53 protein-coding genes, 1 tRNA gene and 1 pseudogene (2 of these 55 cut by a window edge) are annotated in these 57,099 nt (G+C 59.1%); 32 read left to right on the top strand and 23 right to left on the bottom strand.

The annotated features are described in order from the left end of the window. Positions 1-242, top strand: partial view of a TonB-dependent siderophore receptor gene (locus AA098_RS07905; protein ID WP_064614031.1) — the final stretch only. 1,891 nt of this gene lie to the left of the window's left edge; only the last 242 of its 2,133 coding nucleotides appear in the window; the start codon falls outside the window, past its left edge; it ends in the stop codon at positions 240-242. Positions 243-474: 232 nt separating this feature from the next. On the opposite strand, the gene AA098_RS07900 is transcribed toward AA098_RS07905, so the two are convergent. After that, positions 475-564, bottom strand: a tRNA-Ser gene (locus AA098_RS07900). Between the two features lie 198 nt (positions 565-762). Here AA098_RS07900 and AA098_RS07895 point away from each other — a divergent pair. From AA098_RS07895 to AA098_RS07885, 3 genes are all read left to right on the top strand, one after another. Next, a complete protein-coding gene (locus tag AA098_RS07895) occupies positions 763-1,452 on the top strand; it encodes a crotonase/enoyl-CoA hydratase family protein (protein ID WP_003252834.1) in 690 nt (229 codons plus the stop codon). Positions 1,453-1,572: 120 nt separating this feature from the next. Continuing rightward, on the top strand, positions 1,573-2,286 hold the full coding sequence (locus AA098_RS07890) for a 1-acyl-sn-glycerol-3-phosphate acyltransferase (protein ID WP_003252832.1): 714 nt from the start codon (positions 1,573-1,575) through the stop codon (positions 2,284-2,286). 68 nt (positions 2,287-2,354) lie between these two features. After that, the gene (locus tag AA098_RS07885) at positions 2,355-3,326 is read left to right on the top strand and encodes a magnesium and cobalt transport protein CorA (RefSeq protein ID WP_003252830.1); all 972 of its coding nucleotides are present in this window, start codon (positions 2,355-2,357) and stop codon (positions 3,324-3,326) included. A 40-nt stretch (positions 3,327-3,366) separates the two neighbouring features. Here the strand turns inward: AA098_RS07885 and AA098_RS07880 are convergent, their stop codons facing one another. Next, positions 3,367-4,101 carry an amidotransferase gene (locus AA098_RS07880; RefSeq protein WP_003252828.1) on the bottom strand — a complete coding sequence of 245 codons (735 nt, stop codon included), beginning with the start codon at positions 4,099-4,101 and terminating at the stop codon, positions 3,367-3,369. Between the two features lie 526 nt (positions 4,102-4,627). Here AA098_RS07880 and AA098_RS07875 point away from each other — a divergent pair. Then, positions 4,628-5,428, top strand: coding sequence for a cytochrome c (locus tag AA098_RS07875; protein WP_004577085.1), 801 nt, complete (start codon positions 4,628-4,630; stop codon positions 5,426-5,428). A gap of 246 nt (positions 5,429-5,674) precedes the next feature. On the opposite strand, the gene AA098_RS07870 is transcribed toward AA098_RS07875, so the two are convergent. The 4 genes from AA098_RS07870 to AA098_RS07855 all read right to left on the bottom strand — a co-directional run bounded on the left by AA098_RS07870 (position 5,675) and on the right by AA098_RS07855 (position 9,011). Continuing rightward, positions 5,675-6,007 carry a ribonuclease E inhibitor RraB gene (locus AA098_RS07870; protein ID WP_003252824.1) on the bottom strand — a complete coding sequence of 111 codons (333 nt, stop codon included), beginning with the start codon at positions 6,005-6,007 and terminating at the stop codon, positions 5,675-5,677. A gap of 174 nt (positions 6,008-6,181) precedes the next feature. Then, positions 6,182-6,418, bottom strand: a complete 237-nt coding sequence (locus AA098_RS07865) for a hypothetical protein (protein WP_003252823.1) — start codon at positions 6,416-6,418, stop codon at positions 6,182-6,184. Between the two features lie 204 nt (positions 6,419-6,622). Beyond that, entirely contained in the window at positions 6,623-8,680 is a 2,058-nt protein-coding gene (locus AA098_RS07860) for an LTA synthase family protein (RefSeq protein WP_003252821.1), read from the bottom strand. Between the two features lie 139 nt (positions 8,681-8,819). Continuing rightward, complete coding sequence (locus tag AA098_RS07855; protein WP_003252818.1) at positions 8,820-9,011, bottom strand: PLDc N-terminal domain-containing protein; 192 nt, start codon at positions 9,009-9,011, stop codon at positions 8,820-8,822. A gap of 126 nt (positions 9,012-9,137) precedes the next feature. Between AA098_RS07855 and AA098_RS07850 the strand changes: the two genes are divergently transcribed. Next, positions 9,138-10,076 (top strand): ZIP family metal transporter, encoded by a 939-nt coding sequence (locus AA098_RS07850; protein ID WP_003252816.1) that lies wholly within the window; start codon positions 9,138-9,140, stop codon positions 10,074-10,076. Positions 10,077-10,313: 237 nt separating this feature from the next. Here AA098_RS07850 and AA098_RS07845 read toward each other — a convergent pair whose 3' ends face one another. From AA098_RS07845 to AA098_RS07835, 3 genes are all read right to left on the bottom strand, one after another. Next, positions 10,314-11,264: an IS110 family transposase gene (locus AA098_RS07845; protein ID WP_004577666.1), complete on the bottom strand. Its 951-nt coding sequence runs from the start codon at positions 11,262-11,264 to the stop codon at positions 10,314-10,316. A 384-nt stretch (positions 11,265-11,648) separates the two neighbouring features. Further along, a complete protein-coding gene (locus AA098_RS07840) occupies positions 11,649-12,179 on the bottom strand; it encodes a hypothetical protein (RefSeq protein WP_004577082.1) in 531 nt (176 codons plus the stop codon). Between the two features lie 60 nt (positions 12,180-12,239). Beyond that, positions 12,240-12,764, bottom strand: a complete 525-nt coding sequence (locus AA098_RS07835; protein ID WP_003252811.1) for an ankyrin repeat domain-containing protein — start codon at positions 12,762-12,764, stop codon at positions 12,240-12,242. Positions 12,765-13,030: 266 nt separating this feature from the next. Here AA098_RS07835 and AA098_RS07830 point away from each other — a divergent pair, with 266 nt between their 5' ends. Further along, positions 13,031-13,303 (top strand): DUF3509 domain-containing protein, encoded by a 273-nt coding sequence (locus AA098_RS07830; protein ID WP_003252809.1) that lies wholly within the window; start codon positions 13,031-13,033, stop codon positions 13,301-13,303. A gap of 123 nt (positions 13,304-13,426) precedes the next feature. On the opposite strand, the gene AA098_RS07825 is transcribed toward AA098_RS07830, so the two are convergent. The 3 genes from AA098_RS07825 to aroC all read right to left on the bottom strand — a co-directional run bounded on the left by AA098_RS07825 (position 13,427) and on the right by aroC (position 16,351). Continuing rightward, the gene (locus AA098_RS07825; protein WP_003252807.1) at positions 13,427-13,963 is read right to left on the bottom strand and encodes an oxidase; all 537 of its coding nucleotides are present in this window, start codon (positions 13,961-13,963) and stop codon (positions 13,427-13,429) included. After that, on the bottom strand, positions 13,963-15,117 hold the full coding sequence (locus tag AA098_RS07820) for an MFS transporter (RefSeq protein ID WP_004577081.1): 1,155 nt from the start codon (positions 15,115-15,117) through the stop codon (positions 13,963-13,965). Before AA098_RS07820 ends, AA098_RS07825 begins: the two co-directional genes overlap by 1 nt. A gap of 142 nt (positions 15,118-15,259) precedes the next feature. After that, complete coding sequence (gene aroC / locus AA098_RS07815) at positions 15,260-16,351, bottom strand: chorismate synthase (RefSeq protein ID WP_003252803.1); 1,092 nt, start codon at positions 16,349-16,351, stop codon at positions 15,260-15,262. Between the two features lie 239 nt (positions 16,352-16,590). Between aroC and AA098_RS07810 the strand changes: the two genes are divergently transcribed. After that, a complete protein-coding gene (locus AA098_RS07810) occupies positions 16,591-17,553 on the top strand; it encodes an alpha/beta hydrolase (RefSeq protein ID WP_003252801.1) in 963 nt (320 codons plus the stop codon). Positions 17,554-17,618: 65 nt separating this feature from the next. After that, complete coding sequence (locus AA098_RS07805; protein WP_003252799.1) at positions 17,619-18,401, top strand: hypothetical protein; 783 nt, start codon at positions 17,619-17,621, stop codon at positions 18,399-18,401. A gap of 128 nt (positions 18,402-18,529) precedes the next feature. On the opposite strand, the gene prmB is transcribed toward AA098_RS07805, so the two are convergent. Continuing rightward, positions 18,530-19,438 carry a 50S ribosomal protein L3 N(5)-glutamine methyltransferase gene (gene prmB / locus AA098_RS07800; protein WP_003252797.1) on the bottom strand — a complete coding sequence of 303 codons (909 nt, stop codon included), beginning with the start codon at positions 19,436-19,438 and terminating at the stop codon, positions 18,530-18,532. A 181-nt stretch (positions 19,439-19,619) separates the two neighbouring features. On the opposite strand from prmB, the gene AA098_RS07795 reads away from it, so the two are divergent. From AA098_RS07795 to AA098_RS07775, 5 genes are all read left to right on the top strand, one after another. Then, positions 19,620-20,210, top strand: coding sequence for a cysteine hydrolase family protein (locus AA098_RS07795; protein WP_003252796.1), 591 nt, complete (start codon positions 19,620-19,622; stop codon positions 20,208-20,210). A gap of 85 nt (positions 20,211-20,295) precedes the next feature. Then, a complete protein-coding gene (locus AA098_RS07790; RefSeq protein ID WP_004577080.1) occupies positions 20,296-20,616 on the top strand; it encodes a hypothetical protein in 321 nt (106 codons plus the stop codon). A gap of 174 nt (positions 20,617-20,790) precedes the next feature. After that, positions 20,791-21,351 carry a Smr/MutS family protein gene (locus AA098_RS07785; RefSeq protein WP_003252791.1) on the top strand — a complete coding sequence of 187 codons (561 nt, stop codon included), beginning with the start codon at positions 20,791-20,793 and terminating at the stop codon, positions 21,349-21,351. A gap of 70 nt (positions 21,352-21,421) precedes the next feature. Further along, positions 21,422-21,967 (top strand): GTP cyclohydrolase I FolE, encoded by a 546-nt coding sequence (gene folE / locus AA098_RS07780; protein ID WP_003252789.1) that lies wholly within the window; start codon positions 21,422-21,424, stop codon positions 21,965-21,967. A 59-nt stretch (positions 21,968-22,026) separates the two neighbouring features. Next, complete coding sequence (locus AA098_RS07775) at positions 22,027-22,398, top strand: glutaredoxin (RefSeq protein WP_003252787.1); 372 nt, start codon at positions 22,027-22,029, stop codon at positions 22,396-22,398. 138 nt (positions 22,399-22,536) lie between these two features. Here AA098_RS07775 and AA098_RS07770 read toward each other — a convergent pair whose 3' ends face one another. Further along, on the bottom strand, positions 22,537-23,139 hold the full coding sequence (locus AA098_RS07770; RefSeq protein WP_003252786.1) for a glutathione S-transferase family protein: 603 nt from the start codon (positions 23,137-23,139) through the stop codon (positions 22,537-22,539). A gap of 144 nt (positions 23,140-23,283) precedes the next feature. On the opposite strand from AA098_RS07770, the gene AA098_RS07765 reads away from it, so the two are divergent. Next, positions 23,284-24,474 (top strand): benzoate/H(+) symporter BenE family transporter, encoded by a 1,191-nt coding sequence (locus tag AA098_RS07765; RefSeq protein WP_064614030.1) that lies wholly within the window; start codon positions 23,284-23,286, stop codon positions 24,472-24,474. A gap of 94 nt (positions 24,475-24,568) precedes the next feature. On the opposite strand, the gene AA098_RS30130 is transcribed toward AA098_RS07765, so the two are convergent. After that, positions 24,569-25,273 (bottom strand): methyl-accepting chemotaxis protein, encoded by a 705-nt coding sequence (locus AA098_RS30130; RefSeq protein WP_370588378.1) that lies wholly within the window; start codon positions 25,271-25,273, stop codon positions 24,569-24,571. Positions 25,274-25,477: 204 nt separating this feature from the next. After that, positions 25,478-25,957, bottom strand: a pseudogene (locus AA098_RS30125) (methyl-accepting chemotaxis protein); the annotation flags it as partial. Between the two features lie 957 nt (positions 25,958-26,914). Between AA098_RS30125 and AA098_RS07755 the strand changes: the two are divergent. Continuing rightward, positions 26,915-27,658, top strand: a complete 744-nt coding sequence (locus tag AA098_RS07755; protein ID WP_054889467.1) for an outer membrane beta-barrel protein — start codon at positions 26,915-26,917, stop codon at positions 27,656-27,658. A 148-nt stretch (positions 27,659-27,806) separates the two neighbouring features. Here the strand turns inward: AA098_RS07755 and AA098_RS07750 are convergent, their stop codons facing one another. Next, entirely contained in the window at positions 27,807-28,568 is a 762-nt protein-coding gene (locus AA098_RS07750; protein WP_054889466.1) for an SDR family oxidoreductase, read from the bottom strand. Positions 28,569-28,745: 177 nt separating this feature from the next. Here AA098_RS07750 and AA098_RS07745 point away from each other — a divergent pair, with 177 nt between their 5' ends. Continuing rightward, complete coding sequence (locus AA098_RS07745) at positions 28,746-29,747, top strand: NADP-dependent oxidoreductase (protein WP_003252767.1); 1,002 nt, start codon at positions 28,746-28,748, stop codon at positions 29,745-29,747. Between the two features lie 359 nt (positions 29,748-30,106). Here the strand turns inward: AA098_RS07745 and pyrF are convergent, their stop codons facing one another. Then, a complete protein-coding gene (gene pyrF / locus AA098_RS07740) occupies positions 30,107-30,808 on the bottom strand; it encodes an orotidine-5'-phosphate decarboxylase (RefSeq protein WP_003252765.1) in 702 nt (233 codons plus the stop codon). Positions 30,809-30,991: 183 nt separating this feature from the next. Between pyrF and AA098_RS07735 the strand changes: the two genes are divergently transcribed. Next, positions 30,992-31,159: a DUF2897 family protein gene (locus tag AA098_RS07735; protein WP_003252762.1), complete on the top strand. Its 168-nt coding sequence runs from the start codon at positions 30,992-30,994 to the stop codon at positions 31,157-31,159. A 92-nt stretch (positions 31,160-31,251) separates the two neighbouring features. Here the strand turns inward: AA098_RS07735 and AA098_RS07730 are convergent, their stop codons facing one another. Continuing rightward, positions 31,252-31,587, bottom strand: coding sequence for a helix-hairpin-helix domain-containing protein (locus AA098_RS07730; protein WP_054889463.1), 336 nt, complete (start codon positions 31,585-31,587; stop codon positions 31,252-31,254). 803 nt (positions 31,588-32,390) lie between these two features. Here AA098_RS07730 and AA098_RS07725 point away from each other — a divergent pair. Further along, the gene (locus AA098_RS07725; RefSeq protein ID WP_003252758.1) at positions 32,391-32,666 is read left to right on the top strand and encodes a DUF3077 domain-containing protein; all 276 of its coding nucleotides are present in this window, start codon (positions 32,391-32,393) and stop codon (positions 32,664-32,666) included. A 198-nt stretch (positions 32,667-32,864) separates the two neighbouring features. On the opposite strand, the gene AA098_RS07720 is transcribed toward AA098_RS07725, so the two are convergent. After that, positions 32,865-33,668 (bottom strand): hypothetical protein, encoded by an 804-nt coding sequence (locus AA098_RS07720; RefSeq protein WP_054889462.1) that lies wholly within the window; start codon positions 33,666-33,668, stop codon positions 32,865-32,867. A gap of 547 nt (positions 33,669-34,215) precedes the next feature. Between AA098_RS07720 and AA098_RS07715 the strand changes: the two genes are divergently transcribed. Beyond that, the gene (locus AA098_RS07715) at positions 34,216-34,968 is read left to right on the top strand and encodes an ABC transporter permease (protein WP_082916869.1); all 753 of its coding nucleotides are present in this window, start codon (positions 34,216-34,218) and stop codon (positions 34,966-34,968) included. 135 nt (positions 34,969-35,103) lie between these two features. On the opposite strand, the gene AA098_RS07710 is transcribed toward AA098_RS07715, so the two are convergent. Then, positions 35,104-36,084, bottom strand: a complete 981-nt coding sequence (locus AA098_RS07710) for an IS5 family transposase (protein WP_064613796.1) — start codon at positions 36,082-36,084, stop codon at positions 35,104-35,106. Positions 36,085-36,216: 132 nt separating this feature from the next. Between AA098_RS07710 and AA098_RS07705 the strand changes: the two genes are divergently transcribed. From AA098_RS07705 to kdsB, 6 genes are all read left to right on the top strand, one after another. Further along, a complete protein-coding gene (locus AA098_RS07705) occupies positions 36,217-36,870 on the top strand; it encodes an ABC transporter ATP-binding protein (protein WP_054889461.1) in 654 nt (217 codons plus the stop codon). A 53-nt stretch (positions 36,871-36,923) separates the two neighbouring features. Then, entirely contained in the window at positions 36,924-38,030 is a 1,107-nt protein-coding gene (locus AA098_RS07700) for an ABC transporter permease (protein ID WP_054889460.1), read from the top strand. Then, the gene (locus AA098_RS07695) at positions 38,023-39,114 is read left to right on the top strand and encodes a polysaccharide biosynthesis/export family protein (RefSeq protein ID WP_054889459.1); all 1,092 of its coding nucleotides are present in this window, start codon (positions 38,023-38,025) and stop codon (positions 39,112-39,114) included. Before AA098_RS07700 ends, AA098_RS07695 begins: the two co-directional genes overlap by 8 nt. Positions 39,115-39,227: 113 nt before the next feature. Next, entirely contained in the window at positions 39,228-42,710 is a 3,483-nt protein-coding gene (locus AA098_RS07690) for an HAD-IA family hydrolase (RefSeq protein WP_082916867.1), read from the top strand. An 88-nt stretch (positions 42,711-42,798) separates the two neighbouring features. After that, positions 42,799-43,641: a 3-deoxy-8-phosphooctulonate synthase gene (kdsA, locus tag AA098_RS07685; protein WP_054889456.1), complete on the top strand. Its 843-nt coding sequence runs from the start codon at positions 42,799-42,801 to the stop codon at positions 43,639-43,641. An 18-nt stretch (positions 43,642-43,659) separates the two neighbouring features. Beyond that, the gene (gene kdsB / locus AA098_RS28140; protein WP_082423715.1) at positions 43,660-44,946 is read left to right on the top strand and encodes a 3-deoxy-manno-octulosonate cytidylyltransferase; all 1,287 of its coding nucleotides are present in this window, start codon (positions 43,660-43,662) and stop codon (positions 44,944-44,946) included. A 55-nt stretch (positions 44,947-45,001) separates the two neighbouring features. Here the strand turns inward: kdsB and AA098_RS07675 are convergent, their stop codons facing one another. Next, positions 45,002-46,303, bottom strand: coding sequence for a hypothetical protein (locus tag AA098_RS07675; RefSeq protein ID WP_054889455.1), 1,302 nt, complete (start codon positions 46,301-46,303; stop codon positions 45,002-45,004). Between the two features lie 156 nt (positions 46,304-46,459). Beyond that, complete coding sequence (locus AA098_RS07670; protein WP_054889454.1) at positions 46,460-47,392, bottom strand: SIS domain-containing protein; 933 nt, start codon at positions 47,390-47,392, stop codon at positions 46,460-46,462. Positions 47,393-47,851: 459 nt separating this feature from the next. Here AA098_RS07670 and tkt point away from each other — a divergent pair, with 459 nt between their 5' ends. The 6 genes from tkt to AA098_RS07640 all read left to right on the top strand — a co-directional run. After that, positions 47,852-49,849 (top strand): transketolase, encoded by a 1,998-nt coding sequence (gene tkt / locus AA098_RS07665; protein ID WP_010955539.1) that lies wholly within the window; start codon positions 47,852-47,854, stop codon positions 49,847-49,849. A 369-nt stretch (positions 49,850-50,218) separates the two neighbouring features. After that, positions 50,219-51,277, top strand: coding sequence for a phosphotransferase (locus AA098_RS07660; protein WP_177331647.1), 1,059 nt, complete (start codon positions 50,219-50,221; stop codon positions 51,275-51,277). A 301-nt stretch (positions 51,278-51,578) separates the two neighbouring features. After that, positions 51,579-53,600 carry a capsular polysaccharide biosynthesis protein gene (locus AA098_RS07655; RefSeq protein WP_054888764.1) on the top strand — a complete coding sequence of 674 codons (2,022 nt, stop codon included), beginning with the start codon at positions 51,579-51,581 and terminating at the stop codon, positions 53,598-53,600. Beyond that, the gene (locus AA098_RS07650) at positions 53,540-54,859 is read left to right on the top strand and encodes a capsule biosynthesis protein (RefSeq protein ID WP_054888763.1); all 1,320 of its coding nucleotides are present in this window, start codon (positions 53,540-53,542) and stop codon (positions 54,857-54,859) included. Before AA098_RS07655 ends, AA098_RS07650 begins: the two co-directional genes overlap by 61 nt. Beyond that, positions 54,856-55,632, top strand: coding sequence for an SDR family oxidoreductase (locus tag AA098_RS07645; protein ID WP_019437269.1), 777 nt, complete (start codon positions 54,856-54,858; stop codon positions 55,630-55,632). The genes AA098_RS07650 and AA098_RS07645 overlap by 4 nt, the downstream gene beginning before the upstream one ends. A gap of 7 nt (positions 55,633-55,639) precedes the next feature. Beyond that, positions 55,640-57,099: the 5' portion of an LTA synthase family protein gene (locus AA098_RS07640; protein ID WP_082916866.1), read on the top strand. Its footprint extends 88 nt past the window's final position; only the first 1,460 of its 1,548 coding nucleotides appear in the window; the start codon lies at positions 55,640-55,642; the stop codon falls past the right edge of the window.

Below are 57,099 nucleotides of genomic sequence, written 5' to 3'. Positions count from 1 at the left end.
GGTATAGCGCCAGCAAGTATGCGAGCCAGGCGGGCAATGTGGAGGTTGGCGGTTATACCGTGTTCGACCTTGGCAGCCGCTACAGTACCCGTGTTGCCGGGTATGACACGGTGCTGCGGCTGACGGTGGATAACGTGCTGGACAAGCGATACTGGCGCGATGTGGGCGATTACCTGGGGGATAACTACCTGTTCCAGGGGGCACCGCGTACCGCTCGGCTTTCGGCTTCGATCAGCTTCTAGATTGCCGGGGCCGCTCTGCGGCCCTTTCGCGACACAAGGCCGCTCCCACAGGTGTGGACTGCCCCCAAGGGTTGGATTGGTGTCCAACTTCTTGGGGGCACTCCAATTGCCCGTGGGAGCAACTGTCTTGCTCAATTTCTAAAAGCTGGCGCGATGGGCTGCGCAGCAGCCCCAATGGCCTTAAAAACAAAAAGCCCCCGTGCTTTTCAGCGCGGGGGCTCTTCGTAGAATGTGGCGGTGAAGAAGGGATTTGAACCCTTGATACGATTTCTCGTATACACACTTTCCAGGCGTGCTCCTTCGACCACTCGGACACTTCACCGTTTCTCTTCAAGCCTTGCGGCCTGTCGAGGTGCGCTAATTTAGTGAAAGACTTTCCCTTTGGCAAGCATTTTTTTCAATTTTTTCATGTATTTGCACTTGGGCTGCCATGAGCACTGACCGACCAGTCAGCCTTGCTGCTTTACCTCGCCCCTGGCGCTGGGTAACGTCGTCGCCACGCCAACAAAAGGACTCTGCCATGAGCGAGCTGATTACCTACCACGCCGAAGACGGCATCGCCACCCTTACCCTGAACAACGGCAAGGTCAATGCCATCTCGCCGGACGTCATCACTGCCTTCAATGCAGCGCTGGACCGCGCTACCGAGGAGCGTGCAGTAGTGATCATCACCGGGCAGCCGGGCATTCTGTCAGGCGGTTACGACCTCAAGGTAATGACCCGCGGCCCCAAAGACGCCATCAGCCTGGTCACCGCCGGTTCCACCCTCGCCCGCCGGCTGCTGTCGCACCCGTTCCCGGTGGTGGTCGCCTGCCCCGGCAATGCCGTGGCCAAGGGCGCCTTCCTGCTGCTGTCGGCCGACTACCGCATTGGCGTCGATGGGCCATACAAGGTATGCCTGAACGAAGTGCAAATCGGCATGACCATGCACCACGCCGGCATTGAACTGGCCCGCGACCGCCTGCGCCGCTCGGCCTTCCACCGCTCGGTGATCAATGCCGAAGTATTTGACCCGCAGGGTGCCGTGGATGCCGGCTTCCTCGACAAGGTGGTACCGGCCGAGCAATTGCAGGAAGCGGCAATGACTGCAGCACGAGAGCTGAAGAAGCTGAACATGCTGGCGCACAAGAACACCAAGCTGAAAGTGCGCAAAGGGCTGCTGGAGGCGCTGGACAAGGCGATCGAGCTGGATCAGCAGCATATGGGCTAGACGCACGGGCCCTTTTCGCGGGCTTGCCCGCGAAAAGGCCGGAACAGGCCTGCACCAAGGTTTGCCCCAACCAGTGCACACCCGTACACTGCCCCGCGACCGTCTGGTGTGAGCCGTACCATGCTTTATTCATTGCGTATGTTCCTGCTGGGGCTGCATTTTCTTGCCGTTGGCGCCGTGGGCCTGCTCATTGGCCTGTGCCGCCCCTTCAACCCTGACAACAGCCGCGTTTTCGCCCGGCTCTACAGCTTGCCGGCCACCTGGCTGATGCGCATCAAGGTCAAGGCCGAAGTCGGCCCATTGTGGGACCATCCACCCGGGTGTGTGATCGTGGCCAACCACCAGTCCAACTTCGACCTGTTCGTGCTGGGCCAAGTGGTGCCGCAACGCACCGTCGCCATCGGCAAGAAGAGCCTGGGCTGGATCCCGCTGTTCGGCCAATTGTTCTGGCTGGGCGGCAACGTGCTGGTCGACCGCAAGAATGCCTATCAGGCACGCAGGGCCATACAGAAGACCACCCGGGTTCTGCAGGACGACACCTCGATCTGGATTTTCCCCGAAGGCACCCGCAATCCCGGCGAGCATTTGCTGGCGTTCAAGAAAGGCGCGTTTCACATGGCCATCGAGGCCGGTGTGCCGATCGTGCCGGTCTGCGTCAGCCGCTATGCCAGGCGCCTGAGCCTGAACAGCTGGCGCCAGCGCACGGTGATTGTGCGCTCGCTGCCGCCCATTGCCACGACGGGCATGACGCTGCAGGACCTGCCCGCGCTGATCGAGCAATGCCGGGTGCAAATGCAGCAGTGCATTGACCGCATGGAAAAAGAACTGGCCTGATCCGGGGTTGCTCTGGAGCCGGGTACAGCCCAAGCTGTATCCGTGTTCAATCGAATAAGCGGACAACCATGGGTCGAGTCGTGGCATCGGCGGTGTACAGCGCCGGCAGAAAGGTCACCAACATCAGCATCGACGAAGGCAGCGAGTGGGCGCGCAAGCCGGGGCATTTTGTGTGGATCGGCCTGGAAGAGCCCAATGCCGAAGAGCTGGCCAACCTGCAGTCGCAGTTCAACCTGCACGAACTGGCCATCGAAGATGCCCTGGAAAAACACAGCCGGCCCAAGCTGGAAACCTTCGGTGACGCGTTGTTCATCGTCACTTATTCGCCAGTGCGCCACGAAGGCAAACTGGAATTCATCGAGACCCATATCTTCGCGGGCAACGGCTACATCATCACCTGCCGCAACGGCCACTCCAAATCCTACGCCATGGTCCGCCAGCGCTGCGAAGCTCGGCCCCTGCTGCTGGAACATGGCGAAGACTTCGTGCTGTACGCCCTGCTCGACTTCGTCACCGAGAACTACCAACCGGTCAGCGAGGCCATTCATGGCGAGATCGAAGCGCTGGAGGAAAGCGTACTGGGCGGCTCGCTGCGGGAAGACGACATCCGCCGCCTGCACAGCCTGCGCCGTGACATCCTGCGCCTGCGCCGCTACGTGGCACCCCTGGTTGAAGTGAGCGAAGAACTGCAGCGCCTGAGCTTCCCGTTCATCGACAAGAACATGCGCCCGTACTTTCGTGATGTGCAAATTCACGTGACACGGCAGATGGAAGACTTGGCCGGCATCCGCGACATTGCCAGCCAGACGATCGAGATCGGCATGCTGCTGGAATCGTCACGGCAAAGCATCGTGCAGCGCAAATTCGCGGCCTGGGCGGCGATTCTGGCATTCCCTACGGCCATTGCCGGGGTTTACGGGATGAACTTCCAGAACATGCCGGAGCTGAGCTGGCACTACGGTTACTTCGCGGTATTGGGGGTGATTGTGACGGGGTGTGCCGGGTTGTATGCCAGCTTCAAGAAATCGGGTTGGCTTTGATGGCCTCTTCGCGGGCGTGCCCGCGAAGGGTTGCCACCGCTTAAGCGGCGCTGTCGCTGGCCTTTGATGGCTGCTGGATGAACCGCAACATCCACTCCCCTACCAAATCACCCTGGTGCTCGGTGGCCAGGCTGGCAACGGCCTTGTGGTACACCTCGTCACCCAGGTATTCCTGGCGCGCATCGAGCAGTGCGCGGGAGTAGTCATGCACGAATTCCGGGTGGCCCTGGAAGCACAGCACCTGGTCGCGAATGTGGTACGCCGCATTCGGGCAGAAATCGCTGGAGGCGATCACCGTAGCGCCTTCCGGCAGTTCGGTCACCTGGTCCTGGTGACTGATCAGCAAGGTCAGCTCCGACACCTCCGGGTCCATCCAGGGCGCATGCGCCGCCAACGAGTAGCGATGAATACCCACGCCCCAGCCTTGCTCAGCCCGCTCGGCCTTGCCACCCAGGGTCAAGGCCAGCAACTGGTGGCCAAAACACACGCCCAGCAGCTTTTCACCGCGCTCGTACAACTTGAGCAGGTAGGCCTTTAGCGTCTGGATCCACGGGTCGGTACCGAACGAATCGGCCTTGCTGCCCGTCACAAGGTAGGCATCGAACTTTTCACTGTCGGCGGGATAGTCGCCGTGCATCACGTTGTACACACAAAATTCGGCGGCAATCGGCTGACGCGAGAAGAGCTGCTCGAACATCCTGCCGTAGCCCTGATATTGCGCCGTCAACTCCGGTCGCAGGACATCGGTTTCAAGGATGCAGATGCGTAACGACATAGGGGTAGTCCTGAACGACATGGGTGGGAATCTGCTGTAGAGACTGCCGCGAAAGGCACGTACAAGCAAGTAGGCTGCACTGACGAACGGTCACATTTCGTCGGCGCCTGCCGGGTACTTGCGCCACTGTCTAGATAGAGCGTGTCAGCTAGATAGCACTTAGCCTCATAGCCAGAGGAATGGTTTTAGTGCACGGTTAGAACAAAGGGTTCTCAAATATGGATAACGCACACCCTACTGTTGAAGGTATATCCACTTTCAAGCGGCAAGCAGTCCGGCGCCATTCAACGCCGCTGCGATCGACCCGAAGCGCGACAAGGAAGCCAACGGGTATTCAGGAATAACAACAAGAAGGCGGTCCGCCATGTTCAGACAATCGAAAATTCGCCAAGCTGGGCTCATTTTATTTGCCACCACGTTGCTGTTGATCTTGCCGAACCTGACACGTTTGTTTGGCTGACTGCGGCGGTGGCGCCAACGGGCAACGCACAGGTAACCTGCTGGCCTTGATGGTCGGAGATCGCCTATGCGCCACTGCCTTGCCCTGCTAGCGTTGCTCCTGAGCCTGCCATTGTCGGCGGCGCAACTGCACCTTGAACTGGGCGCGACACCGCGCCAGTGGAGCAGCGCCGAACTGCTTGGCCACCCTGAGGCCCAGGACATCAGCATCGAACAGGACGTATCCTACAAACGCCCCATGCACTATCGGGCGGTGCCACTGGTCACGCTGCTGAAAGGCGTGACTGCCAGCGATCACCTGCAGGCCGTGGCGCTGGATGGTTTTGCCGCCGAAATGCCCGCTGCGCCCTTGCTGCAGCAAGGGCCGGCACGGGCCTGGCTGGCCGTGGAAGACCCCGACACGCCGTGGCCGTCACTGGGTCCAGGCAAGCCAAGTGCCGGGCCGTTCTACCTGGTGTGGACTGCGCCGCAGGCCAGCGGCATCCGCCCTGAGCAGTGGCCATTCCAGATCGCCACCCTTCGCAAGCTGGCCCCGGTGGACCAGCGGTTTCCTGCGCTGCTACCCGACCCGAAGCTGCCGGCCGACAGCCCGGTGCGCCAAGGCTTTGCCCTGTTCCAGCAGAATTGCCTGGTGTGCCACCGGTTGAACGGTGCGGGGGATGGGCAGGTGGGGCCGGACTTGAATGTGCCGTATAACCCGACCGAGTATTTTCAGCCGGTTTATTTACGCAAGCTGATACGCGACCCGCAAAGCCTGCGGCGGTGGCCGCAGGCGAAGATGCCGGGGTTTGCCGAAAGTGTGTTGAGTGAACAGGAACTGGATGCGCTGCTGGCCTATTTGGGGCACATGGCAGCGCGTAAGCCTTGAGGGCCTCTTCGCGGGTAAACCCGCGCCTACACGGTGGTGGACACACACCGGGGGGTGAACACAGACCGTCGTAGGAGCGGGTTTACCCGCGAAAGGGCCGGTCCTGCTGGCCAATATCCCCGGCCGTTCTTCGTTGCCGCCGCCACCGTATTCGCGGGTGAACCCGCTCCTACAACGGCAGGGGGTGTCCACCCTCCATCAATGTGTAGGCGCGGGTTAACCCGCGAACGGGCCAACACAAAACTGTCAGGCCGTGAGCCGTTCGTGCTTGACGCCCCACCCTTCCACCTCACCCCCATACGGTGTCACCAACTGCTCGAAGGCCTCTTCAAAGTCGCCAATCCCGCCATGGGTGGCGTACATGACCTTGCTCAGTTCCAGGTGCCAGGCACCGTCGCCCAGCTCCTTCACCTGGGCATTGAGCGATTCCCCGCGAAACTGCCCGGCTGCACGACGGGCCCCTGCTTCGTCCGGGAATACGGCATAGAACTCGATGGGGTGGATCTGGGTGAAGTCGAAACCGCCTGCTTTCATCTGGCGCAGGACGTTGCTGCTGATATCGTCGTTCTGGCTGCTCATGAATCGTCCTCCTGAATAAAGCAATGGATAGACTTTCCGTGCACTACGCACCTGCCGGCAAAGGCCGTGCAGTTCGAGCTGATGCAAGACGCGAATTGTAGCGGCGCCAACCCGCAGAACAGGCAGGCCCTTCTCCAGCGTAGTGCCTGCCAAGGCACCACGCAAACGTGTGGTTCAGGGGACTTCGTGAATGCTGGTGATGGTCACACCACTATGCTCTTTGAGCCAGCGTGCGGTCGGGGAGATGATACGGTCCTGGAAGTCGTTGAGGTCCAGCTCGTCCATCACCGGAAACAGGTGTGAGCGGATGGCCCGCGCAACGTCTTCCTCGCTGGGGCAATGCTCGGCATGCAACAGCAATGTGGACGGTTCGCCCTTCTGGTCGGCAAAAATGACTTCCCACTCTTTCATTGAACGGACCCTCTCAGTCAACGAACACCAGGTGTGTGATGCCTGAATAACTGACCTTGGGGCGGGGATAATGTTCAGTCCGGGAAATTGTGCGGGGCCCATTTGCAGGCTTGCCCGCGCCAACAGGGCCAGCACAAGGTTCGAACCCTGTGCAAGCCTGTGGGCGCGGGCAAGCCCGTGAATGGGCCGCAACGCGGCCCCGGTTTACTTCGGTGTGCCGTGCACCACGCCAGCGGTGTTATCCAGCAGGCTCTTGGTCGCCGTCTGGATATACGCTTCCAGCTTCTTGAGCATTTCCGGCTGGTCCGGGCTTTCGATCAGTTCGGCCTTGAACTCGCTGCCCAACTGGTAGCGGTACATCCGCGGGCTCATGTCCTTGGACTCGATCAGGATACGGTCACCCTGCACCAACCCGACAATCTGCTCGCTGCCCGACGGCTTGATCATGCCCACGCCCTGGTCACCCTCGGGCAGGTTGAGCAGGTCACGCCCCCAGCACTGGTGGCGAGCCTTGCCACCCAGGCGGCCCATGATGGTCGGCACGATGTCGACCTGGGTACCCACAGTGTGGTTCACCGCACCGAACTTCTCCTGAATGCCCGGGGCAATCAGCAGCAGCGGCACGTTGAAGCGGCCCAGGTCCAGCTCGGTAACCTGCTGGTGGTTGCCAAAGCCATGGTCACCGACGATGACGAACAGGGTGTCCTTGAAGTAAGGCTCCTTACGCGCCTTCTCGAAGAACTGGCCCAGCGCCCAGTCCGAATAACGCATGGCAGTCAGGTGCTCGTCCAGACGGCCCTGGCCGGTCACTTTCTCTACCGGCAAGTCCTTCGGCAGGGCGTACGGCGTGTGGTTGGACAGCGTCTGCAGCAGCGCGTAGATCGGCTTCTTGCCATCATGCTTGGCCAGCTCTTCGTTGCCGCGGTCGAACATGTCCTGGTCGGACACACCCCAAGTCGGGTCGGAGAACACCGGGTTGACGAAGTCATTACGGCCGATGAAGGTGGTCATCCCCTGGTTGCCGAAGAACCCGGACTGGTTGTCCCAGGCAAAGTCGCCGTTGTAGACGTACACGTCGTCGTAGTCACGGGCGCTGAGCAGCGCCGGCAGGCCCGACAGCTTATGGCCGCCTTCCGGGGTCTGCATCAGGTATTCGAAACCTGGCAGGTTGGGGAAGCAGGCCATGGTGGCGAACATGCCCTGGTGGGTATGGGTGCCGTTGGAGAAGAAGCGGTCGAACAGCAGGCCTTCTTTGGCCAGCTTGTCGAAGTACGGGGTGATGTTGTTGGGGCTGCCAAGCGCGCCTACCGAGTGGCCGGCGAAGCTTTCCATCAGGATCACCACCACGTTCTTGATCGGCAGGGTACGGTCAGCCGGCGGCACAAAGTCGCGGCGGATAGCGGCTTCGTCGGCGTCGACCAGCGTGTCGTGGGCGGTCAGCAGTTGCTCACGCACACTTTGCGTGGCCACGTCCTGCTCCAGGACTGGCTTCCAGATGTTGGCACGGTCCTCGCCAAAACGGCTCTTGGCAGCGTCGATCAGGGTCAGGGTGCCGTTCAGGCCCAGCTGGTTGACGAAGTTGGAGTCCGTGGTGAAGGCATCACCCCAGCGCATCGGCGGGCCCTGGCGCAGGGTGCCACGGGCAGCGACCACGGCCACCAGCAAGATCACCATGAATACCGCCAGGCGCTTGTACCACGGGGCAACGCGGTACAGGCCTTCGGCACGGGTGGCGCGATCGATACCTTTGAACAGCAGGCTCAGCAGCCAGGTCCCGAAGGCCCAGGCCAGCAGGTAGCGGACCACCGGGAAACCGTACCAGAGCATGCTCATGACGGTTTTCGGGTCTTCCTTGATGTATTGGAAAACCAGGCCGTTGAGGCGCTGGTGGAACTCGCGGTAGAAGTCCATTTCCATCAGGCCGAGGAACATCACCACGCTCGAAGCGAGGGTCAGCCAGAAACGGAACACGCCACGCCGGGCCATGGCCCAGGGGCTGAGGATGGCCAGCAGCAGCGGAATACTGATGTAAACCACCACCCGCAGGTCGAAGCGCAAGCCGTTGAGGAAGCCTTCGGCGACCGTCGAATAAGGGGTATCACCGACCATGTCGTTGTTGTAGGCCAGCAGCGCCAGGCGCACGAGGCTGAGCATCAGCATGATCACCAGGCCGCTGAGCAGCGTGTAGGCCAGGTGGGATTTCAAGGTCGGCGAAAATGACGTTCGCGCGCCCTGTTGCTTCAAGGCGTCCGTGTTAGCCATGAATGGGAAGGTCCTAGGATTGCGGTTTGCGAAGAGGCGATGGCGCTAGGCCAACGCAGCATTATGCGGGTGCGGATTCTGTTTAAACCAATGTGAAAATTTTGTCACGGCCCTATTACTGGCTATGTCAGTAACGCGCCTAGAGCCGCACATTCCCCCGCGGCCCGGCAATCGCCCAGATCACCAGCCCCACCACCGGCAGCAAGGCGATCAACAAGATCCACAACACCTTGATGCCCACCTCGCTGCCACTCTTGATCACGTTGAGAATGGCCCAGATATCCAGCGCCAGAATGATCAGCCCGACCAGGCTGTTGAAGGTAGATCCCATGTCTGAATTCCTGTCCAGAGGCTTTGCTGCACAGCATAGTCAGCTATCGCAGCAATAGAAGGGAATCCTTGGCGGATGTCGCAGGTCCCTCGGTAGACTGACTGCATTCACTGATTCGAGGTTCGCATGCCACCCACCCACAGCCAAAGCGCCGCCCCCTCTTCACTGCTGCAGGCCTGGCGCCAGCAGGTTACCGATACCCCCTGGCTCAGCGCCGGCCTGGGGCTGAGCCTGCTGGCGGTGTGCGTGCTGCTGGCCGCCAGCCTCTGGAACGCGGTGAACGGCGACCATGCCGACAACCTGCACCTGGCCATGCTGGGCGGGTTGTCCGGCTTTGGGGCCACCGCACTGGGCGCCGTGCTGGCAGTGGTGCTGCGCGATGTCAACGCGCGCACCCAGGACGTGATGCTGGGCTTTGCTGCCGGCATGATGCTGGCCGCCAGCTCGTTTTCGCTGATTTTGCCGGGCCTGGAGGCTGCCCGCGAGATCACGGGCAACGGCCCGGCCGCTGCGTTTACCGTGGTGCTGGGCATGGGCCTGGGTGTGCTGCTGATGCTGGGCCTGGACCGCTTCACCCCGCATGAACACGAAAGCACCGGCCCGTGCGGCCCCGAAGCCGAGCGCATCAGCCGGGTGTGGCTGTTTGTGCTGGCGATTACCCTGCACAACCTGCCTGAAGGCATGGCGATTGGCGTGAGCTTTGCCAATGGCGACATGAACATCGGCCTGCCACTGACCAGTGCCATCGCCATTCAGGACATCCCCGAGGGGCTGGCCGTGGCGCTGGCCTTGCGCGCCACGGGGCTTTCCAACCTGAAGGCCGCGTTGGTGGCGATAGGGTCGGGCCTGATGGAGCCGCTAGGGGCGGTGATCGGGCTGGGGATTTCTACCGGCTTTGCCCTCGCCTACCCGATCAGCATGGGGCTGGCGGCGGGGGCGATGATCTTTGTGGTCAGCCACGAGGTGATCCCCGAAACCCACCGCAACGGGCACCAGACAGCGGCGACCCTGGGGTTGATGGGTGGGTTTGCGGTGATGATGTTTCTCGACACTGCGCTGGGCTGAAGATTGATATTTCGTGAGCCGGCCTCTTCGCGGGCTCGCCCGCTCCCACAGGGATATCACAGGGCCTGATGCGGTGGAGTATCTGTGGGAGCAACTGTCTTGCTCAATTTCTAAAAGCTGGCGCCTTCCCTGTGGGAGCGGGCTTGCCCGCGAACACGGGCGAAGCCCGTGCCATCCACCACGGTGTTGGCTTCGCGGGCAAGCCCGCTTCCACGCGGCTCACGCTGCGTTCTGGATTTACGTTGTACTTTCAGGCTGCGGTAGCACTAGATCGAGCCATGATGTACCCGTTCTGAGCATGGCATTTAACCGCACGATGAACGTTCTCATGCAGGCCACGATAGCGACTTTGGGAAGTTTTCCGCGCTCCCGCAGTGACTGATAACGAGCCTTGAGTGCTGGGTTGTATCTCATCGCCACAAGGCATGCCATGTACAGCGATCGCCTGACCGCAAATCGTCCGCCAGAGATAGAGCGCTTGCCCATGAATTTCCCACTGTCGTGGTTGAAGGGCGCCACTCCGACCAGGGAGGCAATTTCTCTGGATTCAACCCGACCCAGCTCCGGCAGCAGCGCTACTAGCTTGCCCGCTGTCACCATCCCAATGCCTTTCACTTTAATCAGTTGGGTAACCCGTTCGTCGTTCAGCATCGCGGTTTGCTGTTCGATCTCACGCTCAACCAGTTTGATCTGCGCTTTGAAGTGTTTCAGGTTGGCATTCAGGTAGTTAGCAACTGCAGTCGATTGCACCTGCTTCAGGCGCCGCAGGTCGTCATCTCGCTGTTGAACCAACCGATCACGTTGCTGAAGCAACTCTCGCAGAAGCGCTCGTTCGGGGCTGATTCGCAGGGAGGGTTGATCTGGAATGACTTCGGCATAGTGCGCCAGAACCTCGGCGTCGATGGCGTCAGTCTTGGCCTTGATGCCTAAAGAGTCAGCGAATGACCTGGCTCGCCTGGGATTAACGCGTATGACCTTGTAGCCAGCGTCCTGTAGAAAACGCATGACATCTCGCTCGTAGCCACCCGTTGCCTCTAACAGGACGCGCTTGATACTGAGCTTGCGAAGGCTCTCCAGTAGCGCCTCAAAGCCTGTGGGATCATTGCTTAAATGCATTTTGATGCCCTGTGGCCGCACCGCAGCATCAAGGGAGAGACTGGAAACATCGATACCCAAGAAGGAAGCCATCACCAAAACCTCCTAAACTCAACACAGTGAGAGGACTTTGGCTTGGCCCACGCTTGTGATTCGAGATCAGAGCCGCATCCAACTGTTCGGGCTCTCGCCAAAGTGGAACGGTGAATGGCAGCTTATGCTCCCACACGTGCTCAAGGCACCTACGGCATTCAGCTTGCCATTCACCGCTCTCACTCCAGATTCTAATCCCCCATCAAGACACAAGCGGCCTTGTGTCGCGAAAGGGCCGCGAAGCGGCCCCGGCATTATTTGCATCGACGCTGAAATCCCGGGGCTGCTGTGCAGCCCTTTCGCGACACAAGGCCACACACACGGATCGCGCCAGCTTTCAGAAATTGAGCAAGACAGTTGCTCCCGAAAGGACTGCGCCAGGCTTTAGATGTGTACGGCGACCTTCAGTGCTTCCAGCGCCGGCTCGACCTTGATGCCCAGCGCTGCCCCCAGCTCCATTACCCGCGCCAGGTCCTGCTGCCCCACCATGACCATCTGCAGTTCATCATCGAGCAACTGGCTGAAGTTGAGCAGCACATAACCCCCGGCCTCCTTGTTCAGCGCGCCCATCTGCACCTGGATACGGTTGAGCGCGGTCAGTGGCTCGGTACGGGCCAGTTGCTTGGGCTTGAGGGTAAACGGCACGCTGTTGTCGAACGAGTCGCTGATCTGCTGGAACAGCGCCTGGTAGCTGTCGGCCTGGAACACCACGGTATCCGGCAGGCTGCCCAGCACCACCCATTCGCCCAAAGGCATCGGGAAAGTGTCGTCGTAGTTGATGTCGGGGTTGGCGGCCAGGAAGGCGACAGGGTCGGCGTAGGCCTGGGCGGCCTCGTCGGCGATACGCTCGATATCTGCCTCACGCATGCAGCCGGCGCCAATGAGGCTGATGAATTCGAGCAACTGAGTTTTCATGAAAGGGGGCCTGCGACGGGTGAAAAGTCGCCAAGGATAGCCGCAAATGCCCCCAGGCGGTTAGCCGGCCAGCACTTGCAGGCGCGCCGCGGTGTCTGCTGCGCCCATGGTTTGCGCCGCCATCAGGGCGGTGATGCCGCGGGCGTCCTGGTGCGCCGGGTCGGCCCCCTGGGCCAGCAGATAGTCGAGGATTTCGCTGCGGTTGAACATCGCCGCCAACATCAGCGCGGTGCGACCGTCCTGCGCGGCGGCATCCACCGGCACGCCATGCTCCACCAGCAGGCGAATCATCGCCAGGTCCCCTTTGAATGCGGCACCGGCAATTGGCAGTTGGCCATTGTCGTTGGCAATCAGCGGATCGGCACCTTGCGCCAGCAGCACGCGCACCGCCTCGTGGTGGCCGTGGTAGCTGGCCAGCATCAGCAAGGTATCGCCCTTGTGATTACGCAGGTTGGCCGGCAGGCCGCTGGCAAGCAGGCGCCCGAGCATGTCGGCGTCGCCTTGGCGGGCACGTTCGAACACCTGCTCGGCGAACGCAGCGGTTTCGTCATCGGTCATGGTGGCGGGTGCGGCTTGGCTGGACATAGGGAACCTCCTGGCATAATTGATGGCCCAAGTGTTCGTCAGGCATGCCATTGCGGTCAAAGGTTCAGATTCTATGAGGCCGATAGGCAAACCCTGACCCGTGCAAAATGCACTGTGCAAAATGCACGACCGTGCAGCCTGCACGATGCCGCTTCTGCAAATCACCCGTAACCGCCTGTATTTACTGGGTTTTTCGCCAAACAGGATTCTGGCACGGTCACTGCAACCATCAACTCATGTCTGCCACACAACAGCCAGGAGTTGATATGGACCTCATCCAGCAAAAGTTCGCCTCGGTATTTTCGGCCTATCAGGTAAATACCAAAGCCCGGCCCGATGGCGGTGTACTGCTTACCCTGCGCGCAGCGGATGGCAAGGTTACCCGCCGGGTGCTGACCTACGGGCAATTGCACAGTGCCGAACAGCTGTCCTGGGCGATCAGTGCCATCCGTCGTGACCTGGCTGAAGAGGCCAGTGAGTTGCCGGTCATCTCGATGCTGCAGAGCCAGCAGCGGTTTGCCTTGCCGACCTATCGTTGAGATTTGTGTCGCCTGACCTGGCCTCTTCGCGGGTGAACCCGCTCCTACATTGACTGCGTGATGCCTAAGGGCGGCGCAACCGCTGTAGGAGCGGGTTAACCCGCGAAGAGGCCGGCAATGCCATTACAACTCGTCGATCCCCAAAAACGCCCGCGCCGTTACATCCCCGGTAAACCGCGCCTGCATGCCCTGCTCGCTGCCATACAAGCGCAACGCCAGGCAAAACGGTGTATCACCCAGCTCAACCCAGCGCCGCGTCCCGGCCGGCACCAGCAGCTGGTCACCCTTCTCGCACAGCACCGAATACACCCAGTCCCCCAGCCGCAGGCCAACCTGCGCCCGCCCGCTGACCACGGCGAACAGCTCGTCGGCATCATGCACATGTTCATCACGCACATCGACCTGTGCCGGGTCTTCACCGTCGCGGTTGAGCAGCGCGAAGGCCTTGCTACCATGCGCCGTCATCAACTCATCCAGATACACGCGGCAAACCTCCAGCACCTCGTCCTGGGCCGTGCCCGGGCGCACCCGCAGGCCAGGTTCGGCATGCACAAAGCGCACGCCCTGTTCGGCCAACGTAGCGGCGATGTCGTCGTGGTGAGTCAGCACCTTGTTCGGCAGTGCCGGGCTGGCGGGGTGGAAAACGCTGAGAATGCTCATCAGGGGCGGGTCCTGGTCGGTTGCGAACAAAGGGCAATGATAACGGCTGCGGCCAAGGCTGCGGCACTGGCCATACCAAAGGTGAAGGTGGGGCCCAGCAGCTTCCAGCTGTAGCCTGAGTACAGCGCCCCCAGCGCACCGCCGGTACCCGACAGCGCTGCGTAAAGCGCCTGGCCCTGGCCCTGCTGGCGGGCACCGAAGCTGGCCTGGACGAACGCGATGCTGGCGGCATGGAAGCAGCCGAAGGTGGCCGCGTGCAGCAACTGGGCGAAGATCAGTACTGCCGGCTCCTGGGCCAGGTTGCCCAGCAGCAGCCAGCGCAATGCCGCCAGCAGGAAGCTGACCAACAGCACGCGCTGCACGCTGAAACGGGCGAACAGGCGGCTCATGACCATGAACATCAGCACCTCGGCCACCACCCCAAGCGCCCATAACAGGCCGATGGCACCGCGCGTGTAGCCCAAGTGCTCCAGGTGCAGGGTAAGGAAGGTGTAGTACGGCCCGTGGCTGAGCTGCATCAGGGCCACGCACGCGTAGAACGCGATCACCCCCGGGGCACGCAACTGCTGCAGGAAGCCCCCCGTGCCGCTGCGCCCGCCCTGTTCCACCGGCTGGGCATTGGGCACCCACAGGCTGGCGGCAACGATGCCGGCCATGATCGTGACCAGCGCCACCGGGTAGATGTCCAGGCTCAACCACTCGAACAAGCGGCCCAGGCCAACCACGGTGAGGATGAAACCGATCGAACCCCACAGACGTACCTGGCTGTAGCGCGACGTTTGCCCGTGCAGGTGGGCCAAGGTGATGACCTCGAACTGCGGCAGCACCGCATGCCAGAAGAACGCGTGCAGGGCCATCACCAGCGCCAGCCAGGCGTAGCTTTTGCCGAAGAAGATCAGGGCGAAGGTGGCCAGGGTGCACAGCGCGCCAAGGCGGACGATCAACAGGCGCTGGCCCGTGCGATCGCCCAGCCAGCCCCACAGGTTGGGGGCCACGCAGCGCATCAGCATGGGGATGGCCACCAGCTCGCCGATGCGCGCCGGGGAGAAGCCCAGGTGGTCGAAGTACAGCGCCAGGAACGGTGCGGTGGAGCCCAGCAGGGCGAAATAGAACAGGTAGAAGCTGGACAGGCGCCAGTAGGGGATGGGTTGCATGGGGTGGCCTTGTGGGGACCTGGGCCGGCCTCTTCGCGGGTGAACCCGCGCCTACGCGGATTTCACCCTGTCACTGCACCTGAGGGCAGTGATATCCCAATGTAGGCGCGGGTTTACCCGCGAAGAGGCAGGTGCAGGTGGATCAGCGCTGGCCCAGCACCGGGGTATTCACTTGCACATCGGCATTCTGCGCACGGTGGCGCAGCAGGTGGTCCATCAGCGCAATGGCCATCATCGCCTCGGCAATCGGCGTGGCACGGATACCCACGCACGGGTCATGGCGGCCCTTGGTGATGACGTCCACCGGGTTGCCATCGACATCGATCGAGCGGCCCGGGGTGGTGATGCTGGAAGTGGGCTTCAGTGCCAGGTGGGCAACGATCGGCTGGCCCGAGGAAATACCGCCCAGAATGCCGCCTGCATTGTTGCTGAGGAAGCCTTCCGGGGTCAGCTCGTCCCGGTGCTCGGTGCCGCGCTGAGCCACACTGGCGAAGCCGGCGCCGATTTCCACGCCCTTGACCGCGTTGATGCTCATCAGCGCATGGGCCAGCTCTGCATCCAGGCGGTCGAAGATCGGCTCGCCCAGCCCGGGCATCACGCCTTCTGCGACCACGGTGATCTTGGCGCCCACCGAATCCTGGTCTCGGCGCAGCTGGTCCATGTAGGCCTCCAGCTCAGGTACTTTGTCCGGATCAGGGCTGAAGAAGGCGTTCTGCTCCACCGACTCCCAGGTCTTGAACGGGATTTCGATCGGGCCCAGCTGGCTCATGTAGCCACGCACGGTGATGCCCTGGGTGGCCAGGAACTTCTTGGCGATAGCGCCGGCGGCCACGCGCATGGCGGTTTCGCGGGCCGAGCTGCGGCCGCCGCCGCGGTAGTCGCGGATACCGTACTTGTGGTGGTAGGTGTAGTCGGCGTGGGCCGGGCGGAACAAGTCCTTGATGGCCGAGTAGTCCTTGGACTTCTGGTCGGTGTTGCGGATCAGCAGGCCGATCGAGCAGCCGGTGGTGCGGCCTTCGAACACGCCGGAAAGGATTTCTACCTCGTCGGCTTCCTGGCGCTGGGTGGTGTGCCGGCTGGTGCCGGGCTTGCGCCGGTCAAGGTCGTGCTGCAGGTCGGCGAGGGAAATTTCCAGGCCCGGAGGGCATCCATCGACAATGGCGACCAACGCCGGGCCATGGCTCTCGCCAGCGGTGGTGACAGTGAACAGCTTGCCGTAGGTATTGCCGGACATGGACGCTCCGCGAGTTCTGCCTGAAATGGACGAAAGCAGCAGTATACAGATGGTTGGGCGGCCTGTGCTGGCCTCTTCGCGGGTAAACCCGCTCCTACACGGTCACCACCAGATTCCAATGGTGTGCAGCCCCCCCCGTAGGAGCGGGTTCACCCGCGAAGAGGCCGAACCTGCCATGCACACCCGAGAACCTTCCTGCAAACATTGGGTCAAACCCACATCTCCCCATGTAGTACCGCATGATGTCGCGCCTCGTCGCCTTGCTCTTCCTGCTGTGCACCGGCCTGGCCCAGGCCGCCGCCCCCACTGTACTGCAACGCCCGATCGACCTGGACACCGGCCAGGGCGTGCTGCACGGCAGCCTGCTGCTGCCACAACAGGCCACCCCGCCGCCAGTGGTGCTGATCATCGCCGGCTCCGGCCCCACCGACCGCGACGGCAACAACCCGGCGTCGGGCCGGGTCGACAACCTGAAGCGCCTGGCCCTGCTGCTGGCCAACGAACACATTGCCAGCGTGCGTTACGACAAACGCGGGGTGGCCGCCAGCCAGCCGGCCACGCCTGACGAGCGTGACCTCAGCGTGGAGCGCTACGTGGCCGATGTGGTCGCCTGGAGCCGCAAGCTCAAAGCCGACCCGCGCTTCGGCCCGCTGATCCTGATTGGCCACAGCGAAGGCGCACTGATTGCCAGCCTGGCCGCCGAGCAGGCTGGCGCCAGCGCAGTCATCACCCTGGCCGGCAGCGGCCGGCCGCTGGCCGAGGTGCTGCACGAACAACTGGCCCAGCGCCTGCCGCCCGCGCAACTGGCCGGTGGCAGTGCCCTGCTCGACCGCCTGCAGGCCGGGCAGACCAGCCTGGATGTGCCAGCGCCGCTGCGCCAGGTGTTTCGCCCCAGCGTGCAGCCGTACCTGATTTCGCTGTTCCAGCAAAACCCGGCAGCCGCCTTTGCCCGCCTGCCCATGCCCGCGCTGATCGTGCAGGGGCGCAACGACGTGCAGGTGGACGTGGCCGACGCCCAACGGCTGAAAGCGGCCAAGCCAGATGCACAACTGGTCCTGATTGATGGCATGAACCACATGCTGCGCATCAGCCCCAAGGGCATGAGCCAGCAGCGCGACAGCTACCTCAACCCCGAGCTGCCGCTGGCGCGTGAGCTGGGCGAGCGAATTGTGACGTTCATCCAGCATTTGCCTTCGGCGTAAGTCAAACAGGCTCAGGTCTCAGCCATGCCTGCCGATACAGCAGGCATAGCTGAGGACAAGCCCTGATGACCACCTCCCCCACCGCCGTCGAGCCGGCCGAAGAACCCCAGGAAATCCCCGCCCTGCCCTGGGCCGAGCTGACCGCCGAACATTTCCAGCTGCTGCGCCTGGCAGCACTGCCTACCGACCGCAGCACCGGCGCGCGGCCGCTGCGTTTTGTGCAGTTCGGCTATGCAGAGCGCCATGACAAGGCACACAGCCTGCTGCGCATGGAAATCCAGCTGCCTGGGCAAAAAGTGCACAAAGAGCAGAACCGCCTGGACATCCGCGTCGACCATGCCGAGCGCCTGGTGCGTATTGGCAATGAACATGGCCTGCAACTGGAACCTGTGAACCGTGGCATCGGCCGTTTCATGCTGGCCCAGGCCGCGCAGTGGTTGCAGCGCAGGTGGTCGCACTACCGGGTTGAAGGCATGGCGCTGCCGAGCAAGGATGCCCTGAACGAGGACTCACGCCTGCGCCGTGACCACTGCTTGCGCGGGGTGGGTATCGAGGTGCAGTACGAGGACAGCCAGCACCTGAAGGGCCGTACCGCGGATATGACGGTGGGCCAGCTCAAGGCCGCCTGGAGCAACGAGCGCCTGCAGCGGGTGGAGATTCTGGATGCCGCCAACCTGCTGCAGCAGGCGGACCAGCAACTGCAGGAAAAGGAAGGGCAACTGCGCGAGCGGGATGAGCGCGTGGCCAAATACCAGCGCGAAGACGGCGGATTGCGTTTCACCATTACCTGCCTGGTGGCGTTTGCCGTGTTCCAGGCAGGGCTGTTGATCTGGATTGCAACCCGCTAAGACCGCATCAGCCGGTGGAGATTGGGGCCGCTTCGCGGCCCATCGCGACACAAGGCCGCTCCCACACATTGATCGCGCACCTTGTGGAGCCTTGTGTCGCGATGGGCTGCAAAGCAGCCCCAAATAGCCTAAACGCGGGCCTTGAACAATTCCTGATGCTGGCGGCACTGCTCGGCGGTGAGCATGAACACCCCGTGCCCGCCACGCTCGAATTCCAGCCAGGCAAAGTCCACCTCGGGGTACAACGCCTCGACATGCACCTGGCTGTTGCCCACTTCAACAATCAGCAAACCCTTCTCGGTCAGGTGGTCAGCCGCTTCGGCCAGCATCCGCCGTACCAGGTCCAGGCCGTCGCTGCCGCAGGCCAGGCCCAGCTCGGGCTCATGGTGGTACTCGGCCGGCATGTCGTCGAAGTCTTCGGCATCGACATACGGCGGGTTGGACAGGATCAGGTCGAAACGCTGCCCCGGCAAACCGCCAAAGCCATCGCCCTGCACGGTGTACACGCGCCCGTCCAGGCCATGGCGCTCGATGTTCTGGTTGGCCACTTCAAGGGCCTGGAACGACAGGTCGGCCAACACCACCTCGGCCTCGGGGAACACGTCAGCGGCGACGATGCCGATGCAACCCGACCCCGTGCACAGGTCCAGAATGCGCGCCGGCTCGCTGGCCAGCCACGGCTCAAAACGTTTTTCGATCAGCTGGCCAATGGGCGAACGCGGCACCAGCACCCGTTCGTCGACGATGAACGACATGCCGCAGAACCAGGCCTCGCCCAGCAGGTAGGCGGCCGGTACACGCTCTTCGATACGGCGCTTGAGCAGGTGCTGAAGGCGTACTCGCTCGTCGTCCTCGAGCATGCAGTCCAGGTAGCTGTCGGCCACCTCCCATGGCAGGTGCACCGCACCCAGCACCAGCAGGCGGGCTTCGTCCCAGGCGTTGTCGGCACCGTGACCGAAGAACAGGTCATGCTCGTGGAAGCGGCTGACCGCCCAGCGGATGTAGTCGCGCAGCGTGCGCAGACGGGATGTGATCACGGGGTACTCCTATTTTCAGACCGGACAAAAGTCTAACAGCCCCACCCGCACATTTGTTCCTTTGCCTTGCCCAAAGGCTAGCCACAGGCCAGTAACCATGCCGCTTGCGTTGTCAACCATTCCCATTGGCGCCAAGGCAGGGGAGAATAGGTATACAAAAGCCCTATCCAAGGAGCCCTTGATGTCCGTTCCAACCACGATGTTTCGCCTCACTGGCCGCGACTATCCGCCGGCCAAGCTGAGCCACGCCAGCCTGATCATCATCGATGCACAAAAGGAGTACCTCAGTGGTCCCCTGAAGCTGTCAGGCATGGACGAGGCCGTGGCCAACATCGCCAGGTTGCTCGACGCCGCCCGTAAAAGCGGCCGTCCGATCATCCATGTTCGCCACCTGGGCACTGTTGGTGGCCGCTTCGACCCCCAGGGGCCGGCTGGCCAGTTCATTCCGGGGCTGGAGCCGCTGGAAGGTGAAATCGTCATCGAAAAACGCATGCCCAACGCGTTCAAGAACACCAAGCTGCACGAAACTTTGCAGGAGCTGGGCCACCTGGACCTGATCGTCTGTGGTTTCATGAGCCATTCCAGCGTCAGCACCACCGTTCGCCGCGCCAAGGACTATGGTTATCGGTGCACCCTGGTAGAAGACGCGTCGGCCACCCGCGACCTGGCATTCAAGGACGGCGTCATTCCGGCCGCGCAGATTCACCAGTGCGAAATGGCCGTGATGGCTGACAACTTCGCTTGCGTCGCACCCACCGCGAGCCTGATCTGAGCGGCTTGCAGGACCGCCCGGCAGCCGGGCGGAACCCGATGGGCAGCAGCAGGTCGAATTCCGGATATCCACCGAGGAGAGCGGAATGAAGCTTAAAGGCAGTTTCGACGCCAAGCGCCTGCGCCCGCGCGAGCCGCGTAACTGGGGCGCCCGCCTGGCGGCCGGTCTGTCGGCCCTGCTGGCGACGCTGGGCGTATTGCTGGCCATGGCCGGCGTCGCCGGCCTGCTGGGCAACTACCCTGCCCTGCAGGAACTCAACGCCAACAAACCGTTGTCCAGCATTCTCACCGTGGCTGGCTTGCTGTTGCTGTGGCTGGGTGTGCGCTTCTGGCGGCGCAGCCGTATCCGCTTGCGCCGCGGGCGGGAGCTTAACCTGTCGCCGCACCTGATGAAGAAGCACGATTGATGGTTTTGCGTAACCTGTGCGGGCCTCTTCGCGGGTAAACCCGCTCCTACAGGTACCCCGCCGCCTTCAGGCTCTGTGACATCCCCGTAGGAGCGGGTTTACCCGCGAAGAGGCCCGCACAGGCTGCACACGGCCCCACAGTCGCGTAAACTACGTCGCCTACGTGGAGGCATCATGCAAGACGACGATTTTTCCCTGTTCAAGGCCGAAGTGCGCGGCGTAAAGCCGATCAGCCACGACCGTGCCGACGTCGGCAAGCCCAAGGCCGACCGCCAGAAGCTGGCCGGCCTGCGCCAGGCGGCGACCGTGCGCAGTGACAAGGCCTTGGTCATCGATGGCATGTCCGACCAGTTCGTCATCGACGTAGGCGCCGAAGACGAGCTGATGTGGCGCCGCGATGGCGTACAGGAAGGCCAACTGCGCAAGCTGAAGCTGGGGCAGATTCCATTCGAGGGCAGCCTCGACCTGCACGGCATGACGGTGGAAAAGGCCCGCGAAACCTTGTGGGACTTCATCGCCGAAGCCACTAAACTGGAGGTGCGCTGCGTGCGGGTGACCCACGGCAAGGCCGCGCGCCTGGACGGCAAGCGCCCGATGATCAAGAGCCACGTCAACACCTGGCTGCGCCAGCACCCGCAAGTGCTCGGTTTTGCCTCGTGCAGTGCCCGCCACGGCGGCACCGGCGCGGTGTATGTGATGCTGAAGCGAACCATGCTCGAAGGCCGCGACGAGTAACGCCGCGCTTGCAGCGCCGCCCTCACCGCCGTACCCTTCGTTTTTGCGATTTTTTCCCACAGGTAGATCCATGTCCCTGGAACAGAACTACACCGAGATCCTCAGCCAGATTGGCGAGGACGTCTCCCGTGAGGGCCTGCTCGACACGCCCAAGCGGGCTGCAAAGGCGATGAAGTACCTTTGCCGCGGTTATGAGCAAACACTGGAAGAAGTCACCAACAACGCTTTGTTCAGCTCTGACAACAGCGAAATGGTGCTGGTCCGGGACATCGAGCTGTATTCGATGTGCGAACACCACATGCTGCCGTTCATTGGCAAGGCACACGTTGCCTACCTGCCGAAGGGCAAGGTACTGGGCCTGTCCAAGGTGGCACGTATCGTCGACATGTACGCCCGCCGCCTGCAGATCCAGGAAAACCTCAGCCGCCAAATCGCCGAAGCCGTGCAGCAGGTAACCGGTGCCGCGGGTGTGGCCGTGGTGGTCGAAGCCAAGCACATGTGCATGATGATGCGCGGTGTCGAGAAGCAGAATTCGACCATGATCACCTCGGTGATGCTGGGTGAGTTCCGCGATAACGCCGCCACCCGTAGCGAGTTCCTCAGCCTGATCAAGTGATTGGTTGCTGACCCCAAGCCGACCCTTCAGGGTCGGCTTTTGCATTTCAGGAGTTGCCCATGATCGTCAAAGCCCTGCGGGTTGGCCTCGGCCAGCTCATTGTGTTCGGTGACTGGATCAGCCGCCCGGCCAAGCGCAAGCGCGACGCGGCCGCCCAGGCCCGCATCGAGCAAGCGGCCAAGGGGCTGGCGCTGTACCAGTTCCACGCCTGCCCGTTCTGCGTCAAAACCCGCCGCACCCTGCACCGTTTGAACGTGCCGGTGGCGCTGCGCGACGCCAAGAACGACCCGGTGCACCGCCAGGCCCTGCAAGAAGGTGGCGGCCGAGTGAAAGTGCCATGCCTGCGCATTGAAGAAGCCGGCAAGGTGACTTGGATGTATGAGTCCAAGGCGATCATCGCTTACCTGGATGAGCGGTTTGCCACCATCTGACTGACGCTGCAGATCCCTTGTGGGAGCGGGCGAGCCCGCGAAGCAGGCATCGCGGTGGTTGGCACGGGCTGCGCCCGTGTTCGCGGGCACGCCCGCTCCCACAAGGGTTGCGCAAGCGCCTGGAAAACAGGTCGGCTTTCAACCCACCATCGGCACATGCCGCGGGTGGCTGCTGACCCGCTCCAGCCAGGCCCTTACCGCCGGGTACTCCGCCAGGTCGAAGCCGCCCTGCTGCGCCACATGGGTGTAGGCATACAACGCCACATCGGCAATCGAGTAGTGCTCACCCACCAGGTAAGGCGTCATCTGCAACTGACGCTCCATCACCTTCAGCGCCTTGTAGCCGCCCTTGTGCAATTTGCGGTACTCGTCCAGGCGCTCGTCCGGTAACCCCAGGTAGAACTGGATGAACCGCGCCACGGCAATGTACGGCTCATGGCTGTACTGCTCGAAAAACTGCCACTGCAGCACCTGGGTACGCAGGCGCGGCTCGCTGGGCAGGAACTCGCTGCCATCGGCCAGGAAGTTGAGAATGGCGTTGGACTCCCACAGGTAGCTACCGTCTTCCAGTTCCAGCACCGGTACCTTGCCGTTAGGGTTCATCGCCAGAAACTCGGGCGTTTCGGTCTCGCCCTTGAGGATGTCCACCGGGTGCCATTCATAGGGCCGGCCCAGCAGGCTCAACATGAGCTTGACCTTGTAACAGTTACCCGACTGGTAGTCGCCATAGACCTTGTACATCGACCCTCCCTGCAAAGCAGTTTCGCAATTGCGCCCAATATTTGGCGACTGTACGGCTAAAAGCAATGGCCGCTGTATGGCAAGGATCAACCTTGCTCGCTGTAGTCTGAAAAAACTGCTTACACCTTTACAAGGATTTTATTCATGACCGATGCCACTTCCGCACGCCTGCGGCCCCTGGCAGACACCTCCCCCTCGGCGGTGGTCGCCGGCTTCATTGCCATGCTCACCGGCTATACCAGTTCGCTGGTGCTGATGTTTCAGGCCGGCCAGGCGGCCGGGCTGACCACCGCGCAGATCTCGTCCTGGATCTGGGCGCTGTCGATCGGCATGGCGGTATGCAGCATCGGCCTGTCGCTACGCTACCGCACACCGGTCACCGTCGCCTGGTCCACCCCCGGCGCGGCGCTGCTGATCACCAGCCTGGGTGGGGTCAGCTATGGCGAAGCCATTGGCGCCTACATTACCTGCGCCTTGCTGGTGCTGGTGTGCGGCCTGACCGGCAGCTTCGAGCGCCTGGTCAAACGCATCCAGGCCTCGCTGGCCTCGGCGCTGCTGGCGGGCATCCTGTTCAAGATCGGCAGCGAAATCTTCGTGGCCGCCCAGCACCGCACGTTGCTGGTGCTGGGCATGTTCTTCAGCTATCTGCTGGTCAAGCGCCTGTCGCCGCGTTATTGCGTGCTGGCCGCGCTGTTGGTGGGCACGGCATTGTCCGGCGCGTTGGGCCTGCTGGACTTCAGCGGCTTCCACCTGGAAGTGGCCAAGCCGGTGTGGACCACACCAAGCTTCTCGCTGGCGGCAACCATCAGTATCGGCATTCCGCTGTTCGTGGTGGCCATGACTTCACAGAACATGCCAGGCGTAGCCGTCCTGCGTGCCGACGGCTACCAGGTACCGGCCTCGCCGCTGATTTCGGCCACCGGCTTTGCCTCGCTGCTGCTGGCGCCGTTCGGCTCGCATGGGGTCAACCTGGCGGCGATCAGCGCGGCGATTTGCACCGGGCCGCATGCCCATGAAGACCCGGCCAAACGCTACACCGCGGCGGTGTGGTGCGGGATTTTCTACGGCATTGCCGGAGTGTTCGGCGCCACCTTGGCGGCACTGTTCGCGGCATTGCCGAAAGAACTGGTGCTGTCGATTGCGGCACTGGCGCTGTTTGGTTCGATCATGAACGGTTTGACCGTGGCCATGAGCGAGGCGCGTGAGCGGGAGGCCGCGGTGATCACCTTTATGGTGACCGCTTCGGGGCTGACCTTGTTCTCGATTGGTTCGGCGTTCTGGGGGATTGTGGCGGGGGTGTTGGCTTTGGTGATTCTTAACCCGCGCAGGGGGTGAGGGTTGTTGTTGCCTGGGGTGGCCTCTTCGCGGGTAAACCCGCTCCTACGACGGGAAATCACAACCCGCGAATGGGCCGGCACAGGCAACGAGATTACAACCTGAAATGCCCCACCATGCCCTTCAAATCGGTGCCCAGCTGCGCCAGCTCGACACTGGACCGGGCATTGTCCTGCATCGCCAACGCCGCCTGGTCCGCACTGCCACGAATCTGCGTGACACTGCGGCTGATCTCTTCCGCCACCGAACTCTGCTGCTCGGCGGCTGCGGCAATCTGCTGGTTCATCTGCTGAATCAATGACACCGCTGCGGCAATGCTGCCCAGCGCACTTTCGGTCTGCAGTGCATCGGCCACGGCCAGCCGCACCAGCTCGGTACTGCCGCGGATCTGCGTCACTGACTGTTGGGCATTGCCGCGCAGGCTGGCCACCAAGGTCTCTATCTGCTCGGTGGATTGCCGGGTACGCCGCGCCAGGGCGCGCACTTCATCGGCCACCACGGCAAAGCCGCGCCCCTGCTCGCCGGCGCGGGCAGCCTCGATGGCAGCATTAAGCGCCAGCAGGTTGGTTTGCTCGGCCACGCTCTTGATCACTTCCAACACGTCACCAATGGTGTGGATTTCGGCACTGAGGCTGTCGATGCCGGCACTGGCAGCTTCTGCCGCCGACGCCAGCTGCTCGATGCGCTGCATGCTCTGGCGCACCACCTGCTGGCCGGTGTCGACCTTCTCGTCCGCGGCCTGGGCCGCCTGCGCCGCCTCCTCGGCATTGCGCGCCACATCGTGCACGGTGGCAGTCATCTGCTGCATGGCGGTCGCCACCTGTTCGGTTTCCTCCTTCTGGCTGCCCACCTCGCGGTTGGTCTGCTCGGTCACCGTCGACAACGCCTGGGCGCTGCCGGCCAATTGTTCGATGCCCTGCTGCAAGCCACTGACAATGCCCGAGAGCCCCGCCGCCATCTGCTGCATGGCCTGCATCAGTTGCCCCACCTCATCCCGGCGCGGCGCCTGGGCGTCGAAGCCCAGTTCACCCGCCGCAATGCGCTGGGCACGGGCAATCACATGCTTCAACGGGCCGACCACAGCCCGGGTAATCAGCCAGGCCGCCAACACGCCGACAAGCAACGCCAGCGCCGTGGCCAGGCCGATGGCGATGGCATTGCGCTGCAGCTCGCCTTGCAGGGCCTGCTCCTGCCCAAGATAGGCTTGGTCGACACGACCGATAACCCGCTCGGCGCTGGCTTGCAACTGCGCCTTTAGCCCCTGCTCGCGGGCCAGCTGGTCGGTGTATTCGTTGAGTTTTTCCGAAAAACTGCCAATGTGCCCCGCCACTTCGCCCAACACACTCTGGTAACCGGCATCGCCAACCGCGCCTTGCAACTGGCTGACCAGGCCAGCGGCCTCCACCGTCTGGGCAATACGCTCCTGGCTCACACCCTCCTCGCCCTTGCGGCTTTTTTCCAGGCGTACCCGTGCTTCGTCCATGGCCTGCAGCATCAGCCGCGACACCTGGGCCACCTGCGCGGCTTGCTCAAGAAACTCGCCACCCTGCTGGCCCTGGGACTGCTTGAGGGTGTACACGCCGTCATCGGCCAGGCCGGCCTGCAGCACATCAAGGTTGTTGGACACGTTGGATACCGACCAGCTGGCCATGTCCAGCGCCAGCTCCTTGGCTTGCACGGCCTCGACAAAGGCTTCGAATGCCTGGCCATAGGCCGCAAGATCGGTTTGCGCCGCCGCCAGCGCCGGCAGGCCTCGGGCGCGTTCGACCAAACCCTGCAGGCCGCCACGCAAGGCGTCGGCCTGCTGCATGTCGGAGCGCAGGGCAAACGCCTGCTCATGCTCGCGCAAGCGCAGCAAGTCGGTATTGAACTGGGCCAGCTGACGCAAGCTGTCGAAGCGCTGGCCAACGCTTTGCAACGCCGCGACGCCGATAGCCGCCACCGCCAGCGTCAGCAGCAGCACCAAGGCAAAGCCCAGGCCAAGTTTGCGGGCCATGCCCAGGTTGGCCAGCACACCGTGCTTGCTCGTGCCCATCGCCGATCCCCTTTCAGCCAGTGAGGTTATCCCGAAGGCTAAGGGTGGCAACGTTGTCTGCCAATGAACAAGGGGCTGACGTCAGAATAGTGTCAAATAGCTATGTCTTGTCGTTTTTGGCTGCAAAAGGGTCGCTTTCAGTGCCAGCTGTAAACGATATCACTAGGCCATCAATGATAGCCCGTCCCTCAACCTTCGGCCGCGCTTGGCCATATTAAATCGACGCAAGTAAAACATTCATTTATTCCAATCCACACTTTATTAATCACTCTTGACGCCATTAAATTTGCGCCAAAAGTGGGGCATTGAAATTTTTTTAAAGAGCCCTGCACACAATAAAAACGTCGCTATCGTGATCGGTAACTGGCCCGCTCTCCGGACCTGCAGTGCACCCTGGAGTTTGTAATGAAAACAGCCATATTTACTGCTGCGGTCACCCCGTTGCTGCTGTTTACTGTGCCAACCGTTGGATACGCCGAAACTTCCACCGCCCCGTTGTTCACCTTCGGCTTACAAGGGAGCTACACCCAACTGGAACTCAACGGCCGTAATAATGAAACCGAAGATATGCCCGAAGGTGGCTTATTCCTCAACTACGGCAACAAGATGACGGCCACGCAAGGCCTTGTCTACCAGGCCGAGGCCAGTGGCATGTACTCGAAACAGCATGACCAGAAGCTCAAGGACGGCCAGGCCGACCTGGACCTGGGTTGGCGGTTGGCACTGGCCGAACGGCATTCAGTCGACCTGCTGCTGGGCGCCGGTTACAAATGGAACCGGTTGGAACCCAATACCAGCCGCCATGATGTCGACCTTACCAACCGCACGCCGTTCGCCAAGCTGGCGGCGGGTTACAATTACCGCTTCAATAATGCCACCTTGCGTTTCGAGGCGGGCATACGCCAGGTTATCAATGGCGATTCGCAATTGAAAATACATGGCATCAGCAACGAAGAGCTTGATTTGAAAGATACCACCAACCCCTTTGCCGAACTTAGTGTGCTGTTCAACCAACACGGTACTGTGCCGGTATACGCTTCGCTTTACTTCAGCCGCTACAACTATGAACTGGATGGGCAGTTCCTGATGACTGACTCGGACGAACAAACCCGTGACGAGTATGGCCTGAAAATAGGTGCCAGCTTTTAGCCGAGTGGCCAGCTGACTGCCCGGCTTGCTCAAGAGAGGCCTGGGTACGCGCAGCCTGCCCATGCGCGACATGGTGGGTTTGGCCTGGGGTTGGTGAGCGCACGCGCAGGTGCGGGCTTGCCCACGCAGCAGCCCGCACGGTAACGACTCAGATCGCCGTAGCCCCACCATCCACCGTCAGGCAATGCCCGGTGGTAAACGCTGCGCCGTCACTGCACAGGTACAGTACAGCGCTGGCGATTTCCTCGACCTTGCCAATGCGCCCCACCGGGTGCATGGCTGCGGCGAACTCGGCCTTGCGCGGGTCGGCCTGGTAGGCGCGGCGGAACATGTCGGTGTCGATCACGGCCGGGCACACGGCGTTCACGCGGATGCCCTTCTTGGCGTACTCGATGGCCGCCGACTTGGTCAGGCCGATGACCGCATGCTTGCTGGCACTGTAGATGCTCATCTTCGGCGCCGCCCCAAGCCCCGCCACCGACGCGGTATTGACGATGGCCCCACCGCCCTGGGCCAGCAACAAGGGCAACTGATACTTCATGCACAACCACACGCCCTTCACGTTCACCCCCATGATGGCATCGAACTCCGCTTCGCTGCCTTCGGCCAGGCGGTGTTGCTCGATCTCGATCCCGGCGTTGTTGAAGGCGTAGTCCAGCCGGCCGTAGGCGGCCATCAGGCGCTCATGCAACTGGCGCACCTCGGCGTCGCGGGTCACGTCGCAGGCAATGAACAGCGCTTCGCCGCCTGCCGCGTGGATCTGCGCCACGGTGGCCTCGCCGCCGACCGGGTCGAGGTCGGCCACCACCACTTTCATGCCCTCGTGGGCGAACGCCAGGGCAGTTGCCCGGCCGATACCGGCAGCCGCGCCGGTCACCAGGGCTACCTGGCCAGAAAACGTCATGCTCATCGCGTGCTCCTGTGAGGGGTTGGGTGGGATTCAGAGCATAGTCAGCCACCGCTCGGCCGGGCAGCATCATCACAGCAACGGTTGGGCTACCATGCTTGTCAGTGATTTTAAGGAACCGCCTTCATCAACAAGGTAGATTGAACGCCTTACGCCCTCCACAGCCCACAAGGACCCGCCATGACCCAGACCAACCGCCGCTTCCTGCTTGCCAAACGCCCGGTCGGCGCCGTGCGCCGTGACGACTTCAGCTTCGAGACCGTACCCGCCGAGCAACCCGGCGAAGGCCAGGTACTGGTGCGTAACCTGTACCTGTCGCTGGACCCGGCCATGCGCGGCTGGATGAACGAAGGCAAGTCCTACATCCCGCCCGTGGCCCTGGGCCAGGTAATGCGTGCGCTGGGTGTAGGTGAAGTGGTTGCCTCCAATCACCCCGGCTACCAGCCCGGCGACCACGTGAGCGGCGCCCTCGGTGTGCAGGACTACTTCACCGGCGAGCCCCAGGGCCTGCACAAGATCGACCCCAAGCTGGCCCCCCTGCCCCGTTACCTGTCAGCCTTGGGCATGACCGGCATGACCGCCTACTTTGCCCTGCTGGAGGTTGGCCAACCCAAAGCTGGCGACACCGTGGTCATTTCCGGCGCGGCCGGTGCGGTGGGCAGCATTGTCGGGCAGATTGCCAAGATCAAAGGCTGCCGCGTGGTCGGCATTGCCGGCGGTGCCGAAAAGTGCCAGTACCTGAAGGACGAGCTGGGCTTTGACGGCGTGATCGACTACAAGGCCGAAGACGTGCTGGCCGGCCTGAAGCGCGAATGCCCCAAAGGCGTGGACGTGTACTTCGACAACGTGGGCGGCGACATCCTCGATGCCGTGCTGACGCGCATCAACTTCAAGGCACGCATCGTGATTTGCGGCGCGATCAGCCAGTACAACAACAAAGAAGCGGTAAAAGGCCCGGCCAACTACCTGTCGCTGCTGGTGAACCGCGCGCGCATGGAAGGTTTTGTGGTGATGGATTACAGCAAAGACTACGGCAAAGCCGCGCTGGAGATTGCCGGCTGGCTGGCCAGCGGGCAGGTGAAGAGCAAAGAGGACGTGGTGGAAGGGCTGGAAACCTTCCCGGAGACCTTGTTGAAGCTGTTCAGCGGGGAGAATTTTGGCAAGTTGGTGTTGAAGGTTTAAACGCCCCTGCACGGCACCGATGGCCCGGCACACGCCCTTGTAATCGGGTTCACCCGCGAAAGGGCCGGGCCTGCCGGCCAATTTCCACCGGCCATCCACCGTTGCCGCCGCATTCGCGGACACACACATCGCTGGCTCAGCACAGCCCGTCGTAGGAGCGGGTTCACCCGCGAAAGGGCCAGCCCTGCCGACCAATTTCCACCGGCCGTTCACCGTTGCCGCCGCTACCGTATTCGCGGGTAAACCCGCTCCTACACACGGATCGGGGGTGCAGCCACATCAGGGGTTCGACACAGGCATCCGTGGTGGGCCCACATCGGTGGTTCGGCACAGGCCCTTGCTGGACAACCGCAGGTTAATTACCCACGAATCTCCGCCACCACCGCTGCCAACGCTTGCGCAGGGTCTGCAGCCTGGCTGATCGGCCGGCCAATCACCAGGTAGTCCGAACCGGCATCCAATGCCTGACGCGGGGTGAGGATGCGGCGCTGGTCATCCTGCGCGCTGCCCGCCGGGCGAATGCCCGGGGTCACCAATTGCAACGATGGGTGCGCCGCCTTCAGTGCCGGGGCCTCGAGCGCCGAGCACACCAAACCGTCCATACCCGCTTTTTCCGCCAGCGCCGCCAAACGCAGCACTTGCTCTTGGGGGTCGACATCCAGGCCAATGCCGGCCAGGTCTTCACGCTCCATGCTGGTCAGCACGGTCACGCCAATCAGCAACGGCTGCGGGCCGCTGCGCTTGGCCAGCTCTTCACGGCAGGCCACCATCATGCGCAGGCCACCGGAGCAATGCACGTTGACCATCCACACGCCCATCTCGGCGGCGGCCTTTACCGCCATGGCGGTGGTGTTGGGAATGTCGTGGAACTTGAGGTCCAGGAACACTTCGAAGCCCTTGTCACACAGGGTTTCGACAATGCCCGAAGCGCTGCTGGTGAACAGCTCCTTGCCAACCTTCACCCGGCACAGCGCAGGGTCAAGCTGGTCAGCCAGCTTCAGGGCGGCCTCACGGGTAGGGAAATCCAGGGCGACGATCAGGGGCGTCTGGCAGGCGGACATGGGCAGGGTCTCTTGGCAAGTCGAAAACGGCGCGCATTGTAAACGAAGTGACGCAGGCTTTGGGGCCCGCAGGTCACGGAATTGGCCCTGCACGGCCTGGCACCTAAAATTGAACCAACGGAACGGGCAATTGCTCAAAACTTATGTAACCGTTGCCCATGGCCCGATCTAAGGAGAACGACAATGCCCTGGTATGCCTGGCTGATACTCATCATAGCCCTCGGCTCGATTGTCGGCGGGTTGATGATGCTACGCGACACGGCCAAAAAACTGCCGCTGACCGAAGAGCAATTGCGCAAGGTACATGAGCGCAATGCCGAGGCGGATGCCAAGGACGCACAAGACCGCTAAAACGCCCAGCCCTTCAGGCGCTGCGCCTGCGGGAGCGCGCCATTCCCGGCACGTAAAGGCCGGGCCAGGGCATCACCCCGGCCCCTGCCCGCTTACTCCACCATCACCTTGTCCCGGTTGCGCTCCAGCAACGCATTGCCTATGCCCTTTATTTCCAGCAACTCATCCACTGAAGCAAACGGCCCATTGGCCTCGCGGTAGGCCACGATAGCCTCCGCCTTGGCCTTGCCAATGCCGTTCAGCTCCTTTTGCAGGGTGAGTGCATCTGCCGTGTTCAAGTCCAGCCTCGGCGCCTTCTGTGCCTGGGCCTGGGCCACCACCGGCACCGGTTCGGCCACTGCCATGGTGCTGGCCGGGGCGGCGCTAAGGGAGAACGACAAACTGGTGAACAGCGGCAGCAGCAGGTACGACAGAACGTTATTGCGCATGGTCAACACTCCTTGGGTTGGTCATTTTCCAGCAACCGTTTTCCTTCGGCTGCGCAACCAACCCTAGCGGCTAACCCGGCCGCACAATACCCAACCACCCCGGCGAATGGTTACCGAATCGGTCAGCAAAACGCTCAACTTCGCTCACCCACCAACAGTGGCCGTTTCCTCCTCGCTCGGCCCCGGCCCTTGATGCACAAGAACCCGGCCCTGTGCCTGTAGCCAAATCCCGGTTGGTTCGACACCCACTGCCCACCAATGCCCGGCCATTCTCCTACAACGCACGCCGAACAAGGCTCACCCCGTAAAGCAGCCGGCCGTGGCGGCTTCAAGCGCATCTGGAACATGGCGACACCAACGCCCCGCTCAACACCCCCGATCGATGTACAGGGCTTCCCCCGCGAATGCGGTGGCGGTTCGCGGGTAAACCCACGCCAACAACGGTCGGCAATAACGGCGAAGCTACTTGCCTTGGGGTGCACACCCAGCACGTCAGACTTTCCTGAAACCCTGCCCCACCTCTTCAGCTCGACAACCAAGCGAACTATCCTACGCGCCAGTCAGAAGCAGCTGAATTGTCGGGGAAATGCCCCAGGGATAACTTCACCGGGTCGCCATGTTGGTGACCGGGTGTGAGAACCTGATGCGAGTTACCTGGCTTGCCTGTCATGGCAGTCGTACGCGGGCAGACTTCGGTCTGGCCGAGCCTTGTAGCTCCCTCGGTTTCTCACCCCGTGTACGACTGCCGCCCTGGTCCGTGAGAAAGATCTGCGTGGCAGTTCCACTTACCAGGAGCAACTACCATGAAGAACAACAACCAATCCCCCCTCCTCACCGCAGGCATCGAAACCTTCCTCGAAGCCGGCAACCCCACCCTGGACCTGCTCCGCGTCCAACCCGGCATCCCCGTCGATGACGCCTATGAACACGTCTCCGTCCTGCTGGGCTACTGCAAGCACTTGGTACGCGAAGGTGACATGGAAGACGACCACAAGATGCTGGGCGCAGCGGACTACCTGCTGGCCACCGCAAAAGCCCTGATGAACGACATCGAGATTGCGAAAAACAGGCAGCACTGAAGGGAATGACGCGAGACCAGGCGAGGCTATGCCTCGCTTGCAGTCAGAAGAAATGGGCTTCATCAGCCCAGACATGGCGAGGGCAAACCACTGCAGTGGCCAAGCCCCCGCCCTGTGGGAGCGGGCGCGCCCGCGAACACCGGCACCGCCGGTGCCATCCCCCCCAATGCCTACAAGATCACAGCCCCCACCCGCCGCTCAAATCTCACTGCGCGGATAAACACTGATAAACGCCGAAATGGCAATCGCGTCCCCATCATCCACCTTCACCCGCGGGCTCTGCCCCGAGCGCTTGATGTCAGACGCAAACTCAGCGGTCTTGAATGCCTGCTCAAGCTCGTCACCGCCCACCCCGGCATAAACGACCACCTGGGTACCGGTATTGTGCTTCTGCAGGGGCAACTGCTTGATCTGAACCTGCACACCCGCCTTGGTCAGCGCAACGGCAATTTCCTTGGCAAAGCGCACGGCTTCCTTGTCATCTTTGTGGATATTCAGCAACACCACCGGCGCCAGCGTCTTAGCCTTCAGCTCGCCCGCCAATGCCTTGAACGCATCATGCGCCTGCGGCGTCAGCGCTCTGGGCTTCAGGCTGGCTTCCAGCTTCAACCGCTCGGCCCTCTCGCGCTCAAGTTCGGCCCTGAGCGCATCGTTCTGCTCCATGAGCTGCTCGATCTCCAACCTGGCCTGCACGTCCGACTCCTGGACGACAGTAACCACCTGCGCCCCCCGGGAAACGGGCACTTCGGCTTGCTGGTTTTTTACATCCGAGGTCATATGGGCAATGATCATCGCACTGGCGGCGATCAGCGCAGCGATTACCGCAGTGGCAGAGGCTATGGCATGGATAAGGCTGGCTGCGTCTGCTGAAATATCAGGCATAAACAACTTCTTGAAGTTAGGGATGTTCATCGTTTCACGGTCAGGCAGGCGTGCAGGGCAGATGCCACGGTACGGGTACAAGTCGAGCCAGAAGGCTAGCGAGGCCTGGCAGAGTGCCATAATTTTGCGGGTTTTGCTGTAAACACATAGGTTTCGCGGCCAATGTCGCAGGTCTGTTTGCGGTTGGCATTACGCTTCATGAAGCTACCTCCGACTCCCGAAGGCGCCGCTCCCCCTCAAGCATTGCTGCAAAAATCTGCGGGGCGGATGCCCTTTTTGGTCGCAAACCTTACAGTCAGCGGCTGACCATCGAATCCGCATGCCTTGACTGCATAGTGTGAACCCATTCACTTCCAAAACTGTCCGTCCAGCGTAAGCTGTGAAGCAATGTCGGTAACAAAAATCTGTCGGCTCACGCCTTCCCAAGACGATATCAATATGCCACCATCGATCTATGCCATTCGTCTCGAATGTGACTAATGGATTAGAACTTTCGGTTGCATTTGCGGCGTCTTGCTTGACGCTTACGCCCTCTCGCGCTTACCCTTCCGCCCCTTAGAACAGGGAAGTGTCCGGAAGATCCGTCTGAAATCGCCTCAGGGCGAGCCTTTCCTGAAGATGAATTCCGGCGTGCCTAGGCGCGCTGCATTGCTTTGCGGTCGCCATCTTGAAAGCTCGTTCGTCTCTGCAGATTCAGAAATCGGTCATTTTCGCCTTAGTCCTGCGCGAAGCACGTGCGCGGATCGGGGGCAGTCGCCTTGGGGCGCTTTGGATGCTTCTTGAGCCTCTCGTGCATTTGCTACTATTCTCTCTACTCTTCGCTATGCTGCGCGGTCGCACCATCTCAGGGGTTGAATACCCAGTATTCATTTTAGTCGGAATGGCACCCTTCCTACTCTACCGAAACACCGCATTGCGCTTAATGGACAGCCTTCGCGAGAATCGCTCGTTATTCGGCTACAAACAGATCAAACCATTAGACACATACGCCGCTCGCGTGATCGTGGAGGCCTGCATCGCCGTAACGGTCTACACCATTCTGGTTTTCGGCTTCGCCTGGTTCGGCTTCGACATGTCGATCCACAGCCCATTGCAGTGGGTAGCAAACCTCATGCTGGGACTGCTATTCGCTTTTGGCTTGGGGATGCTGTTGGCCCTGATCACCCATGCCCTGCCTAGCCTCAAGATCGTTATCCGCATGGCCTTCTTCCCCCTGTATTTCATCTCAGGGGTTCTGATTCCGGCATCCTATTTGCCGCAGCCCATGATGCCGGTTCTACTGCTTAACCCATTCCTGCACATCCTTGAACTGATCCGTGCCGAAGTGCTACCACACTACACCCCGGTCGACGGAGTATCCGACACATACGTCATCAGCTTCACCCTAGTATTGCTGTTCCTTTCCCTAGGGATGGTCTGAAATAGCCCTGTATTTCTGACTGACTTCAGCCTACGCTGATTTTGAAAGCGGTAAACCGATCAAAAAACGATCAAATCGCCCGCTTATTTCGGTGTTTCTGGCCCCAGCGAGCACCTCGCCGCGCCATTTTCTGCATTACAAGCGCACCTCTCCTGCATTCGTCAGTAAATGTCGGCGTGCCATCCATAGGTTCGACAGGGCGAACAGCGTCACCAGTTGCGCGGTGTTCTTCACCAGCCCCCGGAAACGCACCTTGGTGTAGCCAAACTGCCGCTTGATCACGCGAAATGGATGCTCGACCTTGGCGCGCACCTGGGCCTTGGCCTTCTCGATCTTGCGCTTGGCCTTGTACAACGCGCTGCGCTTATCGAGTTTCTTGTAGGTGCTGCGGCGTGCCGCCACCTGCCAGATAACCTTACGATCGACATGCTCTGGACGTTTCTCAACGCCGGTGTAGCCCGCGTCCGTACAAACCACGTTCTCGTCGCCATGCAGCAACTTGTCGACCTGAGTAACGTCCGCAACGTTGGCCGCCGTACCCACCACGCTGTGCACCAGGCCCGACTCGTCATCCACGCCGATGTGCGCCTTCATGCCGAAGTAGAACTGCTGGCCTTTCTTGGTCTGGTGCATTTCCGGGTCGCGCTTGCCGTCCTTGTTCTTGGTCGAACTCGGCGCATGGATCAGTGTGGCATCGACGATGGTGCCCTGGCGCAGCGACAGACCACGATCACCCAGGTAACCGTTGATCACACCGAGGATGCCGGCCGCCAGTTCATGTTTTTCCAGCAGGCGACGGAAGTTGAGGATGGTGGTTTCATCAGGAATGCGTTCCAGGCTCAACCCGGCGAACTGGCGCAGGATGGTGGTCTCGTACAGCGCTTCCTCCATCGCCGGATCGCTGTAGCCAAACCAATTCTGCATCAGATGTATGCGCAGCATCGCCATCAACGGATACGCCGGACGACCGCCTTCACCCTTCGGGTAGTGCGGCTCGATCAGGGCAATCAACCCCTTCCACGGCACCACCTGATCCATCTCGATCAGGAACAGCTCTTTGCGGGTCTGCTTGCGCTTGCCGGCGTACTCGGCGTCGGCGAAGGTCATTTGCTTCATCGGAAAACTCGGCGGGTGGAGTCCGGGTATTTTGCCAAAATCAGGAAGTCTTTTTCAGGATTTCCCTAGGCACTTATCGCGCCCGCAGGATGCACCTGATTTCCACCAAGAACGGTTAAAAACAGGCCAAACGTGTTCGAGCTCAGAAACGTAACTAAGTCGTACCTCACGCCCAACGGACGACGGTACATCTTCCGCAACTTGTCGCTGGGCATCCCACCAGGCAAGAACATCGGGCTGATCGGTCGCAACGGCGCGGGCAAGTCTACGCTCATGCGCTTGCTCGGTGGAGCTGATGTGCCCGACTCCGGCACTATCGTAACCGACCGTAGTATTTCCTGGCCTGTCGGCTTGACAGGTGGCTTCCAGGGCAGCATGACCGGACGCGACAATATCAAGTTCGTCTGCCGCATCTATGGTGCGACTGGCGACGCCATGCGCGAGAAAATTCGCTACGTCCAGGAGTTCGCGGAAATCGGTGATTGGATCGACGAGCCAATTAAGACCTACTCCTCTGGCATGCGTTCACGCGTGGCATTCGGCCTGAGCATGGCATTCGACTTCGACTATTACCTGATCGACGAAGTGATGTCGGTGGGTGACGCACAGTTCAAACGCAAGTGCAACGAAGTTTTCCAGGAAAAGCTGCAAAAGTCCAATGTGGTGCTGGTTTCCCACTCAATGCCTGAGATTGAAAAACTCTGCGACATAGTTTTGCTAGTACGCAACGGCGGCATCCAGGTGTACGACGACGTTGCTGAAGGCATCAAGGCATACAGCAGTTAACCAAACTATTCCCAATTAAGCAGCACCGTTCGACTTCAAGGATGCATCCAAATATGAGCAGTACGGATAAAAAGAAGGGCTGGCACCTGGCCATAGCCATGGTTGTTTTGCCAATGATCCTGGCAGCCGTATATTACGGCGTATTCGCTATCGACCGTTTCGTCAGCTCCGCCCAAGTGGTCGTACGCCAGGACGGAGGCAATCAAGGCGCCCAGATGCCTGGCCTAGCCACCCTACTCACGGGCACCAACCCGGCTTCGCGCGAAGAAACCCTGTACCTACGCGAGTACATCACGTCAATGGATATGATGCTACTGCTTGAAGACCGGGTGAAATGGATCGAGCAATATGCAGCCCAGCGCAGCGATGTGTTCTTTTGGCTCGACAAAGACGCCCAACGCGAAGACTTGCTTAAGTACTACCAACGAATGGTATCGGCCCATTACGACGAAACCACCGGCCTACTGCGCGTTGAGGTGCAGGCATTCACCCCTGAGCTGTCCGAGAAAATGCTGCGCGTCATCCTTCAAGCAAGCGAGCACTTCGTCAACGAAGTCAGTCACAACATTGCCCGTGAGCAGATGAAGTTCGCCCAAGGTGAATTGGAGAACGCACGCGTCAACTACTCCAAGCGCAAGACCCAACTGCTGAACTTCCAGAACGAGAACAAAGTTCTGGACGGTGGCAATACTGCACAGAGTCGCGCCACCATCATTGCTGATCTCGAGAGCCAGTACACCAAGGAACAGGCAATTCTCACTGAGATGTCTTTCAAACTGCGTGCTGACGCCCCGCAGGTTCGACAGCAGAAGCAGAAAGTCAACGCCATTACTCAGCAGCTGGCCAAAGAAAAGCGCCTGCTGGTTTCGTCCCCCCAAGGCTCCCAGCTTAACGTGGTTGCTTCACGCTACCAACAACTGACCCTTGACGCAGGCATTGCAGAAGAGACCTACAAGACAGCCGTCGCGGCACTTGACAATGCGCGGATTGAAGCAAGCAAGAAGATTCGCACCTTGGTCACAGTAGTGAGCCCCAACACCCCACAACTCGCCCTGTACCCGGAGCGCTGGTACAACCTGGCAACTATCTTGCTTGGTCTCATGATGCTCTATGGCATCACCCGCTTCATTCTGGCTTCGATCGAGGATCATCGTGATTAAATCCCTGGCTGTCTCCAAGACAATCAACCTGAAGCTAGCCGCGCTAGCGCTGGCAACCATAGGCCTGGCAGGCTGCGGTGGCACGCTTTCCGGTGCAGGTCCTTATAAAGGCACGATTGAAAGCAAAAACGAGGCCTACAACCTTGTTGACATCAACGCGAGCACAATTGAACCTTATATGGCAGGCGCCCCTCGCCCTGCTCAGGCCACTATTACCAAGCCGATTTCGCCCGAAGTTCGCTTGGCTGCAGGCGACACTCTGAATGTCCTTATCGCCGACACCGCACCGGAGGGCTCCGCTGTATTCGCCCCCCTCGCGACTGGCGGGACCCAACTGAAGTCGCGAATAGATGCACAAGGTATGCTTTCACTACCATATGTAGGCAGGCAATTCGTAGCCGGTATGACCTTGAATCAAGTCGAGAACATGATTCGCAAACAACTTAGGGGCATTACCACGGATGTCCAAACTCATGTTGAGCTAGTAGGCGACCTTTCAGGCTCCGTTCTGGTTGCAGGCGCAGTTAAAACACCTGGGCGCTTCAGTACACTTCAAGGCCCTCTGACCTTGCTTGATGCTATAAACCAAGCAGGCGGCCCTGTACTAGAGCCACACTTGGTCAACGTGACTGTTCGTAACGGTACTCAAGTACAACAGTTTAACTACGAAGACGTCCTTGCGGGTAATAACATGGTTCTACGCCCCAACTCTGAAGTTGTGCTGGACCGCGCGCGACAGCGCTTTGTAGCCATGGGGGCGGTTGGCGAGCCTGGCTTGAAGGATCTACCCAGCCAAAACAGTAGCTTGCTTGATGCACTGGGTAGCGTAGGTGGCTTGCGCGAACAAAATGCAAACCCGGAAGGAGTGTTCGTGTTCCGGATGAACGGAGCCACCAACGGAAAACCAACAGTTCTACGGCTCAACATGCGTGACCCAGCTGCAATTTTCTATGCGCGCCAGATCGCTATTAAGCCAGACGATACCATTTATGTAACAAATGCAGCCGTATACGAATGGCAGAAGGTAATTTCTCCAATTGTTCAAACCATGCTACTTGGCAGAGCGTCTGGGGCGTACCAGTAACACACGATTGCACATTTAAGACTCACCGCTTGAGTGTGCAATAAAAAATCAAATAATTGGATTTAATCTACATCTTCGGTGCTAGACACGGAAGTTAAGTTAGCGAGATCGAAATGCATCCTAAGGTATTTTTGTGCTGTGACTTTTTAATGACTCGACCCGAGACCCAACGCTATCATTTACGTTGGGTATCAACCATTTTGAAGACCGCACTTAAGCGTGCTCTACATGTCGAGCCCGAAACCTTTCTAAGCGACCAACAAAGCACTTTTAGTCGTCGTGAGTTTTTCGCCCACAGCGGAATAATTTTAAATGAGTCAGAATCTCACTTCCACTTCAATGCAGAAGAAATTTCTGCGAAGTCAATCAAACTAATAAAATCATGCCTCAGTGAGACTATTCTTATAGGCTATGAGCTTTCGGAAGAAACTCGCAATCTTCTCACAGCTGCCGGCGTGCCTTACATCGACATATGGCTTCACCCCATTCGCTTCCTAGACGATAACTTCTTTGCTTTTAGATCCAACATAGACTCCATTAATGACGTACTCGCCAAGCATCATCTGCGCGACAACGTATACACTCTGTATGCAGACAAACTAAAAGTCCAATCCTACATGGGATGGGATAAATACAAAAATGGACTTGACAACACCCTAAAAGGCAACTCCGCACTATTTGTCGGCCAAACACTTACTGACAAGGCAGTATGCCGCAAAGGTACAATGCTGAACGTTCTTAATTTCAAAGATGAATTTACAGAACTGACAAAAAAATATAGCCATGTCTATTTTTCTCGCCACCCCATGCTCAAAGGCGACGACAGCGCTCAGCTTGAGTTTGTACTTTCACACAGCAACACCAGCATAACAACCGAACCAGGTTACAAATTACTTTGCACTGACTCGATTGTTCACGTGGCAGGCGTTTCATCATCTCTGATGTACGAATCAAAGTTTTTTGGAAAAAGCTATAACTACCTCTATCGTCCTGCACTAGATATATTTGACGAAGATAACCCTCATGGCTACCTCTCAATATTCTCGAAATTGCATTCACCTAGTTTCTGGCGAGATGTGCTTGGCGAGTTCATTCCAACTCGGGAGCAGATCGAAGAATATGACTTCTTGAGCATCAACTCTAACTACAGAGATATGCTCTCCCTTTATTACAACACTCATGTATTTGATAAAAATCATGCGGTATTCGCGGAAACCAACAAACCCAAGATTACTAAGCGCCAAGAAAAACCTGATGGCAACGCAAAGGTCGCCACTGACAAACTGCAGGCAAACCCACCAGCACTTAAAAAGCTAGAGAAACTTATCGACCAACATCAGGTAATTTCCTTCGATGTATTCGATACTCTTCTTCAGCGTAAAACTTGGGTACCAGGCGATGTCATTACACTCACTGCTTTCCGAGCCCAAACCGAACTCGGCATTGTCGCTGAGGATTTCATTCGAGCTCGCCGGGAAGCGAAAAAGCACTCTACCAAACACGAAGTTCCGTTAACTGAACGTTACGAAATTATCGGGCGGCTTTTGAAAGTTGAACCAGCAATCGCCCAGAAGCTATATGAATATGAAATACAGGTTGAAAAAGGCCTACTCGAAGCGCGCACGATAGGCAAAGTCGCACTAGAATATGCCCAATCACGTGGAAAACGAGTAATTATCACGTCGGACACTTACTTTACACACGATCAAATCAAAGAATTCCTTGCGGATGCAAACATCTATCCTGACGAGATCTATGCATCTAGCAGCTTTGATAAGACCAAGGAAGCTGGAAACCTATTTGAAGTGCTGGTCGAAAAAGAAAATGGACAAATCCTGCACATCGGTGACAATTACAAGGCAGACATTGTCAATGCAAAACCACACAGCATCAGGCCGAGCTGGGTAATCTCCAACCACGACCAGTTTAGAAGTAGCACCCCACAATTCGTAAAACTAACAGGACCTTACGGTTCTATTAAAAATGGTCTCTCCCAGATCAATACGACTAGTTACCCTTCTATTACAGCCGGCGCCGGATACACTAGCGGTAAAGCCTTCAATCTCGGCTACAACATTGTAGGAGAGATGATGCTCTCCTTTGCTTCTTGGATTATCGAGAAAGCAAGAATTGACGGCGTAACCTCTCTTTACTTCTTGGCTAGAGACGGCGAAATTGTAAAGAAAGTCGCTGATGAGTTGCTTGGCAGAGTAGCAGGCAACAAGATAACCACTCACTACCTGCTGGCATCTCGTCGGGCAACACGCGTTATATCTTTGATGTCGCGCACCGATGTCGAGCACGAAATTGATCAAGTTTTAGTAGAGTATGCGAAGAACCCCAATAAATCCGACCTGCATCAGTATCTCTCCCTGCGGTTTGGACTTAATTCCAATACGCTTACCGAGCTAGGCATTACTCAATTCGACCCCAAAGTTACTGGCCGCGACGAGCCGGTGCCTACAGAAACTCTCAAAGAATGGCTTACTGCGGAGAACTTCATTAATCGAGTTCTAAGCAATGCGGCTGATGAACGAGAAATTTACTCTGAGTACTTAGACCAAATCGGCCTGAGCGACTCCAATGAGCACGTTGGATTCGTAGATATTGGCCATAATGGGTCGCTGCAAGCAAGCCTCGCAAGAGCTAGGAACCTTCGCTCGACACGCGGCTATTACTTCTGCACTTACGATGGAATCGACTCGACTCTCAATGCCGCAAACGGAGACCATCGCGGTAACGGCTTCTACAGGGATAGAATTAGCACCGCTGATCGGAGCCAGAAATACATTAAGTACGCTTTGGTCATTGAGTCCCTATTCCTCAATGATAAAGGAACATTTCTCCGCCTGAGCAGAAAGAATGACACGCTTATTCCATCTTTCCTGGAAGGAAATGAGCGCGCACGAATCAACTTCAATACGGCTATTCACGAGGGCTCACTGAAATATACTCAGGACCTTCTAAATACTATCGAGAAATGTTTTGACTCCGTAGATATTAGTCATCTGTGGATGCATGATGATGCGTGCGGCCGGCTATTCTCTATGCTTGAATCCCCCATGCTACGCGATGCCGAGGTTTTCTCTGGAATTACAATCGAAAACTATTTCGCAGGTCGACCACTCCGATACTTCGTACCACCCAAAAACCAACTCGATATCAAAACGGTTCTCTGGAAAGAGGGCACTCAAGCACTTATCAATGGTATAAACGCTCAAAAACAAATAGCGATCGAGAAAACAAAGTCCATAAACCTAGAACTCAAGACCAGAGCTCGAACCGACATACATAAACAATATGTAAACCTTGAAACGTCCGCAAAAAAACTATACGCGGCCAGAAACTTCAAGGAAGCGGCCAACGAGTTCCGTAGCGCGTTCGAGGCAAGCCCATCGAAGCCCAACTTACTGCGAGCAGCATCCGAAGCTTTTTTGCTGGCAAACGACAAAAAATCAGCTATCGAAACTTTAATCCAAGCTCGAGCTCTAATGCCCGAAAACAAGAAGCTTAGGAAGAGGCTTCTAACAGTGAAGCATCCAATACTAAGAATATTGCTTGGAGAAAATCGATACGAGGTATCAGAAGACTTCTAATACCTTAGCAGGAGTGCCCTAGAGCACTCCTTTACCAAATGCGTATTAAAATCCCAGAACTCCCAAGCCATAGCCAAGGCATCTAACGATGATTAAAATTGCTAACAGCATTCCATGTTCGAACTCCTCTCCTTTCGTGCTCTTCGGTGGGGTCAACGTCCTAGAATCGGAAGAACTTGCGCTAACCAGTTGTGCGGAATATGTCCGCGTCACTGAAAAGCTCGGCATCCCATATGTATTCAAGGCCAGCTTCGATAAAGCAAATCGTTCTTCAATTCACTCATATCGTGGCCCTGGACTGGAGGAAGGCCTGCGTATTTTTGAGAAGATCAAATCCGAGTTTGGCGTCCCCATCATCACCGACGTCCACGAAATATACCAAGCAGCACCGGTTGCCGAAGTTGCAGATATATTGCAGCTTCCAGCATTTCTTGCAAGGCAGACAGACCTAGTCGTCGCCCTAGCGAAAACAGGCAAAACGATCAACATCAAAAAGCCTCAATTCTTGAGTCCTTCGCAGATGCAAAACATTGTGCACAAGTTCAAAGAGGCAGGGAACGATCAACTGATCTTGTGCGACCGCGGCTCCTGCATGGGCTACGACAATCTCGTTGTAGATATGCTGGGCTTCGGAGTCATGAAGAAAACGTGCGACGATCTTCCCGTTATATTCGATGTTACCCACGCTCTCCAAAACCGCGACCCGTCGGGTGCGGCCTCTGGTGGACGGCGCGAACAGGTAGTAGATTTAGCGCGCGCTGGCATGGGAGTAGGCTTGGCCGGGCTCTTCCTCGAAGCCCATCCAAATCCTAACCAAGCCAAGTGCGACGGCCCAAGCGCACTCCCACTCGATAAACTGGAACCTTTCCTGGCGCAAATCAAAATGCTTGATGACCTTGTCAAATCGTTCCCTGTGCTGACGATCTCCTAAGCGAACTGAGAGCAATACATGACACTTTCTGACAAACGAATTGCGGTCATTATTCCAGCACGCTACGGATCTACACGCCTCCCGGGCAAACCACTGCTCGAGATCGCGGGTAAACCTATGGTGCAGCATGTATATGAGCGCGCTCTACAAGTCGCTAGTGCACAACTCGTAGTAGTAGCCACCGATGATCAGCGTATCGCTGATGTTGTTCATGACTTTGGCGGAAAATGCATTATGACTTCGCCGGATCACCAATCCGGCACGGATCGTCTTGCCGAAGTTATGAAGGAAGTAGATGCAGATATCTATATCAATCTCCAAGGTGACGAGCCGTTAATACGCCCTAAAGATGTGGAATTACTTGCAGCTGGGATGTTAGCGGACCCCAATGTGAAAGTAGGTACACTTTGCCATCCGATAAGCGCCCTTGAAGCAAGTAACCCAAATTGCGTAAAGGTTGTGCTCGCGCGGAATGGCAATGCGCTATACTTCAGTAGATCATTAATACCTTACCCGCGTGAAACAGAGGCTGCGCAATATCTCAAGCACGTTGGAGTCTATGCTTATCGTCGCGAGGTGCTGCAGCAATACCCTACACTGTCGCCGCCGATGATTGAGGATACAGAGAAGCTTGAGCAGCTACGTTTGCTGGCTGCAGGATACTGCATCCGCGCTTTCTCTGTAGAGCCCACCAGCCCAGGTGTTGATACAGTCGAGTGCTTAGAAAAAGTACGCGCACTGATGAGTGGGCAAAAACCAAAACTTAAAATCACGCTGGCAGATATCCGCTTGGTCATTACAGATGTTGACGGCGTACTGACCGATGGGGGAATTTACTATGATTCTAATGGTGAGTGTTTCAAACGATTCCACGTCCGAGATGGCATGGGCATCCGCTTGCTTGAAGAGAACGGTATAAGGGTAGCTGTACTATCAGGACGCGACTCCCCAGCTTTACGCAAACGAGTAGCAGATTTAGGTGTGACCCTTTTCCAATTTGGTGTCAAAGATAAATTTGCAGCTTGTAACAAGCTGATGAGAGAAGCTGGTGTGATGTCCGATCAAACTGCTTGCATTGGTGACGATAGTATCGACTTGCCAGCATTTGCAGCTTGTGCAATATCGTTTGCTGTAGCAGACGCGCCCGCATATGTAAAAGCTGCTGCAACCATAGCATTGCTAACAGAAGGTGGGGCTGGTGCTTTTCGCGAAGTCGCTGACGCGATCCTTTTAGCTCAAGGCAAAGACGCTGCATTCAGCACTGCAACTGGCTACGCAAAGGTTATGGCCAACATGGCTCAATAACGGGGAGCTCTGAGGGGTGGGTGGAATACAGCCTAACACCCACCCCTCAACAAGGTTAAGCTGTTTTAGACCAGTCAAACCCCTCGAAAATCCTTGCCATTTTCTCATAGCATGCGACGGTAGGATGTATACTACCGTCAACAATTAGATGCCTCACACTTTCGAAATAAGCTCGAATATCTATAGTACTGAAATAATACCTATCAAGCAACTCGGAATAATTCCATATTGGATGGCGATATTTACCATCCTTATTGAGGTAATTACTATTTAACTGATTAAACTCTTCTCGACCATTAAGACACCAAAACCAAAACTTCACCGAGCTATATTTTGAATAATAATCAAGCGCCTGGAGCCCCAGATCGTAACACTTCTCTGAATTTTCATGAGAAACTGCTTCCTGCTTAATCAGGCGCCCTTCCTTTACAGGCATGTCAACCGCCACATTTCCAATCCGGAAGTCTGGAACAAACAGCACTACATTATCAAACCACTCTACCCACCAATCGATTAGGTTTCGCAATTGATCACTAAACAGTGAAAGTGCAGGTATTGGGTACACATGGTAACCCTCTGGCCTCTCAACCGCCCCCTTCTGACTGAAGGTATACCATCGCTCTATATGAGATGGCCCGACGATCATATTTTTGGCATAATTTTCCTGAACCTGCCCCTTCGCCGTATTTATGTGAACTGTTCTTTTTAGTAGCAGATCAAACTTACCATCACAGATATTCTCGATCAATTTTTCATTATCGAAATAGTCTACCGAACCTTCACCACTGGACTGGATCGCAGGTGCAATATCGTATTTCCACCATTTCTTGCCAGTTAGTCGCCGTATCAACTCAGCACTAAACCGATACCCTACGATCTGGGCAGGGACACCAGCGACAATGGCATAGGGTGGCACATCCTCGACCACATGTGCATTCGGCTGGACAATGGCCCCGTCATTAATTACCACACCTTCTTGAACGATCGCCCCTTTACAGATCAGAACATCACTTCCGACAAATGTGTATTTAGATTGCTCAAGATAAAAACGGGATGTTTTGATGGAGCGTAAATATTCATCCGCACCAGCAAATGGGAGATTTTTCGCAAAAGCGTGATTTGAAAAATTTTTTGCGCGAATTGCCGGGTATCCGATGTGGCACCCACCCTCGATAGTACTAAAGCGCCCCATAAACAAGTTTTTTGCATAAGCCCCCTTATCAATCAGGGAGTAGGCACCAATGAAAAAGCGCGACAGGAGGATACCATTAACTACTGAGTTCTCCTCAAGCAGCCCATCGCCACTTAGGCCTTTTTCATTTACAACAATACCGAAATCTTTCAAAAGCTCATGCATATCAACTACCACTTATTCTTAAAATTCAAAAATTGATAGCCACTGAACATCCCTCCATAGGAGCGGCCTTTAGTAAAACTCCAGAACTCCTACCATTAAAACAGTCACTGAACTGGATATTGATCCTAACTTACCTGGCAAGGACCGTAAAATTGGCTAGTCAAAAATTTCAACCACACCAACAACTGAATCGTTAGCGTCTGTAACAGCTAGCGCGCGGATTTTATTATCTCGCATGAACGCCTCAGCCTCTGAAAGCTGCGCATCCTGAAGGATAGTCCTTGGCTTACCAGTCATGAACTCGGCGACTGTGGAGTTTATAATTGTTTCATCTTCAAGCAATGCTCGGCGCAGGTCGCCGTCGGTAACAATCCCAACCAACTTGTCGTTATCCATGACCACGGTCAACCCCAGGCGGCTCCGCGTCATCACCAACAAGCAGTCGTGAAAGCTTGTGCTAGGCTTAACCACTGGTGCTGGCGAGTGCATCACATCGCAGACGCGAGTCAACAACTTCCTACCCAAACTGCCACCAGGGTGATAACGAGCAAAGTCCACCGGTTTAAATTGAATGGCCTCGATTAGCGCCACGGCAAGTGCATCACCCATAGCCATTGTAGCCAATGTTGATGTAGTTGGCGCCAAATTATTCGGACAGACTTCACGCTCGACAGAAATATCGAGCCAGATATCAGCATGCTTGGCCAACGTCGATTTACCATTTCCGGTCATCGCAATGATTTTATTACCGAAAGACTTAAGACTTGGAATCAGTTTGATTAACTCTTCAGTCTCACCGCTGTAGCTGATAAGAATCAGAACATCGATCGGCTTCAACATCCCCAGATCACCATGGAAGGCTTCAGCTGGATGCAGGAAAAAACTTGGAGTACCAGTGGAAGCGAAGGTCGCTACCATTTTTTGACCAATCAATCCCGATTTACCCATTCCGCAGACGACTGTGCGGCCTTGACATGCGAGGATGAGCTCGATGGCGCTCTGAAATTCGTTACCGATACGGTCAGCTAGCTGGGTGACGGCCTGGGCTTGGGCGATTAAGGCTTCTTTGGCGATGCGGAGGTGGTTCATTGTCATCCCTGAAGACGAAGATATCTTAAACTCTGAATAGTAAGGTTTTTGGATCACCAAGCAAAGCATATCGATACGTTTAATCGGTTCGAGGCTGATTGGCGGCTAGCGGCCCGCTCGCATCACTCTCTCCTCTTCGAACCAAAAGGTGGGATACCGCATCGTTCGATGCCGGATGGAGGTTCAGAACCTCACGCTTACGCTCCTTTCAGCCCTTCATAAGGCTCAGATACACGGCGAACTGTAGATTCATAGCCCCTACCTCCCTACCTTTGTATGCTGAGGATCCAATGCAATCATTGCACCGGCTCAGCAGCTACCAAGCCTCTGAACTAGCGCCAGTGGGCTATTAACGCTCATACAGTCCTCACTTCACGCTCATCCGAGCTTGCTCGATAGGTACCTCTAGGCCAGAATGCGCGCTTTTTGCCACCCCAACCTAGCAGTCAGGAGACAACGATGCCTAGTCGTCGTGAGCGTGCCAACGCCATTCGCGCCCTCAGCATGGACGCAGTACAAAAGGCCAACAGCGGCCACCCAGGTGCCCCCATGGGCATGGCGGATATCGCCGAAGTGCTTTGGCGCGACTATCTGAAGCACAACCCAAGCAACCCGAGCTTCGCCGACCGTGACCGCTTCGTGCTGTCCAACGGCCACGGTTCGATGCTGATCTACTCGCTGCTGCACCTGACCGGCTACGACGTCACCATCGATGACATCAAAGGCTTCCGCCAACTGCACAGCCGCACCCCGGGCCACCCGGAATACGGCTACACCCCAGGCGTGGAAACCACCACCGGCCCGCTCGGCCAGGGTATCGCCAACGCCGTGGGCTTCGCCCTGGCCGAAAAAGTGCTGGCTGCCCAGTTCAACCGTGACGGCCACAATATCGTCGACCACAACACCTATGTGTTCCTCGGCGACGGCTGCATGATGGAAGGTATCTCCCATGAAGTCGCCTCGCTGGCCGGCACCCTGGGCCTGAACAAGCTGATCGCCTTCTACGATGACAATGGCATCTCCATCGACGGCGAAGTGCACGGCTGGTTCACCGACAACACCCCGGCGCGCTTCGAAGCCTACAACTGGCAGGTGATCCGCAACGTCGACGGCCACGATGCCGAAGAAATCAAGATGGCCATCGAGACCGCCCGCAAGAGCGATCGCCCGACCCTGATCTGCTGCAAGACCACCATCGGTTTCGGTTCGCCGAACAAGCAGGGCAAGGAAGACTGCCACGGTGCCCCGCTGGGCAACGACGAAATCGCCCTGACCCGCCAGGCCCTGAACTGGAACCACGGCCCGTTCGAAATCCCGGCCGACATCTACGCCGAGTGGGATGCCAAGGCCGCCGGTGCCAAGGTTGAAGCCGAGTGGAACCAGCGCTTCGACGCCTACGCCAAGGCCTACCCGGAGCTGGCTGCCGAGTTCAAGCGCCGTGCCAGCGGCGAGCTGCCGGCCGACTTCAGCGAAAAGGCCCAGGCCTACATCAACGAAGTGGCTGCCAAAGGCGAAACCATCGCCAGCCGCAAGGCCAGCCAGAACGCCCTGAACGCCTTCGGCCCGCTGCTGCCCGAGTTCCTCGGCGGTTCGGCTGACCTGGCCGGCTCCAACCTGACCCTGTGGAAAGGTTGCAAGGGCGTCGAAGCCAATGACGCCAGCGGCAACTACGTGTTCTACGGCGTGCGCGAGTTCGGCATGACCGCCATCATGAACGGCGTTGCCCTGCACGGTGGCCTGGTACCTTACGGCGCGACCTTCCTGATGTTCATGGAATACGCCCGCAACGCCGTGCGCATGTCGGCCCTGATGAAGCAGCGCGTGATCCACGTGTACACCCACGACTCCATCGGTCTGGGCGAAGACGGCCCGACGCACCAGCCGATCGAGCAGCTGACCAGCCTGCGCAGCACCCCGAACCTGGACACCTGGCGCCCGGCCGACGCGGTGGAATCAGCCGTGTCCTGGAAAAACGCCCTGGAGCGCAAGGACGGCCCATCGGCGCTGATCTTCTCGCGCCAGAACCTGCAGCACCAGGACCGCGATGCCCAGCAGATCGCCGACATCAGCCGCGGTGGTTATGTGCTCAAGGACTGCGCCGGCGAGCCTGAACTGATTCTGATCGCCACCGGTTCCGAAGTGGGCCTGGCTGTTCAGGCCTTCGACAAGCTGACCGAGCAAGGCCGCAAGGTGCGCGTGGTTTCCATGCCATGCACCAGCGTGTTCGATGCCCAGGACGCTGCCTACAAGCAGTCCGTGCTGCCGCTGGAAGTCGGCGCGCGCATCGCCATCGAAGCTGCCCACGCCGACTTCTGGTACAAGTACGTCGGCCTGGAAGGTCGTATCATCGGCATGACCACCTACGGTGAGTCGGCGCCGGCTTCGGCATTGTTCGAAGAGTTTGGCTTCACCCTGGAGAACATCCTCGGTACTGCCGAAGAGCTGCTGGAAGACTGATACAAGTAAGGCGAGGGCCTTTGGCCCTCGTTCGCGGCACAAGGTCGCTCCCATAGGGTATTGCGCACGCTGCCCTCTGTGAGAGCAGCCTTGAACCGCGGATGCACCGCATTTGCTACGCAAAACATCTTCAGTGGCGTGCGTTACTACCCTACTGTTTGGGGCAACAGCCAAAAGAGAACAGAGCCCCCGAAATCAACCCTCTCAGAAGCGAAATGCCTTAGGTTGACTAGCTTCAAACACCATGCTGCTCAGCCTCTTGTCCTTCTAAATCAATGTCTTGATGCAATTTCTCATTGTGCCCAAGACTCTCATACAGCAGCATACCCTTCCTTCACTGCTTTAAGCCGGACGCATGGCATTGCCAACATGGATGTAATTACCCCACCTACAAGCCCGCATTTGAGCAGCAAAACGCTCTATCGCTGGCAGCGGGCTTCTCTCGAAGAGCACCTGCGCGCGCTAAGACCTGAATGGGCCGACAAGCCGCTGGAGATCACCAGCGAAGTGTTAGGCGGCAACGCCTCTTTTGTGAAATACGTGCGGCATCATCGCCTGGTTGATCCCAGCACCGGCCAGCCGGTCGAGATTGTGGAAAAGTCGATTCGCAAGCTAGCACTGATCGGAAGCCAGGAAGCCCGCTTCCATCGCACCGAGGGAATGCTGGCTGGCAGCAAGCACTTCCATTACCCCGCCTGCTTGGGCGTGATCGAGACGCCATCTGAGAGCTTGATCTTCACCGAGTTCGTGCGCGGCAAACCGCCGCGAATGCACAAAATTGCCAAGCAACTGGCGCTGGGTATGGCCGAGCTTGAAGCACTCAGCCACGACTATTTGCAAGCCCAACCGCTTGGCAAGACCCCCCTGTTGTGGAGCATGGATTTCTTCAGACCATGGTTCCTCTTGCGACCACGCTTCAACTTTGCCCGCTGCTTCCCAGAGCTGGTTAAGCTTGGGCTTGAAGACCAGCGTTTTTCCGGCCTGGCAGAACACTTCAAGGCGTTTGTACCGCTGACTCATAAGATGGCAGCCGAGGCCCGTCGCAGCCCCCGATGTATCAGCCACATGGATTACCTGCAGAAAAACCTCTTCGTCGATAAGGGCCAACTTCACCTCATCGACTGGAGCGAGGTAAAGGTAGGGCGGATTGGCTTTGACGGCGGCGCCTACCTGGGCAGCCTGTTCCGGCGCAAAGACATGAAGGTATTCCTGGCAGCACAGGCCGAGTTCATCGAAACGTACCGAGCAGCCCTGCCGGAGCGCTTCGATGTGGAACAGGCGCTAGGGAACTTGCGCTACGTGTTCCTCCTCACAGCGCTGTTCCATTGCTTGCGCCCAGAAACGGTAGCTGAGTACAAGGAGCGCGACCGGATGGGGTTATTGCTGGAGAAATACCACTATTTGCTGGGGATGCTGGAGCAGGAGTAGATGAGCTTTTGTACCCATGGGGGAAAAAGCTTCGCGGGTAAACCCGCTCCTACAGGCGTGCGTTACGCTCCCAAGCGGCGCGGTACGCCGCGGTTTCGGGGAGTTTGCCGGGATCGGATGTCATTTTGATGCCATAGGTCATCATCTGCACATATCGTCTAATTTCTTTTCGCGTTTTTTGCCCAGCGGCACGCCTACAAATGTGAATTTGTATTAAGATTCGCCATCCTTTGTTTCCACCGGACCCGCAGGGCTATAAGCCCATGCCGCCCCTTTGCTGAATGGATGCCGCTCCACGTATATGGACGACGCTTCGCCCCGCCCTCGCCTGCTGATCCTGTCAAAAGGAGCCCAGCGCATCAGTACGTTGCCTGCCTTGCTGCCCGAATTCGCGCTGCAAAGCGGTGCTGTGCGCGATGTCGAGCTCGCTGATTGGGTAATGGCCTGGGGCCGCAAGCCAAGCGCCATCAAGGCAATGGCCGAGGCGCACAAGGCTGGCAAGCCCGTTCTCACGCTGGAAGACGGCTTCATCCGTTCCGTGGGCCTGGGCGCCGACGAGCCGCCCCTGTCGCTGATCGTCGATGACGTGGGGGTGTACTACGACGCTTCCCAGCCGTCCCGCCTCGAACAGTTGATCGCCACGCCCCTCGACGCCGAGCAAACCCAACGTGCCCTGGCGCTACGTGACCTGTGGCAGCAGCAACGGGTGTCGAAGTACAACGACGCACGCATCGAGCTGCCAGCGTTGCCGGCCGACTGCGTGCTGGTGGCCGACCAGACCTGTGGCGATGCCTCGTTGCAAGGTGCAGGGGCCAGCGACTTCCGGGCCATGCTGGAGGCGGCATTGGCCCGCTATCCGCATAGCACCATCGTGCTCAAGGTGCACCCCGACGTGGTGGCCGGGCGCAAGGCCGGGCACTTCGACCTGGCAGCGCTGGCCGGCAACCCGCGGGTGCAGGTACTGGCCCACAATGTTCACCCGGCCGATTTGCTGCCACGCATGCGTGCAGTGTTCGTGATGACGTCGCAATTGGGCTTCGATGCCCTGCTTTGGGACGTACCGGTGCACACCTGGGGCATGCCGTTCTATGCCGGCTGGGGGCTGACCGACGACCGCTTGCCGGCACCTTCACGCCGCAAGCCTGCGCCGTTGGCGCAACTGATTCACGCCAGCCTGGTGGCCTACCCGCGCTATGTCTGCCCAGAACGTGGTCAGCCGTGTACGCCAGAGGTGCTGATCAACTGGCTGGGCCTGCAACGGCGGCACCGCAGCGTGTTGCCAAACACCGTACAGATGCTGGGTTTCAGCCGCTGGAAAGAACCGCTGGCAAACCTGTTTTTCAATGGCGCGGCCATTCGCTTCGTCAAGCCCGAGCAACCGCTGGCGCAAGACTTGCCCGTGGTGTCCTGGGGCTGCAAGCACGACACTCACCTTTGCGCCCACCCACTGCCCGTCAACCGGGTGGAAGACGGCTTTCTGCGCTCGGTCGGCCTGGGCGCCGGCAAGGCGCGACCGTTGTCGTGGGTGGTCGATGACCTGGGTATTTACTACGACGCCACCCGGCCTTCCCGCCTGGAGCGCATCCTGGCTGAAGAGCCGTTCGACCCGCAGTTGTTAGCCCGCGCGCATGCTTTGCGCTTGGCCATCTGCGCGGCGGGGCTGACCAAGTACAACTTGCCCGGCGCCAGCTGGCAGCGCCCCCCGCATGCGCAACGGGTGATCCTGGTGCCTGGCCAGGTGGAGGGCGATGCGTCCATCCGCTTTGGCGGCAACCGTATCCGCAGCAACCTGCAACTGCTGCGCGCCGTGCGTGAGCAAAACCCTGATGCGTGGGTGCTGTACAAACCCCACCCAGAGGTATTGGCCGGCACGCGCGCCCGTGGTGACGACGAAGCGCAAACCGTGCACTGGTGCGATGAAGTGATCGGCGATACGCCACTGCAGCAATTGCTGGAAGTGGTCGACGAATTGCATGTGCTGACCTCGCAGTCGGGCTTCGAGGCCCTGCTGCGCGGTGTGCCGGTGACGACCTATGGCCAGCCGTTCTACGCCGGCTGGGGGCTGACCCGCGACATGGACCTTCAAGCACCGGTGCAGGCACGGCGCAGCCGACAACTGACGCTGGACCAGTTGGTAGCGGGCACGCTGCTGCTCTACCCCACTTACGTAAGCCTGGTGACCAACCGCTTCACCACCGCCGAACGAACCTTATACGAACTACAAAATTGGCACGCCTTACCGCAGCCTGGAGCTCCCTCCCGATGGCAGGACTTGAAACGACGCTTGAGCAGTTTGTTGGGCATGAAGCGCCCGACCAACTGAATGCAAGGGCGACGCGTGGTCCGCTGCTGCGTATCCCGTCACACAATTTTCTGCTGCTTCAGGGTGTCAGTTCGCCCTTCTTCAGCCGCCTTGCCAAGGGGCTGCGGGATATCGGCCAGCGGGTGCACAGTGTGCGCTTCAACGTCGGTGACGCCCTGTATGGCCCCGGCGGCGCGCAGCTGACCTGCCCGCACGCCCCGGAAGACATGGAGGCCTGGTATTCACAGGTGTTCCGCCAACTGGGTATCACCGACCTGGTGCTATTCGGCGACTGCCGCCCGGTACACCGCCCGGCCGTGACCCTGGCGCGGTTGTCGGGTATTCGCGTGCACGTGTTCGAGGAAGGCTACTTTCGGCCCTATTGGGTGACGCTGGAGCGCGATGGGGTCAACAACAACTCGCGCTTGCCACGTGACCCGCAGTGGTACCGCGATGTGGGCAAGTACATTCCGCGCTATCAGAATGGCAACCCGTTCAAGCTGTCGTTCGCCGCACGTGCCACGCACGATGTGCTGTACCACGCCGGCGGCGCGCTGAACCGGCTGTGCTTCCCGCGCTACCGCACCCATGCCCCGTTCAACGCAGCCAAGGAGTACGCCGGGTTTATCCGCCAGGGCATGCGCCTGCTGCGCGCCCGTGTGCATGACGACGCGCTGGTGGCCGAAGTGGCCCGCGAGCGGCACCCCACGTTTTTGCTGCCCTTGCAGCTGGACAGCGATGCGCAAATCCGCGACCACTCGCCGTTCCAGAACATGACCCAGGTGATCGAGCATGTAATCGACTCGTTCTCGCTCAACGCGCCCTTCGATGCGCGCCTGCTGGTGAAAAACCACCCGTTGACGCCTGGGCTGGTCAACTACCGCAAGGTCACCGAGCAGTTGGCGCGCAAGTACGACGTGGCCGAGCGTGTCGACTTCATGGAAAGCGGGCACATGCCTACGCTGCTCTCGCACATCACCGGCATGATCACCGTCAACAGTACCGCGGGGGCTTCTGCATTGCTGCACCACCGCCCTACCTGCACGCTGGCCGAGCCGATCTACGCGATGCCGGGGCTAACCCATCAGGGCGGGCTGGATGATTTCTGGCAGCAGCCCGAAGCGCCCGACAACACGCTGTTTCAACGCTTCCGCAACACGGTCATCCACACCACCCAGGTCAACGGCGGCTTCTACACCGCCTGCGGCATGGACATGGCCGTGGCCAACTGCCTGGAAGTGCTGATGGCGAAAACCTCAAGAATCGAAAAATACCTATGAGTTCGCATGCCTCACCCCGCTGCATCCTCATCACCGGCGCCACAGGCGGTATCGGTGGCGCGTTGGCGCCTGCCTACGCCGCCCCGGGGGTGACGCTGATCCTGCAAGGCCGGCGCCAGGACCGCCTGGCCGAAATGGCCGAACAATGCCGCGCCCTGGGTGCCCAGGTGCTGCTGGAAGCCCTCGACGTGCGCGACCTGGACGCCCTGCGGGCCATGGTGCGCCGGGTGAGCGAGCAGCATCAGCCCGACCTGGTGCTGGTGGGCGCGGGGCTTAACACCGCCGTGGGCGCCAATGGCGAAGCGGAAGACTGGGACGAGAGCCGCGCCCTGATGGAAGTGAACGTGATGGCCGCCCTGGCCACTGTCGAGGCCGCCCTGCCCGCCATGCGCAGCCGTGGCGACGGGCAGATCGCCCTGTTCAGCTCGCTGGCGGGCTGGCGTGGCTTGCCGGTCACTCCGACCTACAGCGCCAGCAAGGCCGCTATCCGTGTGTATGGCGAGGCCATCCGCGACTGGCTGGCGCCGGAAGGGGTGAAAGTGAATGTGATTGTGCCGGGGTATGTGGAGTCGAAGATGTGCTTCGAAATGCCCGGGCCTAAACCTTTTCTGTGGACCGCCGACAAAGCGGCCAGGCGTATCAAGCGCGGGCTGGCGGCGAACCAGGCGCGTATCAGCTTTCCGTTCCCGCTCAACCTGGGCACCTGGCTGCTGGGGCTTATCCCGCAGTGGCTTTCTTCGATGATCCTGCGTGGGTTGAAGTACAGTGATTGATGTTTCCATGTTGCCGGTCGCTTTGATCGGCCTGGGCTTGACCGTCGCGGTCGAGCGCCTGCTGGTTCCCCGCCCTGCCCTGCGTCGCCCGGCCGATTGCTGGCTGCTGCACGCGGGGCTGTGGTGTGTGGCCTTCGGGCTGTTGTATGCACTGACGGCGCGGCCGTTGTTCAGTGGCGTGAATGTGTTGCTGCTGTGGCTGCTGATCGTGCTGGTCAGCAACGCCAAGTATCACTCGCTGCGCGAGCCGTTTGTGTGTGCAGATTTCGAGTATTTCAGCGATGCAGTGAAGTTCCCGCGGTTGTACTTGCCGTTCTTTGGCTTTGGCAAGGCCGCGCTGCTGGCGGTGGGCTTTCTGGTTTACCTGTGGGCGGGGTTGAACTTCGAGGTGGCGGGCGCGCGGCTTGAGGCGTTGCTGCCGTTGGCGCTGGGCCTGGGCTTGCTGCGCCTGGGGCATCGGCCTGTGAAGCCGAGCTTTGATGCCGAGCAGGATGTGCGTGGCTGGGGCTTGGCGGCCAGCTTGTGGCGGTACTTCTGGGCGGCGCGGGCGTCGGTTGACCGGGACGGGCTGGGCTCGCCGTTTGCTGGTGTAAGTGTGCCGGCCTCTGGGCAGCCTGCATCGCAGGCGACAGCGGCCCAGGCCGGGGCGCTGCCGGACTTGGTCTCGGTGCAGAGCGAGTCGTTCTTCGATGTGCGTGGGCTGTGGCCTGGCGTGCGCCCGCAAGTGCTCGACCAGTACGACCTGTTGGCCAGCCAGGCGCTGGCCCGGGGCAAACTGCAAGTGGCAGCCTGGGGCGCCAATACGGTGCGTACCGAGTTCGCCTACCTGACCGGCATCCCTGCCGACCGGTTGGGCGTGCACCGCTTCAACCCGTACCGGGTGCTGGCCCGCCAAGGCCTGCCCAGTATCGCCTCCAGGCTCAAGGCGCAGGGGTACCGGACCATTTGCATCCACCCGTACGACGGTGGTTTCTATGGCCGCAACAAGGTGTTGCCGGCATTGGGCTTTGATGAATTCATCGATGTGAAGGCGTTCAACGCTTCGCAAAAGGCCGGGCCGTTCATTGGTGATTGCGCCGTGGCAGACAAAATCCGCGCGCTGCTGCAGGCGCCAGGCCGCACACAGCCGCTGTTCATCCATGCGGTCACCATGGAAAACCATGGCCCGTTGCACCTGGAAAGCGTAGCCGCGCACGAGCTGCCCGCCTGGTTCGACCGCCCGCTGCAACCGGGCATGAAAGACCTGGCGCCGTATGTGCGGCACATTGGCAACGCCAACCGCATGCTGGGCATGCTGCGCGACACCTTGCTGGCCCAGCCGAACGAGGCGCTGCTGTGCTTCTTTGGCGACCATGTGCCGATCCTGCCCGAGGTGTACCAGGCTGTTGGTGCGCCCGCAGGTGATACCGACTACCTGGTGTGGTCCAACCGCCGCCAGCCTGGCTGCGGGGCCAAGCCCATGCCGGT

This window comes from Pseudomonas sp. JY-Q (genome assembly GCF_001655295.1).
GTDB classification, from domain to species: domain Bacteria; phylum Pseudomonadota; class Gammaproteobacteria; order Pseudomonadales; family Pseudomonadaceae; genus Aquipseudomonas; species Aquipseudomonas alloputida.
The sequence above is the reverse complement of the archived record's forward strand: the minus strand, read 5'-3'. Positions and strand labels throughout refer to the sequence as shown.

Excerpts from the sequence above, each read along its gene's own strand:
- AA098_RS07895 (WP_003252834.1), top strand. The coding sequence starts at position 763 with ATGAGCGAGCTGATTACCTACCACGCCGAAGACGGCATCGCCACCCTT.
- AA098_RS07890 (WP_003252832.1), top strand. The coding sequence starts at position 1,573 with ATGCTTTATTCATTGCGTATGTTCCTGCTGGGGCTGCATTTTCTTGCC.
- AA098_RS07885 (WP_003252830.1), top strand. The coding sequence starts at position 2,355 with ATGGGTCGAGTCGTGGCATCGGCGGTGTACAGCGCCGGCAGAAAGGTC.
- AA098_RS07880 (WP_003252828.1), bottom strand. The coding sequence starts at position 4,101 with ATGTCGTTACGCATCTGCATCCTTGAAACCGATGTCCTGCGACCGGAG.
- AA098_RS07875 (WP_004577085.1), top strand. The coding sequence starts at position 4,628 with ATGCGCCACTGCCTTGCCCTGCTAGCGTTGCTCCTGAGCCTGCCATTG.
- AA098_RS07870 (WP_003252824.1), bottom strand. The coding sequence starts at position 6,007 with ATGAGCAGCCAGAACGACGATATCAGCAGCAACGTCCTGCGCCAGATG.
- AA098_RS07865 (WP_003252823.1), bottom strand. The coding sequence starts at position 6,418 with ATGAAAGAGTGGGAAGTCATTTTTGCCGACCAGAAGGGCGAACCGTCC.
- AA098_RS07860 (WP_003252821.1), bottom strand. The coding sequence starts at position 8,680 with ATGGCTAACACGGACGCCTTGAAGCAACAGGGCGCGCGAACGTCATTT.
- AA098_RS07855 (WP_003252818.1), bottom strand. The coding sequence starts at position 9,011 with ATGGGATCTACCTTCAACAGCCTGGTCGGGCTGATCATTCTGGCGCTG.
- AA098_RS07850 (WP_003252816.1), top strand. The coding sequence starts at position 9,138 with ATGCCACCCACCCACAGCCAAAGCGCCGCCCCCTCTTCACTGCTGCAG.
- AA098_RS07845 (WP_004577666.1), bottom strand. The coding sequence starts at position 11,264 with ATGGCTTCCTTCTTGGGTATCGATGTTTCCAGTCTCTCCCTTGATGCT.
- AA098_RS07840 (WP_004577082.1), bottom strand. The coding sequence starts at position 12,179 with ATGAAAACTCAGTTGCTCGAATTCATCAGCCTCATTGGCGCCGGCTGC.
- AA098_RS07835 (WP_003252811.1), bottom strand. The coding sequence starts at position 12,764 with ATGTCCAGCCAAGCCGCACCCGCCACCATGACCGATGACGAAACCGCT.
- AA098_RS07830 (WP_003252809.1), top strand. The coding sequence starts at position 13,031 with ATGGACCTCATCCAGCAAAAGTTCGCCTCGGTATTTTCGGCCTATCAG.
- AA098_RS07825 (WP_003252807.1), bottom strand. The coding sequence starts at position 13,963 with ATGAGCATTCTCAGCGTTTTCCACCCCGCCAGCCCGGCACTGCCGAAC.
- AA098_RS07820 (WP_004577081.1), bottom strand. The coding sequence starts at position 15,117 with ATGCAACCCATCCCCTACTGGCGCCTGTCCAGCTTCTACCTGTTCTAT.
- aroC (WP_003252803.1), bottom strand. The coding sequence starts at position 16,351 with ATGTCCGGCAATACCTACGGCAAGCTGTTCACTGTCACCACCGCTGGC.
- AA098_RS07810 (WP_003252801.1), top strand. The coding sequence starts at position 16,591 with ATGATGTCGCGCCTCGTCGCCTTGCTCTTCCTGCTGTGCACCGGCCTG.
- AA098_RS07805 (WP_003252799.1), top strand. The coding sequence starts at position 17,619 with ATGACCACCTCCCCCACCGCCGTCGAGCCGGCCGAAGAACCCCAGGAA.
- AA098_RS07795 (WP_003252796.1), top strand. The coding sequence starts at position 19,620 with ATGTCCGTTCCAACCACGATGTTTCGCCTCACTGGCCGCGACTATCCG.
- AA098_RS07790 (WP_004577080.1), top strand. The coding sequence starts at position 20,296 with ATGAAGCTTAAAGGCAGTTTCGACGCCAAGCGCCTGCGCCCGCGCGAG.
- AA098_RS07785 (WP_003252791.1), top strand. The coding sequence starts at position 20,791 with ATGCAAGACGACGATTTTTCCCTGTTCAAGGCCGAAGTGCGCGGCGTA.
- folE (WP_003252789.1), top strand. The coding sequence starts at position 21,422 with ATGTCCCTGGAACAGAACTACACCGAGATCCTCAGCCAGATTGGCGAG.
- AA098_RS07775 (WP_003252787.1), top strand. The coding sequence starts at position 22,027 with ATGATCGTCAAAGCCCTGCGGGTTGGCCTCGGCCAGCTCATTGTGTTC.
- AA098_RS07770 (WP_003252786.1), bottom strand. The coding sequence starts at position 23,139 with ATGTACAAGGTCTATGGCGACTACCAGTCGGGTAACTGTTACAAGGTC.
- AA098_RS07765 (WP_064614030.1), top strand. The coding sequence starts at position 23,284 with ATGACCGATGCCACTTCCGCACGCCTGCGGCCCCTGGCAGACACCTCC.
- AA098_RS30130 (WP_370588378.1), bottom strand. The coding sequence starts at position 25,273 with ATGACTGCCACCGTGCACGATGTGGCGCGCAATGCCGAGGAGGCGGCG.
- AA098_RS07755 (WP_054889467.1), top strand. The coding sequence starts at position 26,915 with ATGAAAACAGCCATATTTACTGCTGCGGTCACCCCGTTGCTGCTGTTT.
- AA098_RS07750 (WP_054889466.1), bottom strand. The coding sequence starts at position 28,568 with ATGAGCATGACGTTTTCTGGCCAGGTAGCCCTGGTGACCGGCGCGGCT.
- AA098_RS07745 (WP_003252767.1), top strand. The coding sequence starts at position 28,746 with ATGACCCAGACCAACCGCCGCTTCCTGCTTGCCAAACGCCCGGTCGGC.
- pyrF (WP_003252765.1), bottom strand. The coding sequence starts at position 30,808 with ATGTCCGCCTGCCAGACGCCCCTGATCGTCGCCCTGGATTTCCCTACC.
- AA098_RS07735 (WP_003252762.1), top strand. The coding sequence starts at position 30,992 with ATGCCCTGGTATGCCTGGCTGATACTCATCATAGCCCTCGGCTCGATT.
- AA098_RS07730 (WP_054889463.1), bottom strand. The coding sequence starts at position 31,587 with ATGCGCAATAACGTTCTGTCGTACCTGCTGCTGCCGCTGTTCACCAGT.
- AA098_RS07725 (WP_003252758.1), top strand. The coding sequence starts at position 32,391 with ATGAAGAACAACAACCAATCCCCCCTCCTCACCGCAGGCATCGAAACC.
- AA098_RS07720 (WP_054889462.1), bottom strand. The coding sequence starts at position 33,668 with ATGGCACTCTGCCAGGCCTCGCTAGCCTTCTGGCTCGACTTGTACCCG.
- AA098_RS07710 (WP_064613796.1), bottom strand. The coding sequence starts at position 36,084 with ATGAAGCAAATGACCTTCGCCGACGCCGAGTACGCCGGCAAGCGCAAG.
- AA098_RS07700 (WP_054889460.1), top strand. The coding sequence starts at position 36,924 with ATGAGCAGTACGGATAAAAAGAAGGGCTGGCACCTGGCCATAGCCATG.
- AA098_RS07690 (WP_082916867.1), top strand. The coding sequence starts at position 39,228 with ATGCATCCTAAGGTATTTTTGTGCTGTGACTTTTTAATGACTCGACCC.
- kdsA (WP_054889456.1), top strand. The coding sequence starts at position 42,799 with ATGATTAAAATTGCTAACAGCATTCCATGTTCGAACTCCTCTCCTTTC.
- kdsB (WP_082423715.1), top strand. The coding sequence starts at position 43,660 with ATGACACTTTCTGACAAACGAATTGCGGTCATTATTCCAGCACGCTAC.
- AA098_RS07675 (WP_054889455.1), bottom strand. The coding sequence starts at position 46,303 with ATGCATGAGCTTTTGAAAGATTTCGGTATTGTTGTAAATGAAAAAGGC.
- AA098_RS07670 (WP_054889454.1), bottom strand. The coding sequence starts at position 47,392 with ATGAACCACCTCCGCATCGCCAAAGAAGCCTTAATCGCCCAAGCCCAG.
- tkt (WP_010955539.1), top strand. The coding sequence starts at position 47,852 with ATGCCTAGTCGTCGTGAGCGTGCCAACGCCATTCGCGCCCTCAGCATG.
- AA098_RS07660 (WP_177331647.1), top strand. The coding sequence starts at position 50,219 with ATGGATGTAATTACCCCACCTACAAGCCCGCATTTGAGCAGCAAAACG.
- AA098_RS07655 (WP_054888764.1), top strand. The coding sequence starts at position 51,579 with ATGGACGACGCTTCGCCCCGCCCTCGCCTGCTGATCCTGTCAAAAGGA.
- AA098_RS07650 (WP_054888763.1), top strand. The coding sequence starts at position 53,540 with ATGGCAGGACTTGAAACGACGCTTGAGCAGTTTGTTGGGCATGAAGCG.
- AA098_RS07645 (WP_019437269.1), top strand. The coding sequence starts at position 54,856 with ATGAGTTCGCATGCCTCACCCCGCTGCATCCTCATCACCGGCGCCACA.